Source organism: Paenibacillus azoreducens, from assembly GCF_021654775.1.
GTDB lineage: Bacteria > Bacillota > Bacilli > Paenibacillales > Paenibacillaceae > Paenibacillus_AQ > Paenibacillus_AQ azoreducens.
Genome location: NZ_AP025343.1, coordinates 4,283,145 through 4,340,815 on the forward strand (window position 1 = coordinate 4,283,145; position 57,671 = coordinate 4,340,815).

General features: G+C 48.7%; 54 protein-coding genes (2 of these 54 cut by a window edge). 11 read left to right on the top strand and 43 right to left on the bottom strand.

Annotated elements, in window-relative coordinates:
* From L6442_RS18845 to L6442_RS18880, 8 genes are all read right to left on the bottom strand, one after another.
* A protein-coding gene (locus L6442_RS18845; RefSeq protein WP_212976615.1) for an LTA synthase family protein crosses the window boundary here: on the bottom strand, positions 1 to 328 show its 5' end (the start). The gene continues 1,487 nt to the left of window position 1, outside the view; only the first 328 of its 1,815 coding nucleotides appear in the window; its start codon is at positions 326 to 328; the stop codon falls past the left edge of the window.
* Positions 329 to 665: 337 nt separating this feature from the next.
* Complete coding sequence (locus tag L6442_RS18850) at positions 666 to 1,349, bottom strand: DNA alkylation repair protein (RefSeq protein ID WP_212976616.1); 684 nt, start codon at positions 1,347 to 1,349, stop codon at positions 666 to 668.
* A gap of 48 nt (positions 1,350 to 1,397) precedes the next feature.
* Positions 1,398 to 2,015: a DNA-3-methyladenine glycosylase family protein gene (locus L6442_RS18855; protein ID WP_212976617.1), complete on the bottom strand. Its 618-nt coding sequence runs from the start codon at positions 2,013 to 2,015 to the stop codon at positions 1,398 to 1,400.
* Between the two features lie 46 nt (positions 2,016 to 2,061).
* Complete coding sequence (locus L6442_RS18860) at positions 2,062 to 2,880, bottom strand: SPL family radical SAM protein (protein ID WP_212976618.1); 819 nt, start codon at positions 2,878 to 2,880, stop codon at positions 2,062 to 2,064.
* A 43-nt stretch (positions 2,881 to 2,923) separates the two neighbouring features.
* A complete protein-coding gene (locus tag L6442_RS18865) occupies positions 2,924 to 3,637 on the bottom strand; it encodes a 2OG-Fe(II) oxygenase (RefSeq protein WP_212976619.1) in 714 nt (237 codons plus the stop codon).
* The gene (locus L6442_RS18870; RefSeq protein WP_212976857.1) at positions 3,630 to 4,184 is read right to left on the bottom strand and encodes a methylated-DNA--[protein]-cysteine S-methyltransferase; all 555 of its coding nucleotides are present in this window, start codon (positions 4,182 to 4,184) and stop codon (positions 3,630 to 3,632) included. The genes L6442_RS18865 and L6442_RS18870 overlap by 8 nt, the downstream gene beginning before the upstream one ends.
* 31 nt (positions 4,185 to 4,215) lie before the next feature.
* On the bottom strand, positions 4,216 to 4,782 hold the full coding sequence (locus L6442_RS18875) for a bifunctional transcriptional activator/DNA repair enzyme AdaA (protein ID WP_212976620.1): 567 nt from the start codon (positions 4,780 to 4,782) through the stop codon (positions 4,216 to 4,218).
* Positions 4,783 to 4,890: 108 nt separating this feature from the next.
* Positions 4,891 to 5,415 (bottom strand): cysteine hydrolase family protein, encoded by a 525-nt coding sequence (locus L6442_RS18880; protein WP_212976621.1) that lies wholly within the window; start codon positions 5,413 to 5,415, stop codon positions 4,891 to 4,893.
* A 185-nt stretch (positions 5,416 to 5,600) separates the two neighbouring features.
* Between L6442_RS18880 and L6442_RS18885 the strand changes: the two genes are divergently transcribed.
* Genes L6442_RS18885 through L6442_RS18895 form a run of 3 tightly spaced genes read left to right on the top strand, consistent with a single transcriptional unit; the run spans position 5,601 to position 9,293 of the window.
* Entirely contained in the window at positions 5,601 to 7,082 is a 1,482-nt protein-coding gene (locus L6442_RS18885; protein ID WP_237099986.1) for a spore germination protein, read from the top strand.
* Positions 7,083 to 7,093: 11 nt separating this feature from the next.
* Complete coding sequence (locus L6442_RS18890; RefSeq protein ID WP_212976623.1) at positions 7,094 to 8,191, top strand: GerAB/ArcD/ProY family transporter; 1,098 nt, start codon at positions 7,094 to 7,096, stop codon at positions 8,189 to 8,191.
* On the top strand, positions 8,181 to 9,293 hold the full coding sequence (locus tag L6442_RS18895) for a Ger(x)C family spore germination protein (RefSeq protein ID WP_212976624.1): 1,113 nt from the start codon (positions 8,181 to 8,183) through the stop codon (positions 9,291 to 9,293). The genes L6442_RS18890 and L6442_RS18895 overlap by 11 nt, the downstream gene beginning before the upstream one ends.
* Positions 9,294 to 9,626: 333 nt before the next feature.
* Here L6442_RS18895 and L6442_RS18900 read toward each other — a convergent pair whose 3' ends face one another.
* Entirely contained in the window at positions 9,627 to 10,202 is a 576-nt protein-coding gene (locus L6442_RS18900) for a CGNR zinc finger domain-containing protein (protein WP_194235331.1), read from the bottom strand.
* 251 nt (positions 10,203 to 10,453) lie between these two features.
* Here L6442_RS18900 and L6442_RS18905 point away from each other — a divergent pair, with 251 nt between their 5' ends.
* Entirely contained in the window at positions 10,454 to 11,605 is a 1,152-nt protein-coding gene (locus L6442_RS18905) for an epoxide hydrolase family protein (RefSeq protein WP_212976625.1), read from the top strand.
* A 112-nt stretch (positions 11,606 to 11,717) separates the two neighbouring features.
* On the opposite strand, the gene L6442_RS18910 is transcribed toward L6442_RS18905, so the two are convergent.
* The 9 genes from L6442_RS18910 to L6442_RS18950 form a co-directional block, all read right to left on the bottom strand.
* Entirely contained in the window at positions 11,718 to 12,560 is an 843-nt protein-coding gene (locus tag L6442_RS18910; RefSeq protein WP_212976626.1) for a metallophosphoesterase family protein, read from the bottom strand.
* Positions 12,561 to 12,683: 123 nt separating this feature from the next.
* Entirely contained in the window at positions 12,684 to 13,727 is a 1,044-nt protein-coding gene (locus L6442_RS18915) for an acyl-CoA dehydrogenase family protein (protein WP_212976627.1), read from the bottom strand.
* Between the two features lie 174 nt (positions 13,728 to 13,901).
* Positions 13,902 to 14,141 (bottom strand): glutaredoxin family protein, encoded by a 240-nt coding sequence (locus L6442_RS18920; protein WP_194235335.1) that lies wholly within the window; start codon positions 14,139 to 14,141, stop codon positions 13,902 to 13,904.
* 31 nt (positions 14,142 to 14,172) lie between these two features.
* Positions 14,173 to 14,376 (bottom strand): heavy-metal-associated domain-containing protein, encoded by a 204-nt coding sequence (locus L6442_RS18925; RefSeq protein ID WP_194235336.1) that lies wholly within the window; start codon positions 14,374 to 14,376, stop codon positions 14,173 to 14,175.
* 34 nt (positions 14,377 to 14,410) lie between these two features.
* Positions 14,411 to 15,031: an NAD(P)/FAD-dependent oxidoreductase gene (locus tag L6442_RS18930; RefSeq protein ID WP_212976628.1), complete on the bottom strand. Its 621-nt coding sequence runs from the start codon at positions 15,029 to 15,031 to the stop codon at positions 14,411 to 14,413.
* Between the two features lie 88 nt (positions 15,032 to 15,119).
* Positions 15,120 to 17,552, bottom strand: coding sequence for a heavy metal translocating P-type ATPase (locus L6442_RS18935; RefSeq protein ID WP_212976858.1), 2,433 nt, complete (start codon positions 17,550 to 17,552; stop codon positions 15,120 to 15,122).
* A gap of 437 nt (positions 17,553 to 17,989) precedes the next feature.
* The gene (locus L6442_RS18940; RefSeq protein WP_373871779.1) at positions 17,990 to 18,331 is read right to left on the bottom strand and encodes a metal-sensitive transcriptional regulator; all 342 of its coding nucleotides are present in this window, start codon (positions 18,329 to 18,331) and stop codon (positions 17,990 to 17,992) included.
* A gap of 143 nt (positions 18,332 to 18,474) precedes the next feature.
* On the bottom strand, positions 18,475 to 19,266 hold the full coding sequence (locus L6442_RS18945; protein WP_212976629.1) for a class I SAM-dependent methyltransferase: 792 nt from the start codon (positions 19,264 to 19,266) through the stop codon (positions 18,475 to 18,477).
* A 167-nt stretch (positions 19,267 to 19,433) separates the two neighbouring features.
* Complete coding sequence (locus L6442_RS18950; RefSeq protein WP_212976630.1) at positions 19,434 to 20,249, bottom strand: VanW family protein; 816 nt, start codon at positions 20,247 to 20,249, stop codon at positions 19,434 to 19,436.
* Between the two features lie 225 nt (positions 20,250 to 20,474).
* On the opposite strand from L6442_RS18950, the gene L6442_RS18955 reads away from it, so the two are divergent.
* On the top strand, positions 20,475 to 21,071 hold the full coding sequence (locus L6442_RS18955; protein ID WP_237099987.1) for a helix-turn-helix domain-containing protein: 597 nt from the start codon (positions 20,475 to 20,477) through the stop codon (positions 21,069 to 21,071).
* A 329-nt stretch (positions 21,072 to 21,400) separates the two neighbouring features.
* Positions 21,401 to 21,865 carry an SRPBCC family protein gene (locus L6442_RS18960; RefSeq protein ID WP_212976631.1) on the top strand — a complete coding sequence of 155 codons (465 nt, stop codon included), beginning with the start codon at positions 21,401 to 21,403 and terminating at the stop codon, positions 21,863 to 21,865.
* 69 nt (positions 21,866 to 21,934) lie between these two features.
* Here the strand turns inward: L6442_RS18960 and L6442_RS18965 are convergent, their stop codons facing one another.
* The 6 genes from L6442_RS18965 to L6442_RS18990 form a co-directional block, all read right to left on the bottom strand.
* Positions 21,935 to 22,819, bottom strand: a complete 885-nt coding sequence (locus tag L6442_RS18965) for a YitT family protein (RefSeq protein WP_237099988.1) — start codon at positions 22,817 to 22,819, stop codon at positions 21,935 to 21,937.
* Positions 22,820 to 22,878: 59 nt separating this feature from the next.
* Positions 22,879 to 24,090, bottom strand: a complete 1,212-nt coding sequence (locus L6442_RS18970; RefSeq protein ID WP_194235574.1) for a cation:proton antiporter — start codon at positions 24,088 to 24,090, stop codon at positions 22,879 to 22,881.
* A 4-nt stretch (positions 24,091 to 24,094) separates the two neighbouring features.
* On the bottom strand, positions 24,095 to 24,589 hold the full coding sequence (locus L6442_RS18975; RefSeq protein ID WP_212976632.1) for a cation:proton antiporter regulatory subunit: 495 nt from the start codon (positions 24,587 to 24,589) through the stop codon (positions 24,095 to 24,097).
* Between the two features lie 316 nt (positions 24,590 to 24,905).
* On the bottom strand, positions 24,906 to 25,259 hold the full coding sequence (locus tag L6442_RS18980) for a hypothetical protein (RefSeq protein ID WP_212976633.1): 354 nt from the start codon (positions 25,257 to 25,259) through the stop codon (positions 24,906 to 24,908).
* 230 nt (positions 25,260 to 25,489) lie between these two features.
* Positions 25,490 to 27,214: an assimilatory sulfite reductase (NADPH) hemoprotein subunit gene (gene cysI / locus L6442_RS18985; protein ID WP_212976634.1), complete on the bottom strand. Its 1,725-nt coding sequence runs from the start codon at positions 27,212 to 27,214 to the stop codon at positions 25,490 to 25,492.
* 39 nt (positions 27,215 to 27,253) lie between these two features.
* Complete coding sequence (locus L6442_RS18990; RefSeq protein ID WP_212976635.1) at positions 27,254 to 29,083, bottom strand: assimilatory sulfite reductase (NADPH) flavoprotein subunit; 1,830 nt, start codon at positions 29,081 to 29,083, stop codon at positions 27,254 to 27,256.
* A gap of 522 nt (positions 29,084 to 29,605) precedes the next feature.
* Between L6442_RS18990 and L6442_RS18995 the strand changes: the two genes are divergently transcribed.
* Positions 29,606 to 30,838, top strand: a complete 1,233-nt coding sequence (locus L6442_RS18995) for an MFS transporter (RefSeq protein WP_212976636.1) — start codon at positions 29,606 to 29,608, stop codon at positions 30,836 to 30,838.
* Between the two features lie 697 nt (positions 30,839 to 31,535).
* Positions 31,536 to 31,712: a hypothetical protein gene (locus tag L6442_RS19000; RefSeq protein ID WP_194235654.1), complete on the top strand. Its 177-nt coding sequence runs from the start codon at positions 31,536 to 31,538 to the stop codon at positions 31,710 to 31,712.
* Between the two features lie 195 nt (positions 31,713 to 31,907).
* Here the strand turns inward: L6442_RS19000 and L6442_RS19005 are convergent, their stop codons facing one another.
* The 7 genes from L6442_RS19005 to L6442_RS19035 form a co-directional block, all read right to left on the bottom strand.
* Positions 31,908 to 33,722, bottom strand: a complete 1,815-nt coding sequence (locus tag L6442_RS19005) for a CBM96 family carbohydrate-binding protein (RefSeq protein WP_212976637.1) — start codon at positions 33,720 to 33,722, stop codon at positions 31,908 to 31,910.
* A gap of 135 nt (positions 33,723 to 33,857) precedes the next feature.
* Entirely contained in the window at positions 33,858 to 34,397 is a 540-nt protein-coding gene (locus L6442_RS19010; RefSeq protein WP_212976638.1) for a superoxide dismutase family protein, read from the bottom strand.
* Positions 34,398 to 34,596: 199 nt separating this feature from the next.
* A complete protein-coding gene (locus tag L6442_RS19015) occupies positions 34,597 to 35,685 on the bottom strand; it encodes a Gfo/Idh/MocA family protein (RefSeq protein ID WP_212976639.1) in 1,089 nt (362 codons plus the stop codon).
* 282 nt (positions 35,686 to 35,967) lie between these two features.
* Positions 35,968 to 36,969, bottom strand: coding sequence for a Gfo/Idh/MocA family protein (locus tag L6442_RS19020; protein WP_212976640.1), 1,002 nt, complete (start codon positions 36,967 to 36,969; stop codon positions 35,968 to 35,970).
* Positions 36,970 to 37,084: 115 nt separating this feature from the next.
* Positions 37,085 to 38,179: a Gfo/Idh/MocA family protein gene (locus L6442_RS19025; RefSeq protein ID WP_212976641.1), complete on the bottom strand. Its 1,095-nt coding sequence runs from the start codon at positions 38,177 to 38,179 to the stop codon at positions 37,085 to 37,087.
* A gap of 311 nt (positions 38,180 to 38,490) precedes the next feature.
* Positions 38,491 to 38,811 (bottom strand): hypothetical protein, encoded by a 321-nt coding sequence (locus L6442_RS19030; RefSeq protein WP_212976642.1) that lies wholly within the window; start codon positions 38,809 to 38,811, stop codon positions 38,491 to 38,493.
* A gap of 59 nt (positions 38,812 to 38,870) precedes the next feature.
* Positions 38,871 to 39,617: a sugar phosphate isomerase/epimerase family protein gene (locus L6442_RS19035; RefSeq protein ID WP_212976643.1), complete on the bottom strand. Its 747-nt coding sequence runs from the start codon at positions 39,615 to 39,617 to the stop codon at positions 38,871 to 38,873.
* A gap of 116 nt (positions 39,618 to 39,733) precedes the next feature.
* Here L6442_RS19035 and L6442_RS19040 point away from each other — a divergent pair, with 116 nt between their 5' ends.
* On the top strand, positions 39,734 to 40,624 hold the full coding sequence (locus tag L6442_RS19040) for a helix-turn-helix transcriptional regulator (protein ID WP_194235683.1): 891 nt from the start codon (positions 39,734 to 39,736) through the stop codon (positions 40,622 to 40,624).
* A 768-nt stretch (positions 40,625 to 41,392) separates the two neighbouring features.
* Here the strand turns inward: L6442_RS19040 and L6442_RS19045 are convergent.
* The 8 genes from L6442_RS19045 to L6442_RS19080 form a co-directional block, all read right to left on the bottom strand.
* Positions 41,393 to 42,013: a pyroglutamyl-peptidase I gene (locus tag L6442_RS19045; RefSeq protein ID WP_212976644.1), complete on the bottom strand. Its 621-nt coding sequence runs from the start codon at positions 42,011 to 42,013 to the stop codon at positions 41,393 to 41,395.
* Positions 42,014 to 42,060: 47 nt separating this feature from the next.
* Positions 42,061 to 42,816: a LamB/YcsF family protein gene (locus tag L6442_RS19050; RefSeq protein WP_212976645.1), complete on the bottom strand. Its 756-nt coding sequence runs from the start codon at positions 42,814 to 42,816 to the stop codon at positions 42,061 to 42,063.
* Positions 42,817 to 42,818: 2 nt separating this feature from the next.
* Entirely contained in the window at positions 42,819 to 43,823 is a 1,005-nt protein-coding gene (locus L6442_RS19055) for a 5-oxoprolinase subunit C family protein (RefSeq protein ID WP_212976646.1), read from the bottom strand.
* The gene (pxpB, locus tag L6442_RS19060) at positions 43,820 to 44,557 is read right to left on the bottom strand and encodes a 5-oxoprolinase subunit PxpB (RefSeq protein ID WP_272880269.1); all 738 of its coding nucleotides are present in this window, start codon (positions 44,555 to 44,557) and stop codon (positions 43,820 to 43,822) included. Before pxpB ends, L6442_RS19055 begins: the two co-directional genes overlap by 4 nt.
* Before the next feature lie 205 nt (positions 44,558 to 44,762).
* The gene (locus L6442_RS19065) at positions 44,763 to 45,599 is read right to left on the bottom strand and encodes a YitT family protein (RefSeq protein ID WP_194234827.1); all 837 of its coding nucleotides are present in this window, start codon (positions 45,597 to 45,599) and stop codon (positions 44,763 to 44,765) included.
* A 414-nt stretch (positions 45,600 to 46,013) separates the two neighbouring features.
* Complete coding sequence (locus L6442_RS19070; protein ID WP_228101500.1) at positions 46,014 to 46,862, bottom strand: L,D-transpeptidase family protein; 849 nt, start codon at positions 46,860 to 46,862, stop codon at positions 46,014 to 46,016.
* A gap of 276 nt (positions 46,863 to 47,138) precedes the next feature.
* On the bottom strand, positions 47,139 to 48,719 hold the full coding sequence (locus L6442_RS19075; protein ID WP_212976647.1) for an MDR family MFS transporter: 1,581 nt from the start codon (positions 48,717 to 48,719) through the stop codon (positions 47,139 to 47,141).
* Positions 48,720 to 48,799: 80 nt separating this feature from the next.
* Positions 48,800 to 49,729 (bottom strand): helix-turn-helix transcriptional regulator, encoded by a 930-nt coding sequence (locus L6442_RS19080; RefSeq protein WP_212976648.1) that lies wholly within the window; start codon positions 49,727 to 49,729, stop codon positions 48,800 to 48,802.
* Positions 49,730 to 50,035: 306 nt separating this feature from the next.
* Here L6442_RS19080 and L6442_RS19085 point away from each other — a divergent pair, with 306 nt between their 5' ends.
* A complete protein-coding gene (locus L6442_RS19085) occupies positions 50,036 to 50,962 on the top strand; it encodes a DUF2268 domain-containing putative Zn-dependent protease (RefSeq protein ID WP_212976649.1) in 927 nt (308 codons plus the stop codon).
* Positions 50,937 to 51,704, top strand: coding sequence for a MerR family transcriptional regulator (locus L6442_RS19090; protein WP_212976650.1), 768 nt, complete (start codon positions 50,937 to 50,939; stop codon positions 51,702 to 51,704). The genes L6442_RS19085 and L6442_RS19090 overlap by 26 nt, the downstream gene beginning before the upstream one ends.
* 379 nt (positions 51,705 to 52,083) lie before the next feature.
* Here the strand turns inward: L6442_RS19090 and L6442_RS19095 are convergent, their stop codons facing one another.
* From L6442_RS19095 to L6442_RS19110, 4 genes are all read right to left on the bottom strand, one after another.
* The gene (locus L6442_RS19095; protein WP_212976651.1) at positions 52,084 to 53,205 is read right to left on the bottom strand and encodes a helix-turn-helix domain-containing protein; all 1,122 of its coding nucleotides are present in this window, start codon (positions 53,203 to 53,205) and stop codon (positions 52,084 to 52,086) included.
* 171 nt (positions 53,206 to 53,376) lie between these two features.
* Entirely contained in the window at positions 53,377 to 55,581 is a 2,205-nt protein-coding gene (locus L6442_RS19100) for a DEAD/DEAH box helicase (RefSeq protein ID WP_212976652.1), read from the bottom strand.
* Positions 55,578 to 56,903 carry an ATP-binding protein gene (locus L6442_RS19105; RefSeq protein ID WP_212976862.1) on the bottom strand — a complete coding sequence of 442 codons (1,326 nt, stop codon included), beginning with the start codon at positions 56,901 to 56,903 and terminating at the stop codon, positions 55,578 to 55,580. Before L6442_RS19105 ends, L6442_RS19100 begins: the two co-directional genes overlap by 4 nt.
* Before the next feature lie 35 nt (positions 56,904 to 56,938).
* Positions 56,939 to 57,671 carry the 3' end of a TerB N-terminal domain-containing protein gene (locus tag L6442_RS19110; protein WP_212976653.1) on the bottom strand. The gene runs 980 nt beyond the window's last position, so the window shows 733 of its 1,713 coding nt (coding positions 981–1,713); its start codon lies off the right edge, out of view; it ends in the stop codon at positions 56,939 to 56,941.

Consider the following 57,671-nt stretch of genomic DNA (forward strand, 5'->3'; position numbering starts at 1 on the left):
TCTGCATCAAATCCCAAGGAAAAAGCGGTTCTCCGGTTGTCCCCAGTTTTTTGTAGTTGGCTAACGCCAGAATCGAACAAACCAAAAACGCAATCAGCGCGCCCGAATACATATTCGGAATAACCGCCGCAAATACGAGCAAAATAAAAAAGAAAAACAAACTACCGGAAATATATAGCCAGCAATATTGCGAGATCCAGGCAAAAACGCTGCCGAAATCCATATTCAGCGAAGCTGCCTGCATGATGAAATTCAACACAAAGCCGCCGAGGAGGAATGAGAGCAGCGCTGCTCCCAGCCGCTTCGATGGCTTGAAATACTGAAACACAAATATCCTCTCCCATCTTTTCTAGGCGAATAGTATACGACAGTAATCTTAAAAATAGATTAAAATCTTCGAAGTTACCATATCTATTTATAATAACATGTGAAATCCTTTAATTCCGGGATATAACAAAAATAACCACAAAGCAAAGTGGAGTCCATACTTTTTGATATTTGCTTCCAGCCACTTTGCGGGAACCCCAAAAAACTCATAAATTCTAAAATCACAAAAAAAAAGGATGCGCCTTCAGTTCCGCTGAGGCCGTCATCCTAATGTCCAGAAGTGTATATTTGCTAACTATAATTCTATGATTTGCCAACCTAAATTGATAAGCCAAACCCTATTTCCGCTTCATACTGCGGATTAGTCTCTTGGTTTCGGCATCGACTCGCAAAGATTCCGTTATTTTTTGCAGCGCCTTATTATACGTAAAATCATCGACAGAGCTATGCTGCAAATAGGCCATGGTCGGAATAGGTTGTTTTACGTAGCAGATCGATAACGCCCAGGCTACAGCCATTCTGACATAATAGGCATCATGCCGGATGTTGTCCAGAATATGCAGCACACGTTCAATATAGGTTTCATTCGCATAATAATCAAGCAGCATGACTACGCCAAACCGGATTTCATATTCCTTGTCGGATTGCAAATAGGGCTGCAGAAATTCCCACACCAGCTCCTGATGGGTTTTGGCGAATTTCAAACCTGTGCAAAAACTGTCGCATACGGACCAGTTATCAATCTTCGGAATAAATGCAGCCACCAACCCTAGCTTCTCATTCACGTCTGCTTTAATATATTCAATCAACATGCCTTGGAGCATGATTTCTTCAAAATAATCACATTCCGCCTGCTCTAGATAAGCGCGCCAGTCTTCTTTGGCGATTCTCTTGGCCAATTTCCGAAGCTCCGGGATCCGTACGCCGAGCAGATTGGTAACCCCCGGGATCAATGACGCCGAGAATTTCTGATAATCTTCTTCTGCAAGCTCCAGCAATTCCTCCCGAATGGTTGTCGTCACTTTATAAACTCCTTCCTAATATCTGCTGCAAATCAGCAATAAACATTCTTATTCAAACGATATTTTCCATAGATAGATGGATGCGACGGAACCGTAGGGAGAATAGCGTTCCCTGTACCCGTCAAACTCTTTTTTCGTCATGCTGTCCAGTCCATACAGTTTCATCATTCCCCGACGGATCGCAACATCTCCAAAGCTCACCACATCCGGCCGTTCCAGGGCATGGAGCAGCAGCATTTCGGCGGTCCATTGGCCAATGCCGTCCAGCGCGGTCAACCTGCGGATAACTTCCTGATCAGGCAGATGATGAAGCTCACTCAAATCTAGTTCCCCGGAAGAGATTTTGGCGGCGATCCGGTGAATACATTCGGCTTTTTTCCGGGTCAATCCGCAGGCTTGAATTTGCTCCGGGAAATGTCCGGCAATTGTAACGGGATCCATGCTTTTAAAATGGTGTTGCATCCGCTGCCAAATCGATTCTGCGGTTTTGACCGAAATCAGCTGGCCGACAACCGCATAAATCAATGCATGGAACAGGTCCGGCATCGTTTCGCGCTCCACCTTCCCTAACCTTGAAATGGCATCGCCAAGGACAGGGTCCGCTTGTTTCAGCGCATCCGTTTCTGTCTTGCCATACTTAAAAAACGAGGTTTCGATGAGCGGCATTTCCCCTGCTCCGCCTTTCTTCCTTGATTAATCTGAACGTAAAATGTTAAGGTTCAAAACCTTTTTGGCTGATATACACGTCACTTTCCGCAAAAACCCGGATAAATCGTTCATAAACCATGCGGTATGCCTCCCGGCTGTACCACTCCTCAAGGCCGAGTTCCTGATAAATCCGCTCAACCCCTAAACTTCGCGTGCGTTTGCCTCCGCTGCCATCCCCCATAAAATAATCGTCAATGCAGATGCGGTTAACCAGCGGACGCAGCTTAACCGGGAACTCTTCCGAGCTTGGAAGTACCGGGGCAATCGTGGCTTGAGCCGGTATGCCGGCTTCCTTCAGCTGTTTTAAAGTCCGAAGCCTGGCTTCAATCGGAGGCGTTCCTGGCGTAAAACGCAGGCGAATGTCCTCACGGTCCGTTTCCACCGTCATGCTGACTCTCACCCGCTCCCCCAACCGGAGCAGCAGATCGATATCCCTTTTTAAAAGGGGACTTCTTGTTTGGACGAGCAGAAAATCCGGCGGATCTTCCGTCATGACTTCAAGAAGAGAACGGGTGACGCAGGCTTTGGCTTCTTCCGGTTGGTACGGGTCCGTACTGGAAGACATGAAAATCGTCACAGGACCTTTGCTCTTGGCTTTGCGAAGTTCCTTGCGAAACACATCGGCCGCGCCTTGTTTTATATCCACCCAAGTACCCCAAGGTTTGCCGCGAAAGGTTGACACCGGCATCTGCCGCACATAGCAATAAGAGCAGCCAAATGAGCAGCCTGCATAGGGATTTAGCGAATGCGTGTATCCGGACAGAAAACCTGTACCTTTATTCAGCATCGATTTGGGTGTTTTGTATTCAGGCGTATAGACCATGCAGCCCCTCCTCTTTTGATCTTGAACGATCATAACTCCTAGCTCAGTTTGCATCATGAAAAATGATGCCCAAACTGTATCTTGTGCCCGCCGTAACGGTTCCTACCCCATGGCGCAGCGTAGTCCGGTAATATCCCCTCATGCCTTGAACAGGCCGGAAGCTTGTCGGAAAAATAACGCCGCCGCCTCGCTCCGGCCGGATTACATGTCCACGGCTTTGTGCGCGCGGGCGCTGTTCTACCAGCAAAAACTCGCCGCCTTCGTAATCTGTTTCCTTCTGGTTTAATGTTAGGAGCACTTGAAACGGAAAAAACACCTCTCCATACAAATCCTGATGAAGACAATTATATCCGCCGGCTTCGTATTTCAGAATCAGCGGCGTTGAACGGTTCTGCCCTGCCTGATGGCATTTATCCAGAAACTCGGGCAGCGAGGCCGGATAAGAAGCTTCCTTGCCAAGCCGCTCCATCCAGCGGTTCGCAGCCGCGGCCAGCTGTGGATAAAAAGCCGCCCTGAGCTGCTGCAAAACCTCGGGAAGCGGGGAATGGAAATATTTGTACTCCCCGATTCCAAACCGGTACCTCTTCATGTCGATGGTTTTTCTATACAAATCGTCCGCATCATAAGACGCGATCAGAGCATCACATTCCTCCGTATCCAATATCGGTGGAAAAACGGCGAATCCCTGCTCATCCAAACTTCGTTGTACAGCAGACCAATCCATGCCAACGATTCGCTCAGGCAAACCTTTAGACATGGCGGCCAGCCTCTTGCGTCAAGGAAACTACCGCGTTTTTCTCCAACGCCAGCAGTCTTGTTTTCATGTCGAGCCCGCCGCGGAAGCCGGTTAAAGTCCCGTTTTTGCCAATGACGCGGTGACAAGGCACCGACATCAGGACCGGGTTGGCGCCGATGGCTGTACCAACCGCCCGAACCGCGGCAGGTTTGCCAATCAAATCCGCGATGTCGGAGTAAGTGCATGTTTCTCCGTATGGGATTTTACAAAGCGCTTCCCACACCGACTGTTGAAATGCCGTCCCCAGCAAATCGCATGGCATCGAAAAACGGACAAGCTTTCCGGCCAGAAAAGCCGCCAATTCCTCTTTGTAGGGCATTAACGCCTTATCATCCCTTAACAAGTTAAAGGCTTTAAAATGCTTGCGGACCCACTCTTCCATCTCTTCATACGGCTTGTTGGCCGAACCCACATAACAAAGTCCGTTTGCCGTCGCAGCTAGATGCAGGTTCCAGTCTTCAAATTCAAGCACGGACCAATAAATCGTTTGCTTCTGATCATGTTTCATCATAAAAAACCTCCATGGCTCAATCCTGATTTTACATTATTTGCCGCCTGTAATCGGACGGGGTATACCCGAAATTCTGTTTGAATAACGAGATGAAATAGGAGGTGTTAGGCAATCCGACCCGTTTTCCGATCGCGGCGATCGAAAGATCGGGTTGCTTCAGCAATGCCTTGGCGTGGTCCAACCGAATCCGCTGCAAATATTCAAGCGGCGTCATGCCCATGATTTTCTTGAAAGTCCGGTGCAAATGATATGGGCTTCCATGGCCGATTTCGGCAAGCAAATGAAGGCTTAACGGTTCGGCGAAGTTGTGGTCCATATACCGTGTAATCACTTCAATCCACTCATGGTCAGGCAGACGTTCTCCCGTTGGCTTGCAGCGTTTGCATGGGCGGAACCCTTCCCTGATCGCCCGTTCGGCGTTCATAAATATCCGTACATTCCCCCGGTTGGGGGGCTTGGATTTACAGGAAGGCCTGCAAAATATCCCGGTAGATTTCACCGCATAAAAAAATTTGAAGTCATAGGACTCGTCATTGCCGATGATCGCCTCCCACTTTTCCTCCGTCAGCGGTTCGCTCTCGTCTACATGCCTCATAGGATCACCTCTTCAAGCACAGTATACCCCTTTTATCGCCATGAAGAATGATTTTGGGAATAGAAAAGCAAGATTGTGGCATTGCGGTTTTTCATCGTAAAGCATGTACTAGCAAAATTCGACTTCCTCCGTCTTGACCGCCTTGGCAAATTGACGGAACAGTTCATTGTATTCCATGATGATTTGCGCGGCAGTGCGGCCTTCCTGTCCCCAAGTGCTGTGGGCATCTTCGGCGACGGTAATTTCGTATCCCAATTGATTGGCACGGCGGCTGGTCGTTTGAACACATACATCCGTTTGAATTCCGGCAATAACAAGTTTTTCGATTCCTTTTCCTGCCAGCACTTCCTGCAGGTTCGTTTCATGAAACGAATCCGGCACGAATTTCTGAATAACGGCGTCTTCCGGCGCCGGTGCGATGGACGGGTGGATCCCCCAGGCTGAGGTTCCGGTTTCCAAAGGCTCACCGGGTCCCTCGTTGTGCTGGACGTAAATCACGGGAACACCGCAGGATCTGGCGTTATGCAGCAGCGTCCGCAGCCTCTCCAGAAGAACCTCGCCTTCATATACCGGATCGCTTTCCGGAAACATGCCTGCCTGGACATCAATCACAAGTAATGCTTTGTTCTGCATGAAACAATCCTCCCTATTCATGATTTGTCGTCCCTTGGTGTACTATCTTTTTATCTATCAATTCTCATATTACCAAGAACATATGTTCCGTGTAAATATATTTTATACGCCCTCTCTTTTTCAAAAAAATGCATATTTGCTAAAGCCCCGGGAAAAGTTATCCTCGAGGTGTTTATATGGGTTTTATGCAGAAATTATCGCAGTTTTTGTTCACTCAGGATCATGCGACTGAAAGGGAAACGGTCAAAACAGAAATTAAAAACGAGAGACCTACGTTGGAGCATACGCTCGACCAGTTTCAAAATTGCTTTGACCTGGTGCAGCGCACCTACCCCGAGTGTCAAATACATATCGTATATCTGACTTTTTTGGCCGGTGCGGATCAAATCATGCGTGAAATCATCCTCCCTTTTTCGGATGCAGGCGAAGAGGAAGCCGCAAAGATTTTAAAGCGGTCGCAATACACTCTAGTTACCGATTCGAAAGAATGCATCAAGGGGATATTGGGAGGCAAAGCGGCGATCTTTTTCCAGGAGCAAACGTACCTGGTTGACATTTCAGAGCCTGTCGGCCGGACGATTTCGCAATCGGAGACGGAAAGCGTCATTTCCGGTCCCCATGATGGCTTTGTCGAAAATATATCCCAAAACATCGGCGTGCTTCGCAAAAAAATCAAAAGCTCCCATTTGAAAATCATCCGTTTCGAGGTCGGGGAAATCGCCAAAACCGAGGTCGTGTTAGCCTATATAGACCGGATCGCCAATCAGGGACTGGTGGACGAGCTCGCCAGGCGGATTGAAAATATCGAATTTGATGCCATTACGGACTCCAATATGCTCGTACAGTTGATTGAGGAAAATCCGAATTCGATCTTTCCCCAATTCATGACGACCGAACGGCCGGATTCGATTATTTCCAAGCTCATCGGCGGCAGAATCATAGGATTTGTGGACGGCAGCCCGGCCGCATTTTGTTGTCCGAACAATTTTTTCGATTTTTTCTCGTCTGCAGATGATTACTACCAGCGTTGGCTGCTGGGTTCGGCATTAAGAGTGCTTCGTTTTATCGGTTTTCTGATCACCATAGGCTTTACGGGATTCTACGTCTCAGTGACGACCTTTCATTACGAGATGATTCCGCATACAATGCTGCTTAACTTAACCGAATCCAGAGCCAAAGTCCCGTTTCCGCCGCTGCTGGAAGCGTTATTGATGGAAACGACCAGCGAACTGCTGCGAGAAGCGGGCGCAAGGCTCCCTACGAAAATCGGGCAAACGATCGGGATCGTAGGCGGCATCGTGATCGGTCAGGCCGCGGTGCAAGCAGGGTTCACAAGCAACATCCTGATTATCGCCGTCGCCACCTCGGCCATCGCGTCCTTCGTCATTCCGAGCTATATTATGAGCGCATCCATCCGGCTGATCCGTTTCGGACTTATCATTTTGGCGGGAGTTCTCGGGAATTTGGGGCTGATCATGGGGATCGGTCTCGTGATCATTCATCTGGCCGGCATAAGAAATCTGGGAACCTCCTATTTGACACCGCTAGCGCCGATGAATTTTTCCGATTTGCTGGATACCTTCATCAGGGGTCCGTTCTGGGGATTAAGAAAAAGGCCGTCCATCGTTAAGACCGAAAATCAGTCAACGAATAAAATGCGAAAATAGCGGTGAATCACATGAAAGAAAAATTAAATGTTTTCCACATCACCTTGCTCATTTACATCACGGAAATGAACATCACCTTGTTTAATCTGCCCCGGCTCGTAGCCGAAAATATCGGAACAAATGGATGGATCGGCTACTTGGGGCTGGCGGTTATAGCCACGTTCAATATTTTCTTGTATCAGATCGTTTATAAAATGGGCCGGGGCGCTTCCGCCTTTGAAATCATGGATAGCATGCTCCCGAAGACCGTAACCTACCCGGTATATTGGGCTTTGGCCCTGTTCTGGATCGTGACGGCATCGTTTATAGGCAAAAACTTTTTTTTGATTTTCCAGATGATATCGTTTCAGACAACCAACCCGATGCTGATCTTTCTGCTATTCTGCTTGATGCTGTTTTATCTGCTGATCAAAGACATATACAGCATCAGCAAAGCAAACACCATCTTTTTCTATATGTCAGTGTGGGTTGTATTTCTGGCCTTTTATCATTTTAGGGAATGGGAAAGCGTGCGCTTCACCACCTATCTGTTCAAAGACGCGAAACAAGGCCATTCATTGCACAGTTGGCTCGAAGTTTACACTTCATTTGTCGGTTATGAATTTTGCCTGTTTCTTTTCCCTTATGTCAATAAGCAAAGCAAGCTGTTTCGCGGGGTTTATCTTGGGCATTGGATGATTACGTCCGCCCTTCTTCTGCTGATTGTGGTTTCTTTCGGGTTTTTCAGTTTTGATCAAATTCAGTCGCTGCTGTATCCCGTGCTTGATCTGCTCGGTTTTATGGAATTTTCCTTTATCAACCGGATCGAGAATCTCGTCTTCGTTATTTTTGTATTGGGCAACCTGATCGTCACCCTCATGTTCTGCTTTGCGGCCCTGTCATCCCTGAAGCAAACTTTACCCCGTGCCAAAGGAAAAGGGATTGAGTTTGCCATCGTCCTGATGGTGTTTATTGTCGGATTTTTCCCCAAATACCTCGCGCAATCGGAGCTGCTGCTAAGAAAAGTATTGTACATCGAAGTGATCCTGGCCTTCTCGATTCCGGCGGTTCTGATTTGCGCTCTTCAATATCTCAAGCTGAAAGGAAAGATGCCGAACAATGAAAGCTAGGCTGATATTGTTGGCGCTTTTACTCGTGTTAAGCGGCTGCAAGGACGAACATATATTGGAACAGACGGGATTTATCCGGACCATTGCCTATGATTCGGCAGGCGACGAAGATAGAAACCTGCTGCGGGTGACCATCAGCATTCCCAAATCCAATCATAAGGATGCCATCGTTTATTCGACCGCTTCCAAATCGGATAAAAACGCCAAAATGTATTTTTCAAGGCAAAACAACCGCAAACTTGTAAACGGACAGCTGCGTCAGGTGCTGTTTGGGGAAAAACTCGCCGAAAAAGGGATTTGGAAACACCTGGATTCCCTAATTAGGGACCCTTCTATCGGTTCAAGGCTGCATATTATTGTTGCCGAAACGGATCCTCATCATCTGCTGCAGCGGAACGATTATCCTCAGGGACCGACAGCAGGTGAATACATCGATGCGCTGATCCGGACGGAATCGGCCAACGGGGAAATCCCCAATTCGGACCTATATTCTTTCTCCAGAGACTATTATGATGACGGCATTGATCCGGTGACCACGATTCTAAAGGAACAAAAAGAAAGCCTCATGATCAATGGCATCGCCCTATTTGACGGCGACAGATTTGTGGGCAAAATCCGGCCTGATGACCGCATGTATTTCGGACTGCTGCATCATAATGTCAAGGCCGGAGACTTATATATCGATTTGAAGAAAAATCATGATGACGGCGAACAAGCGGCATTGCAGTTTTTAAGCAGCCGCCGGAAAGTTGAGATTCTCTCCGCCAAAGGACTGGCAAACAACAAGCAGCTGAAAGCGTCATTGCATATCCAACTTGAAGGCTCCCTGCTCGAATATATAGGAGATCTGGACATGAAAAAGCAAGCCGACCAGCGCAAACTGGAGCGAGAAATGAGAGATGCCATCCAGGCCAAATGCGAATCGCTGCTGCATATGATGCAGATGAAACATTCCGATGCGCTCGGAATCGGGCAATATGTACGGAATAAAATCCCCTATGAAACATGGAGCAAATTGGACTGGAAAAAGGTTTACGCGGATGCGGACATTTCAGTTCAGGTTCATGTCCGCATCAAGGATTACGGCAAGCTGCTTCATTAACATCAAAAAAGCAGAGTTATAGTCTCTGCTTTTTTGATTTCCGAACTCCGTTATCGATTTTTATTTCGGCGTCATGCATTTTTTCTGAAAGCGTTATTTTTATTCATCCATTTTTCGATTCGCAGGATGCTCTTTCGTACTGCAAACATTCGCTAACGAAACTAGCAATCGTTATTTACGCCAAAACAAACCTCAGAAATTTTTAACGAAACTGGGTATCGCTATTGATCCATTTTAACGCCAAATACGCTGTTTTTCCCCAAGATAACGATCTGTAGTTTCGTTACATTTCATTTAACCTCGTTTTTGAAGCTATAGCGTGTCTCAATTTCGTTAGCATGAATGCCCTTCTGTCTTTTTTCGCTCCCTGTATGCTTTATTTTTCGCCCGATTCCCGCAGGCTTTCATGGTGCACCATTTTCCCGTCCCTGGCCGTGACCGGTCCACAAACACCCATTGGCAATCCGCCGCCGAGCATACCCGAATCCGGTTCCACATCTTTTGCCTCCTCAGTTCAAAGATCAAAACAAGCAGATGTCCAAGCCCTTTCCTTCCCCCACGCTGCAGTGGCAGCAGTTCCTCATGCTCTCCGGTAAAACGAAAAGTAAAGTTGAAGCTGTTTAACAGTTCATTCAGCTCTTTTAGCGTATCTGCCGCATCCCCCTGACCGTCAAACACATTATTTACAATCATTTTCCTTGTTTCATTTCTAAGTTGAATCGCTATATTCAGATCCTGGTCGTTCACTTCGTCCTCTTTTGAAATCAGATGGTAACGTTCCAACCAACGCTTGAGATCCTCAGGCCGATTCAAATGCTCGACGCCCGGATCATTCTCAAAACGCATACGCCGATCATGAGTATTATAGAAATCTGCGATCATTTCCAGTTCTTCAAAATCAGTTCCCATCCTAACACTCCTATTGACCAATCTATCCATAACCTTTAAAATACGTTTAACGGTTAGATGACTATTAAAATATATTTAATGGTCATTATTAAACCGCAACAGACTTGCGAGAAAAACGCTCTATTTACATCATTACACTTCACTGCAGCGGAATCATTGCCCATGTTCTGACGTTTTACAGTTTATCAGAGCGGACGCTGCGATATCCAGTACATACGATTTCTTCAAATAAAACTTAAGGAGCAATGCGCATGCCAATTAAACCTTTTACGATCCGGATAGACCCAAAAGAAATTGAGGACCTTAACCGCCGTTTGGATTTCACGCGTTGGCCTGACCAAATCCCTGGTTCAACATGGGAATACGGTATTCCGCTTCCGTTTGTGAAAGAGATGGTCCATTATTGGAGGCATGAATTCGATTGGAGGCAAATCGAGAAAAAGATCAACTCTTATCCTAATTACATCGCCCGCATTAACGGATTGGACGTTCATTACGTTCATGCCCGCGGAAATGGCGCCAATCCCTTGCCGATTCTGATTCCGCATGGATGGCCAAGCACTTTTTATGAAATGCTCGATCTCATTCCCTATTTGACGCATCCGGAGGAATTCGGCGGGAATCCCGAAGATTCTTTTGATGTGGTGATCCCTTCGATACCGGGACATGGTTTCTCGCAGATCCCGTTAACTCCGGCTTTCGAAGACAGGCGGGCTGCAGGCATACTGGCCAAATTAATGCAAGAACTGGGATATGACCGCTTTGCCGCCCACGGCTATGATTTAGGCGCCAGCATTTTAGGTTTGTTGTGCCTTGACTATCCGGACAATGTCATTGGGTACCATACGACCTCACCAGGCAATCCGAGTCCTTTTATTGCTCCAGGCGCGGAGTTAACGGCTGCCGAACAAAAGTACCTGGACGTTTGCAGGCAGTGGTATAGCGAGGAAGGGGGATACGCCCACATCCTTGGCACGAAACCTCAGACGATTGCCTATTCTTTACATGATTCTCCTGCCGGACTGGCTGCATTTTTATTGGAAAAATGGTATTTGTGGACAAGCCCGCCAAGCGGGAATTTGCTGCAGCATTTTAGTCAAGAGGACTTAATGGCCCATGTTTCCATCTATTGGTATACCCAAACCATCAATTCGTCGAACCGCTTTTATTTTGAAGGCAAACATACGAAGTGGCCCGGTCCGGATGATATCTCGTCAATTCCTATCGGCGTTTCCCTAAATGCCACACAAGCAAACGAACGTCCGCCCCAGGAATATGTCGCAAGATTATTCCCGAACATCCAAAGCTGGGAAGAACTGCATACAGGCGGGCACTTCGTCGCCTCTGAGCAGCCGCAGCTCGTGGCCGGGAACATCAGATCTTTCTTTAAAAAACTCCGGTAAGATTTCGCCCCTTCTTATACGAAGCCATCATCTCTCATAGAGAAAACATCCCTGATCCCCATCGATGCCGATGAGTTCAGGGATATTTACGTCTTACTTTACGATTCTCGCATTATAGTACATTCGTCTCGCTTAATAGCTGCACCACTAGTTCCCTGTCCCGATCTTGCCCGCGGGCGTTTAAGGTCGGAGTAAAATGCTTGATATGTTGATGGAGCAGCTGCGCATGTTCAAGCACTTCCGGATTGCTAACATCCACCGCCGAAATCCGGATCGCTTTATTCCCGATGTCCACAAGCCGGAATCCCGGCTGATCCAGGCAGGCGGACAGCTGCACGAATGACCATTCCTCCCGCTGTGCAATGGAGTCCATATGCGTATGTCCGTTAAAATAAATGCCGATGCCTTTGTTACGGTTCAGAATGCTCCACATATCGTTAGCCGGATGAATCGAGCCTTTTTCCCGCTCCGAACCCGCGGTGGTTAGGTATACCGGATGATGTCCAAACACCAAAAGCGGCTTTTCATGGGACGCGACGACCATGCTTTCCAGCCACTCCAGCTGCTCAAAATCAAGCCAGCCGCCCCAATCCTTAAAATCCATCTCTTTGGCCGTATCAAGGAACACGAGCATGGCTTCTTCCGTATCCAGCACGTGGTACCGCTTTTGTCCCGTAATCCGCAGCACTTCCTGTCGCGGCTGGCCGTAGAGATCATGATTGCCGAGAACATGGATGAATTTTTTGCCTTGGCGCGCCAAAAGCGCATATACCTCTTCAAGCTCCGATGTTAAGCCAAAATTGGTAAGGTCTCCGAGCGAAATGTACAAATCCGCATCCAAATCCAGAAACTGATCCAACACATGGCGATAGAAAGCGGTCCGGGCCTCCGCCAGCCCCGGAATCGACCGGTCGATCTCGTGATAATGCAAATCCCCAACCAAAGCCAATCTCATCTTTCTTCTCTCCTTTACGCCCATACGGGTGATTTCTTCCTATTAACATCATAAGAGGCAATTATCATTTGTCCGTTAAGTGTATGGGCATAATTTGTAAAAGAAAGATTTAATGAAGCGAAATCATCCTCTAAGCAATGCATGCTGGCATGCCGTCTGCAGATCCCTCCAGGTTCGGTTAACTTCCGTGTCTTCCATGCATGCCGACAACCCCAGCATCGGGAACAGGCTTAACCCGCAATCCAAAGAGGCTTTGGCTGCGGCAATACACTCGCTTGATATACGCTGCTCCATTTCAGGCGGCAAACTTCCTTTCCGCCCCAGCTCCTCCCAGGATTTGTCCAACACGCTGTAAAATGCATCTTTTTGACGCGCAAAATCCTCTTGTTTCTTATAAAGCTGTTCCAGCCCGCGTTCATTTCCGCGCTCCCGCAGCAATGCTTCGGACGCTTCCAGGAAATGATCCGCCAGCCCCATGGCTACACCGGCGAAGGAAGTCTGAGCAAATGCCAAAAACGGGTATTTATACAGCAATTCATCCTGATGCGAGCGGTATTCCGAAAACGAAAACGTCATTTCATCCGGCACAAAGGCATTGGTCACCACCATGCTGTGGCTAGCGGTAGCTTTAAGCCCAAAGCTGTTCCAATCGTGATCGATCCGTACCTGATCGGGATTCATGATCAGAGTGACCAACTGCGGAGATTCCGATGATATCGCCCGGCCCTCCTGCTCCAATACCGCATTCGCCGTAAACGTCGTGGCATGCGTCGAACCGCTGCAATATTTCCAGCGGCCATTCACGACATAACCGCCAAGGGCCCTGCGGGCCGTTCCCGTCGTTGCGCCGCTACCGGCGATCACCGCTTCCGAACGGGCATAAACCTTGCGCCCGATCGCTTCCGTCATGAAAGGGACAAAATATCCGCCTCCTGCACCGATCGTCACGATCCAACCGAAGTTACCGTCGATGCGTGAGCATTCCTGAAAAATGCGGATCGCTTCAGGCAGCGGCGTCATGTTCCCTTCCAGATCATCCGCAACAAACAAATGAAATAATTTTTTATCGTATATGTATTGCAAAACTTCCGGCGTTACTGCTCCCCCGCGTTCCATCTGCACCGATTGGCTGCGGATGATGCCGATTTCCTGCTGCGTAAATCCCATGTTTCCACCGCTCTCCTTCATGTATGTATAGTGTGTTAACAGTCATTAAACTTTATTTTAACATGAACGGGCAGCATGCGGCTTTAAAGTGTTGCATACAACATCGGCCGGTTCACTCCCTCATAGGCGAACGAACCGGCCGATTTATATATATGTTCAAGATAAATGGATATCTTAACTTAACAGTGCCGTGATTTCCTTGAAATTTTCAGCAAAGCCGACAAACACTCTGTCTTCGATCACAATCGTCGGAACAGTCTGCATACCGGTCAGTTCCCGGACCTCCTCGGCATAAACCGTATCCTCTTCGCAATTATATTCTACGAAATCAATGTTATGTTCCTTGAAATAACGTTTGGCCTGATGGCAATCACTGCACGTAGATATTGTGTAGATCTTAACAGATCTTTGCATCTCATTCACTCCTTCGTTGGCTTTAGCCCCTTCAGTGAGCAACCTGATATCCTTTGCCGCGAATGACATCTTCAATCTCGGCCAGCTTGACTTTAGCGTCATCATAAGATACATCCACTTGACCTTCGGACAAATTCACGCTGCCCTTAACGCCGATTTCTTCAAGCGCGCCTTCAATCTTGCGGACGCAAGAGCTGCAGGATATACCGGTAACTTTAATCGTAGCATTTTGCATAGTTTTACACCTCCTTTCAAGCGGAATCACGGGATCAGCATACAAGTTCCCTGATCTTTTCAACCGTCATCCGGTGGACGAATTTACTGAACTTCTCTTTGCCTTTAGCACCCGACTTATACAAATCAAGGATTTTTTCGATAATTGGAATGACTTCGTCTTCTTCCAGCCCCGAAACCAGAAGTTCGGCGAATATCGTTTTGATGCCTTTCGGTTCTCCTCCAATGTATAAGCTGAATGTGTCTTTCATTTTGACAACGCTAATGTCTTTAAGCAAAGGTTCGCTTGTTCCAAGCGCGCATCCGGCATAACCGATCTTCAGCGGAGCCGGCGTTTCAATGCCGGCCACCGCCTTATGAATGGATTGGGCTGTACGCAGGCCCGCCGATTCGGCGCCATTGCAAAACTGACAGGCGATCAAGCCTTTGATTACGGATCCTGCCGGGTAAATCTCCAGTCCAGCCCGAAGCAGTTCTTTCTCAATCCGTGCAGTCTCGCTGCTTGGAATCTCGATATAAATCTGTCTGAATGGCGTGATTTCAATGTGGGCATCCGAACCTGCAGCCGCAGCAATCGCCGCGAGCTGATCCGGAGTAATAACATTCCCGCCAATCTGAATAGGTGTCGACACCGCAATTTTTGTCTTTTCCGCCATGGCAATTCTCCCTTGTCTAATCTTGGCATTACGGATGGAATAGGATAGTACCGTATTTTAATTTGTCGATTTACCCTTATCCGGATGATTATCGAATCTTAACCCGCTGCAGGCGAAGGGCGTTCAACACGACGGAGACGGAACTCAATGCCATTGCAGCACCTGCGATCCAAGGCGCCAACAGTCCGAGTGCCGCAACCGGAATGCCCAGCGTGTTATAACCAAGCGCCCAGAACAGGTTTTGCTTGATGTTGCCCATCGTTTTGCGGCTCATGTAGATGGCATCCGGAATGCTCGACAGATCGCCGCGCATAAGCGTGACATCCGCTGCCTCCATCGCCACGTCCGTTCCTGTGCCAATCGCCATCCCGATATCCGCTGTTGCAAGAGCGGGCGCGTCATTGATGCCGTCACCGACCATGGCTACCTTTTTACCTTCCGCCTGCAGTTTCTTCACTTCCTCCGCTTTACCTTCCGGCAGTACCTCGGCACGGACATGATCGATGCCGACCTGTGCAGCGATAGCCTTGGCGGTACGTTCGTTGTCACCGGTAATCATGATGACCTGAAGCCCCATTGCCTTCAAGCGGCTGACCGCTTCTTTCGAAGTTTCCTTAATGGTGTCGGCGACAGCTACCATACCGGCATACTCGCCATCTATTGCGACAAGCATGGCTGTTTTTCCGGCTTCCTCCAGACGTGCCATCACTTCATAAGCATGGGATGCCGAGACGCCGAATTTCTCCATTAATCTGCGGGTGCCTATCAGCAGCCCTTTGTCTTCGACTGCGGCTTCAATGCCATAACCCGGAATCGCTTTAAACGTTTGTGTATTGGGAAGCGAGAGTCCTCGCTCCTGAATGCCAGCCACAATCGCTTCGGCAAGCGGATGTTCCGAATTTTTCTCTGCCGCGCCGACCAGTTTGAGGAATTCCTGCTCATCTCCCTCGGCTATGACATCCGTCAACTCAGGTTTGCCTTTCGTGACCGTACCCGTTTTATCCAAAATAATCGCATCGATTTTATGCGTTTGTTCCAAATGTTCTCCGCCTTTGAACAGGATGCCCAGCTCTGCTGCGCGCCCGGAGCCGGCCATGATCGAGGTTGGCGTGGCAAGACCCAACGCGCATGGGCAGGCAATTACAAGTATGGCAATCGCTTTTTCAAGCGCAGAGGCAAAATCCCCTGGCGTAACGAGGAAGTACCAGACAAGGAATGCCACGACCGCGATGCCGACGACAATCGGTACAAAAATACCGGAGATGATATCGGCTATCCGCTGAATCGGCGCCTTGGAGCCCTGAGCTTCTTCTACAACTTTGATGATCTGGGCTAGTGCAGTTTCTTTGCCCACTTTGGTGGCCTTGATTCTTAACACGCCGTTTTTGTTCAGCGTCGCACCGATGACCGGATCGCCAGCCTTCTTCTCCACCGGTAAACTTTCGCCGGTCAGCATGGATTCATCGATCGATGATTCGCCTTCCAGCACCTCGCCGTCCACCGGCACTTTCTCCCCCGGCCGGATCATGACGATATCGCCGGCAATGACCTCTTCTACCGGAACCGTTAGCTCTTGACCGTCTCGGATCACCCGCGCCGTTTTGGCCTGCAGTCCCATCAAGGATTTGATGGCTTCTGACGTACGCCCCTTGGCCAGTGACTCAAACAATTTACCCATAATAACAAGCGTGATCAGAATGGCACTCGTTTCATAATACATGGAAGGACCGTTGTGCATTCCGCCTCCGCTAGCGTACCAATCAATCGTCAGATACAGGCTGTAAAAATACGCCGCCGAAGTTCCCAACGATACCAGTACATCCATATTGGCGCTGCCGTTGCGGAGCGCTTTGTAGGCCCCCACATAAAACGGCTTCCCGATGTAAAACTGCACCGGAGTTGCCAGTATCAGCTGAAACCATGGATTCATGAAGAGATCCGGCAAATAAATCCATGAAGTAAAGGAAAAATGAGCGACCATCGACCAAAGTAATGGAATGGACAGGATGGCCGAAATCAGCAATTTTCGTTTTTGTTTCCGGATTCCGTCGTCCTTGCCGTTTTTTTGCTCATCTTTCTCTTCCGCGGTGATCGCTTTGTACCCAAGCTGCTTGACTTTATTTTGCATATCCGCCACGGAGATTTCACCAGGAGCATATTCCACGGTCGCGGTTTCCATTGCGAAATTAACGGAAGCGCTGGATACGCCCGACAGCTTGCTTAGTCCCTTTTCAATCCGGGTTGCGCATGCCGCGCAGGTCATCCCTTCAAGCTTCAAATGGGCTACTTCCTTCGCCGTGCCGTAACCGAGCTTCTGAATGGTTGCTTCCAGATCGCTCGGTCCGATCCGTTCGGGGTCATAAGTCACGCTCGCTCTTTCCAAAGCGAAGTTCACGTTCGCACCATCAACGCCTTCCAGTTTGTTCAAGCCTTTCTCAATCCGGTTCGCGCATGCCGCGCAAGTCATGCCGGTAATTTGCAGCGTCGTTTGCTTCTGCTGTTTCGTAGCAGCTGCCTCCATCATCATTCACTCCAATATGATCAAAGTTTTTATAAACGAATCCATCATCGCATTAACAATGTCTTCCATTGTCTTGCTTGTTTTTAGTATACCCCCTCACCCTATATTTCGTCAATATATTTTACAGTACCCCTGTACCCTATTCTAATTGCGAAATATTCCATTCCTTGAATAATTAGCTATAATATGCACTACATCCTATGCTAACCGCATATAAAAAGCTCATCTGTACAGCATAAATACATGCTTAAATAACCCCACAAAGTGGAGCCTATGCTTCGATGCTTATTCCAAATACTTTGCGGGGACCCCGGAAATTCTACCCCACAAAGTGACGCGTGACCTTTGGAGCCTATTCCGATTACTTTGCGGGGACCCCAAAGATCTTATAAAATCTGTAATCGTTAAAAAGCCGCCTTGCGGCGGCCTTCCATACGTTACTTGATTAATTTGTTCATCGTGGTCATCAGTTCCGTCAGCACTTCCTGATCGCCTTCCTGTATCCGTTGCACCACGCAGCTCTTCATATGATGCTCGAGCAGCAATTTCCCCACACCATTTAAAGCGGATTGTACGGAGGCAATCTGGTTCAGAACATCATCGCAATACGTATCTTTTTCAATCAGGCCTTTGATGCCCCGCACTTGACCTTCGATGCGGTTCAAACGGCTGATAAGACTGTTTTTAACCTTGTCAGAGTGATGGCTTTTCCGTTCCGAATGGTCGCCGCAGCAAGCTTCCTTCTTCTGTTCCATGTTCTCATCCATCATTTCCGGCATCGTGTTCATCGGCTCGCCTCCTTTACCTTTATTCCCTATTATACTCGGCAAGCGAACGGAAACAAAGCATTCTCACAATCCTTTGGGCGAGAGGCTTTGATGCCGGATGAATGACGGCCGCCATGCCAGTTTCCGCTGCACCTTTATTTCAGCGCCACAATCGTTTGAACGGAAATCTGTTCAGCAAAAATCCCTTCCGGATGAATCTCATGCAAAGCCGAGCGCATTTCCGCTTCGAATTGTTCGATTCTTTCCCCGAAAAAATGCCTTGCGCCATACGATGTAGAATAAATATTGCCGAGTATGGATTCAATCGTCCAGTTATGCGTATACTCCGGGAGGGTATGTTTCTTAACGCTGCGAAACGGGAATTTGCTGATCGTATCCTCATATTTTTCCTTGGGAGGGGTGTATGTACCTTGTCCCGCCCTTCTCTGCGGACCCAGATATGCCTTCATTATTTCATCCACGCGCTGCTGCCAAACGAGCGGCTCCTTGTCCTGTTGATCATTGTCAGTTATGACAATGCCGCCGCCTTCTTCAAGGCGTGGATACACTGCATTCAATACAGCTTCCCGATCCATCCAGTGGAATGCCTTGGCAATAGTGACCAGCCGAAAGGAAGATTGCTCCGCAGCTTTCTCCTCTGCCCTGCCATGAATCCAGTTCATGTTCGTCAGCCGGTTGATATCCGACAGGCGCCTGGCAAGCATCAGCATTTCCTCCTCCGGATCAACACCGATAATTTCCTCAAACCAATCGCTGAAACGCATCGCCAGCTGGCCGGTTCCGCAGCCCAGGTCCACCATGCGCCCTTGTCCGTCCAATCTGAAGAAATCGACGATAAACCGGATCAACGAAGACGGATAGGCAGGACGGTACTGGGCGTAGTAAGAGGCAGTCCCCTTAAACAGGTCATCGCCATATAAGCTCATAGCTTGTCCCCTTCCTTGTGAATCGGATAAACTTGATTCGACTTGTCCTTATACAACAACTTTATTGGTGAATTTCAGAAATTGCCGCACACTCGAAGTTAACATTTTCCACCTGAGGAATCAATCGTTAACATTCTATTCTTTTGTTTGGATGCAAATAGAACTTTTTAATTCCCGGACTCAAGCAACGGCTGATACATCATCAGCGCGCGGTTCTCCGTAATAAACTCATCCGCAATCTGCTCTCCATCTGTATTAAAAACTTTACGGTAGATGCTGTTGTAACGCTCATAACCACCCCAATAAAGTTGGGAAATGCGGTGTTCCTTTTCATAAATTTCGTAGCGGTGCGGCAGCGGCGCCATCGTTCTCCACTCCCCGGTCAAATCGCCTTCTTTCATGCCGAGCCGAAGCTGGTACGGCACTTCGGTGTTATTTCTGATGCGGAGATCCAAATAATTATAGGCGCATGTCGCTCCGCTTCCAAACGGCTGCGTCCGGTTCGAGTCGGGAAAAACGTCATAGCTGTGGCGATGCCTTTCGATCACTTCAAGCGGGGTGTGCAGCGTGATCCAATACAGCAAATTGGAGAGCTGGCAGAGACCTCCGCCGATTCCCGGCTTGAAACCTCCATAAAATAGAACCATCCCATCAACGTATCCCTTCCTGCGGGTAGGCTTGCCGATCAGTCTCCAGTAGGAAAAGGTTTCTCCCGGCATGATCGTAATGCCCTGCAGGCGTTCCATCGCGATTTTCAGATTCGTGATTTTATTATGCTGCAGCCACATATCCACGTCTTTCAGCTGTCTGAGCATCGGCGTCCGGTGTTCGGAAATCCGGTAAGGCAGAAGCTCATCATTCTTTGTTTTTGCAAACCGATCCCCACCGAAAATCCACTCCAAATACCGCCTGCCCCTGTAATACGTCGTCCCCAGCTTAAGTCTCCATTTGGACCGCTGCACCGGTTTTTGTATCGCTCCCATCCTTTCCACTCTCCCCATCGGTATGAAACATGCCAATCGCATTTCCGCATACGTAAAAAGGGCCTGCAAAAGGTCTCCGCAACCCCTTCATGTTGATCGTTAATTTATGATAACATACTTGTATATATGGAAGAATATGCCGAATCTCAATTTTTAAATTAGATACCTGCATATACCAAAAACGGATTACGGCAGCAGCATATTTCATAAAAGAGCTGGACTGCAGTGAATAAAGAGCATACCGCCGTAGTAGAAAAAGCGATCCGTTATATGAAAGATCATTTGGATGAGGATATTACCTCCGGTTTTCTTGCTTCTTATGTTGGCTACAGTTCTTTTCATTTTGTACGGATCTTCAAGAACGTCACAGGCATTTCGCCCCGTCATTTCCTGTCCGCCCTCCAGATGGAAGCGGGAAAAACGGCCTTGCTGCAAGATCCCTCGCTGCTGATGAAAATACTGCTTTCTGTCGGCTTCCACAGTCCAGGCTCCTTCAATACTCGCTTCAAGCCAAATGTCGGCATGTCACCGCGCAAGTTCAGCATTGACTCGCTATCTTTATCCAGTTATGTCAGACAATACGAACATGAAGAGCTGCAATTGGAAGAGCATAGGTCCAATCGGAGCGTTTCGCAGCAAATCCGCTGCCATATCGAAGCACCCGCTGATTTTCGCGGCATTATTTTCGTCGGCTTGTTTACGCACCCAATTCCAGATCAAAAACCCGCGGCGGGGACCGCCTTGAACCGGAAGAAGCGGACATGCTCGTTTACCGATGTTCCTTCGGGGACTTATTATGCATTAGCTGCCGGCATTCCATGAAGTCTGAATCCGAAGGATTATTTTGTTCTGACCCATTCCCTGCGCGGTAAATCCCTTACTGCAATTGAAGTCACGGGGCACTCCAACCTGGATGTACATATTTTGCTTCGGGAACCTCTCGACGTTGATCCGCCCATCGTCATCAATTTGCCGCTGCTCCTTTTCGAGCAAAAAGAACGAAACACAGCAAAGTAGAAGAACTTGTCCCTTCTTATCACGGTTATAATACGAGCTGAAAATAAAACATTCAGCGGAGAAAACAGGTAAGATGAATATTTGCGTGAGTTCGATTCGATCATTTTTAATCTCTGTGTAAGGAGGATACGGACATGACGATCAAACAGGAAATACATATTGATGCTTCCCCCCATACCGTGTGGAACGCATGGACCAACCCTGATCTCATTACGGTTTGGTTTGCTCCGGCAGCCCGTGTTGAGCCGGTTGTTGGGGGGCGTTTCGAGCTTTATTTTGACCCGGCTGATCCAAAACGAATGAATACGGCAGGCTGCCGCATCATCGCTATGAATGCCCCCAATCAGTTTGCATTTGAATGGAAAGGACCCGATCCATTTGCAGACGTCATGAATATTCCGGGCCAATTGACCTGGGTAGAAATTATGCTGAAGCCATGTGCAGGAGATACAACCCGGCTTCAAATGAAGCATTCGGGCTGGGGAGCTTCCTCGGATTGGCAGGAGGCCAAAGCTTGGCACGTGGAAGCCTGGAAGCAAGTCCTCGTGAGCCTCAAGTCTGCCGTTGAATCCGGCGAAGGCGATCATTGCTGCGGTTAAAATAACAAAGAGGCTGTCCCCCGGCGGCTCCGGCAACCGCCGCTCGGGAGAGCCTCTTCGTCATTGCAATTATTTTTTCCTGCCGACCTCAAAACGCCGGGCAAAAACCACTTTCGCTTCCGGATCCATCCGCTTCACTACCGCTTTAAAACGCGGAATGTCCAAAACGTGCACAGTGTACCGCAAACCGTCATGCTCTATGTCTCTGTCATCCACGTTCGGAAATGAAGTTTCCGTGTCAAGCTGTATTCTCCGCTTGATCTCAAGCCTGATCTCTTCCAGGTTGGAGGATGTCACGCATACCGATCTCCGCGTCCCCCATAATATCAATGCGGATGTCTCGTATGCGGCTATACAGGCCAGAGCCGAATACAAAGTTCTTTCCCATCCCATTGCCGCCCCGGCGCATATCAATACAGCACCATGACAGACGAGAAACAGATGTTTCATTAAAAATATCCGGTTGAAGCGCATAAACGCGATTGGTCTGACCTGACAATTCTCCTCAAGTCCCAACGTATCCAGCAATCCTCCCGATTTAACCGCCAATCCGGCCCCGATTCCCAGGCATACTCCGCCTGCCAAGGCTGCGATCACCGGTTCGCCGCTCATGGCGGGTAACGGAGTAAGCAGAACCGCCGAGCCCGCAAAAGCTAACAGCCCCGGCAGCACATTTAGCAGAACCGGTCTACGGCCTAGAAGTGAGTATAAGAACAGGAGCGGCAAATTGAACAGCAGCAGCAGGACGCCGAAATGCTTTTCCGTGTAAAAAGACACCAAAGCCGAAATCCCTGTGACGCCTCCCGCGATAAGCTCATGGGGATGCAGGAACAACTCGAGTCCTGCCGATGCCGCTATCCCTCCCAATACCGACTGCAGAATCATTTTCCCTTTCGAGTAAAAACGCATCCGCTCTTTAGTCGGCCTCGCGGCGTCATTCATCATCCGATTCATAACCTTCCCTCCTTGCAATTGGAAGCAGAAGCATCATGACTTTTTGAGATTTAAAGCGCCTATTCCTGCTGTACGCGCCTGTCTTTAAACTTAAACCAGCGGTTCAACATTATAAAAATCGGCTTGGATTGCTTGGTCAACAGCGGCCCGAGAATGGCCAGAATTAGCACATAAACCGCCGCAAAAGGCTGAAGTATTTCCATTAATCCCCCATCCTTCCCGAGGTTGGCCATAATAATGGAAAACTCCCCTCTCGCCACTATCGTCAGGCCGATATTCGCTGACGCCTTCGGAGATAAGGATGCCGTACGTCCGGCGATCATCCCTGCGCTGAAGTTACCGATCAAGGTAATGATAACCGCAGCCAGCGCGAGCCAAACCGCATTGCCGCCAAGGGACATCGGATCGATGGATAAGCCGAAGCTGAAAAAGAAAACTGCGCCAAAGAAATCCCGGAACGGCATGATCAGATGCTCAATCCGTTTGGCATGCTCCGTCTCGGCCAGCACCAATCCGACCAGCAGCGCACCGATCGCTTCAGCCACATGGATGGTCTCCGAAAAACCGGCAACCAGAAACAAAGTTCCGAAAACTACCAGAGCGAACAATTCATTGGAACGGATCCGCAGCCATTTGTTCAGCAGAGGAACAGCTTTACGTCCAAGAATAAGCACCGCGAGCATAAATCCGAGAGCTACTAACGCGGACAGCAGCACCCCGCCCAAGGAACTGGAGTCGCTCAGCACGAACCCCGATAAAATGGAAATATATACGGCCAGGAACACATCTTCGAACATAATGATTCCGAGTATCATTTCCGTCTCGCTATTTGCCGTGCGTTTCAGATCCACCAATACCTTCGCAGCTATGGCACTCGATGATATCGTTGTAATTCCGGCAATGACTAGTGTCTCCGCCAACGGAAACCCGCTAAGAAACCCGAGCAGCAGCCCTAACGTGAAATTAATGCCAATATATATCGAACCGCCAACCACGATGGAACGTCCCGACTTGATCAGCCTGCCGACCGAAAATTCCAGTCCCAGATAAAAAAGCAGGAACAGGACTCCGATTCTTCCCATAAAGTCGATAAAGGGAGCGCTGTCGATAAAGCGGAAATCAAAATGCCAAAGTTCCATTGCATGCGGCCCTACGGCCATCCCGATCAATATATAAAAAGGAATGACGGAGAAGCGAAGCTTCGCCGAAATTAACCCTCCAAGCGCAATCAGTCCAAGCGCCAAACCAATTTCAAATACCAAATGCTCCATCCTTTCACCCGCTTCCGTTCATTAGGATTTGTTTAAAACGTTTTTGCTGCTCCCTTTCGCCTACGGCGATCACCGTTGCTTCCATATTTAAAACCGCGGTTGGACCAGGATTACTTTGTTTTCCTTTTTTCTTATCCATCAATGCGATCACGGATGCGCCGGAATTTTGCCTGATATTCAGCTCGCCGATGGTTTTGCCAACGCACGCATAATGCGGTTCGATTCTGTACCATTCGATCGTAAGTTCGTCGAACGCCATCTCCACACTTTCCAACTGCTTCGGCTTATAGACCATCCCGCCGATTAGAGCGGCAAGCTGTCTCGCTTCCTGGTCCTCCAGCGTCACCATCGAAATACTCTCATCAAGATTTTCATAGGAAAAATGATACAGTTCACGTCTTCCGTCATCATGGATCACCACAACAATCCGGTCGCCACTCGCGGCGTCCATCTGATATTTCATCCCGATCCCCGGTAAAAAAGACTCACGAATATCCATAGAAATATTGCCTCCTGAACTTTAATTATTATATTGGGAAAATTTTCACATAACGTTCGGATCTCATAAAAACTTCAAATACCTTCTATTTTTTTGCAAATTTCGATTCCAAACGCTTCGCGGAACAATATACACACGAGCGAAACCGTCTCGCTCGATATATGCTTGAAGCCGCTTCTTGGATTTTTGATAAATCATCAGTTGAATATGCGTTTTTGGGTATGAGAAATAAACCGTTCCTGAATCGGATTTTTTTCAGCATAAACACACTTGCCTGCGGTCAGCCGAAAAAGGAACCGTCAATGGGTAGGCAATATTAAACCACGTAATTCGAGGTGAACTTAATGGGCAAAAGAAATAAGTATTTTTTGCGGACTAAAATGTACGGAACAAACGGCAATCGGGGTTTGGGGATTCGCAGCAGCCACAGCAGCGGAATCACGAACAGCAGCGGCAGGACCGATGCTGCAATCAACAGCTTTTGGATAAAAGCAGGGGTTCTGCGTGTCAGCAGTTTGCTTTGCGAATCGATGCGGCTGTGTACCGTCTCGGTTTCGCTATTGTAGACGTGGGTAACTTCCTCTTCGAAAGAGATGGGAAAAGTGAACATTTGGACGCATCCAAGTACGACGATAAGCAGCATACGTAGTCTTTTTGTCAGTGTCGTCATCCCATCCCTCCCTCTTGTGAAAAATTCATATATATTTATTTTAACATGAAAAAAGATTCCGTTTCAAATCATACCTTCTGTAAATATTATGCTTTATGTACGGCGGCGATCACTTTCTCTTAGAAGTCGTATGTCATAAAATAACCAAAACCCTCCGCCATGAAACATGGTGGGAGGGTTGTTGACGTCTTTTCATTCATTCTGGCGAGAAATAAACACCCGCGCTTGATTTATGCGTGAAACTCCTGCCCGTCGCGAACCTCCCGCACATACCCTGCCCGGATCACGAAGTCTCCGAAACGCTCTCCTACTTCCCGCTCCGCCGCGTAATGCGCCAGAATCGGCCGGAGCGATTCGAGAATTTCCGCTTCGCCGATGTTTTCTTTGTACAGCTTATTCAACCGGTTGCCCGCAAAACCGCCGCCCAAATACATGTTGTATTTCCCGGGGGCTTTGCCGATAAACGAAAGTTCCGCCAGTGCCGGCCGAGCGCAGCCGTTCGGACAGCCGGTCATACGGATGACGATCTCTTCTTCCCCGATACCTTCCGCTTCGAGAATCCGTTCAATTTGATCCAGTAAAGACGGCAAATATCGTTCGGACTCGGCCATGGCAAGACCACAGGTTGGGAGGGCGACACAAGCCATCGAATTCCGCCGCAAGCTTGAAAAATGAACGCCGTCCATTAAGCGGTATTGCTCGATCAACGCTGCGATTTTTTTCTTGCTTTGCGTAGCGATGTTGGCAATAATGAGGTTTTGATTCGGCGTTAAGCGGAAATCTCCTTTATGAACTTTGGCGATCTCACGCAGTCCCGTCATTAACGGATAATCCTCCAGATCCTTTACGCGGCCGTTTTGAATAAACAGCGTAAAATGCCATTTGGCGTTGCTGCCCTTCACCCAGCCGTACCGGTCGCCATTGTCGTCGAATCGAAACGGTCTGGCTTCCTCAAGCTTCCATCCGAGGCGTGCGGTCAGCTCATCCGTAAACCAACCGATTCCCCGGTCGTCGATCGTGTATTTAAAACGGGCATGCTTGCGGACGGCACGGTCTCCATAATCACGCTGAATCGTAACGGTTTGTTCGGCGACATCGATCATTTGCTCCGGCGTGCAGAATCCGATCACTTTGGAGATCTGCGGATAGGTTTTGGGATCGCCATGCGTCATTCCCATGCCGCCGCCAACGGCGACATTAAACCCCTTCAGCTGGCCATCCTCCACAATCGCAATAAACCCGAGATCCTGCGAAAAAACATCCACGTCATTGGATGGCGGAACGGCAATGCCGATTTTGAATTTCCGCGGCAGATAAACGCGTCCATAAATCGGCTCCTGTTCCTCTGTGCCCTCCACGCTGGAAATCACTTTTTCCCCATCCAGCCAAATTTCGTGGTATGCCGTCGTTTGCGGATCCAGATGACGGCTGACGCGGCAAGCCCAATCATATACCTCGGCATGGATCTCCGACTGATGCGGATTCGGGTTGCACATCACGTTGCGGTTCACGTCGCCGCAGGCAGCAAGCGTGGTTAACAGCGCTTCATTCACTTCGCGGATCGTGTTTTTCAAATTCCACTTCAGTATGCCATGGAACTGTATGGACTGGCGGGTGGTCAGCCGGATCGTACCGTTGCCATATTGCTGCGCGAGCCGGTCCAGCACCAGCCACTGCTCCGGTGTCATTACGCCTCCGGATGCGCGGACACGAAGCATAAACTGATATGCAGGTTCAAGCTTCTGCTTTTGTCGTTCATTGCGCAAATCGCGATCATCCTGCATGTAGCTTCCGTGATGTTTCATCAGCCGGTTATCGTCTTCGGGAATCGAGCCGGTGATTGGGTCTGTCAAAGTTTCGCTCAAACTTCCGCGCAAATAATTGCTCCGGCGTTTGATATCCTCTACGTCACTGTGCGGAGCGCTGTTTTTCGACATCAGATTATTTTCGGACATTTCGCATTTCTCCTCTCGTCATCCAAGGATTCCGCCTGATTAATAAACATCCCGCTGATAACGTTTCTCCTGCTGCATCCGCTGCAGATACTCCGCGGCATCTTCCGGACTTAGTCCGCCTTCTTGTTCAAGAATGGCCGCAAGCGTGGCATGAACGTCATGAGCCATTTTTTTCTCATCCCCGCAAACATAGACGCAAGCGCCTTCCTGCAGCCACACGTATAGCTCCCGCTTTTTTTCAAGCATCCGGTGCTGCACGTAGATCTTTTTATCCGTATCCCTTGAGAATGCCACATCCATACGGGTCAGGACACCGTCTTTAAGCCAGCGCTGCCAATCGGTCTGGTACAGAAAATCCGTGGTGAAATGCTGATCGCCGTAAAAAAGCCAGGTTTTCCCTCCGGCCCCGCTTTCCTCGCGGTCGCTCAAAAAGGCTCGGAACGGCGCGACGCCCGTGCCCGGTCCGATCATGATGATAGGGGTTTCCGGATTTTCCGGAAGCTTGAAATTCGGATTATGCTGAATATAGACAGGCAAGGTAGCACCCGACCGCAGCCTCTCCGCAAGCTGAACCGAACATACGCCGAAGCGGTCCCGCCCATAAGATTCATATTGCACTTTACGTATCGTGACATGAACCTCATCCGGATAACCTTTTGAACTGCTCGCGATGGAATAAAGCCGCGCGGGAAGCTTGCGCAGAATCCCCGCAAAACTTTGCGCCGGTGTCCCCTTGAATTGGTAGTCCTGAACCAGGTCGAGAAGATCCCGGCCTTCCAGGTAAGCTTTAAGCTCCTGCTCATGCCCGGCCTGGACAAGTTCCTGCAGCCGCTCATCGGAAGACAGCCCGGCTGCTAGTGCCAGCAGCGGTTTGGTCAATACCGTGATCTCATAATGCCGCAAAAGCGCATCGCGCAGCGCCATTTTTTCACCCTTCTTATTAATCGAAATGGCTTCTTCCGGGTTCCATTCCATAAATCCAATGAGTTCATCTACTAGCTGCGGATGGTTTTCAGGGTAGATACCCAGGCTGTCGCCTGGTTCGTATTCAAGGCCGGAGCCTTCAAGAGATAATTCAATATGACGGGTTTCGCGGTCCGAACCACGCCCGTTGAGATTGATGTTTTCGAGGATTTCAGCGTGGAAAGGGTTGGTTCTTGAAAATTCATGATCGGTTTCGTTGGCCGCGGTGGCCCCAATACTCGGAGAAGATGGAGCTGATTGAGATCCTTCTTCGCGAAATGCCCGCAAAACCTCAGTGATCCATTCGCCCGCCGGTTCATCAATATCCACGTCGCAGTCCACGCGAGGTACAAGTCTTTTGCCGCCCAGCTCTTCCAGGCGCTTATCGAAATCCTTGCCGGTTTGACAAAAGAATTCGTATGACGTGTCGCCAAGCGCAAGCACGGAGTAGGATAACCCCTCCAAACGCGGAGCCCGCTTGCTGTGGAGAAATTCATAGAAGGAAATCGCATTGTCAGGCGGATCGCCTTCGCCATGCGTGCTGACAAGTATCAGAAGATTCTCGATTTTCTTCAGATGGTTTGGTTTAAAATCGCTCATGGATGAAACCGTGACCTGCCCCCCTTGCTCCGCCAGCTTCTTGGACAATTTCCGGGCGAGTCCGCTGCAATTGCCTGTCTGCGAACCAAATAATATCGTGATTTCACGGGCTGCCGTCGAAGCCGGAGCCGGAGCTGCCGCATCTGTATTCGGCTGCGCCGGAAGAACGGCGCCTGCCTGGGCATGCAGCGCGGTTAAATAACCGCTGAGCCAGCTGGCCTGAACTCCGCTGAGTGTCGGAAGCAAACGATTCAGCAGGTCCGCTTGCTCTTGATTAAAAGGGCTGTTTGATACCTGAAGCTCCAATCCTATCCACCTCACGTCATTATGCTTTTTTCTTCTAATTCCGACTAAATACATCCACTTTATTATACTTTCTTGAATCTATCACAGCATTGGCATGAGGTCAACGGAGAATTTTCAGTATTTTTCCAAAAATTCAGGGGTATGGAACATGCAGACGCCACAAAACCCTGGGTTGATTCGGCATCAGCTATGACTCCCGGCTTCAGGGGACTTGTCCTTCCTGTCAGATGGAACTCTTACAATATGGAATATGGCTGGATGAAAATACGGCTGGTGTCTGTAAACAAAAAAAGCCGCTCCCAAAGGAGCGGCTGTACCATTCAGAACAAATGTTCGTTTTATGCGTCATCGAAATTAGATCGAGCTATATTCGGCTTTCATATTATTAGTATAAATCAAAAAAAATTATAAGTCTATATTTTCCCCGGGAATTATTTTAAAGTTTGAAATACCCGGCCGGGATCCGCTCTGCAGCTGCTTGTTCTGTCACGCTGCAAAGCATCTAAAGGAGAGAGAAAACCTGTGAAATTACGATTATGGGACACCAATTTAAAAGTCAGGTTAATTGGCGAAGCGCTGTTCAATATGCTGTATTGGATGTATTTCCCTTTTATAACCGTTTATTTCGGATCATCGTTCGGCAACCAAATTGCCGGCATTCTCATGACGGCCCCGCCGATTTTCAGCATTATAGGCAGCCTGGTCGGAGGAGCTTTGGCAGATCGTCTGGGGCGCCGTCCCGTCATGCTGCTTGGAGCCTCGATTCAAACGCTCATGTTTGCCTTATTTGCACTGTCGCCTTCGCGTTGGATCGATTACGCCGCATTTATCGGCATCGGGATTGGAGGGGCCATATATCGACCCGCCAGTTCCGCCATGGTCGCCGATCTGGTTTCGCCCCAAGACCTCCGTCAGGTCTTCGCCACATTCACGACTGCCAACAATATCGGCGCGGTGCTGGGACCGGCTTTCGGGGCCGTTTTCTTTTTTCATTACCGGCAAGAGCTGCTATGGAGCTGCGCATTTGTACTGCTGCTTTATTTTATCGCGATCTATTTTATCGTTCACGAAACAGTGCCGCAATTGGAAAAGCACAAGGACCTTTCGGTTTCGATACCACGCATGCTTAAGGAACAATGGAAAGGATACGGCATTATTTTCCGGGATAAAGTGTTTCTAGTTTACATATTGGCAGGTATCTTTGCGCTTGTCACCATCCTGCAGCTGGATCTTTATTTCGCGGTTTACGTGACCAATTATGTCCCCGCCCAGACGCTTTTCAGTTGGCATGACTATGAGTTGGTCCTGTCCAGTAAAGATATCTTTGGCTGGTTATTGGGATTGAACGGATTACTATTCGTCCTGTTTGTCTTTCCGGTCACGAAATGGTTCCGGAATTGGAAAGAACGGAATGTGTTTATCCTGTCCTCGCTGCTCGCCGGTGCAGGTACATTCGCCTTGGGGCTGAATACAAATATATGGTTTTTGTTTTTCGTTACCATTATCTTTACCTTTGGCGAAATCGTGAGGTCTCCGGTGACACAAAGCTTCATTAGCCGCTATGCGCCGGAGCATGCCAGAGGACAGTATATGGGCGCCAACAATTTGCAGTTTACGGTCAGCAGGTTTTTGGCCCCGGTGACTGTTTTCATGTCCGCTTGGTTGCCGCCCATGGGCGTATTCAGCATGATTCTCGTTTTTGCGTTCATTAGTATCCTGCTGTATATCCAGCTGTATCGAATCCACCAGGAATGAAAAGAAAAATCCGAATGGCAGAATAAAACTGATATATGATATTAGCCATGAAATCCTAAGCCGCTTCATCCGACCGCCGTCATGCAGCGAAGCACCGCGCGCTGGGAGCTGCGGATACCCGCTTTGCTTTCAACCAGAAAGTGTAAAGATTCGCAAAGACAGGCATATGGAAGCATGCAGCCCGGGATGATTATATATGGTGGTCCGGGGATCAAAGTTACTTTTTACACCTCTCCAAGATTGTTTGGGTGTGCAGAAGCGCCTTTAAGCCCGCTTTAAGCTGTTCTCAGTCGCAAAAGGTTGCGAAAGTGCATCTATTCCCAGCATTTTAGGGCGCGGATAGATAAATTATTGCAATTGTGCATCCTTTCCAAGACAAATTCACTGACTAGTCTCTCACCGCTATAAAAGCCTGCAGATTTGCAACCTTTCTCATTTGGAGCACTGAATTTACAGGGAAAAGATGCACTTTTGATGTTTTTGTGGTGAAACTGCATGATGGAGTGGAACTTTGAAATCTTGTACTACCGGTGCCAAGCTGGTGCCAAAATGAACTGCAACGTTGGATGAAGTGTCATATCTTAAGCTAGAAGCAAGGATATCTTATGCCTGTATAATATTGCATTTTCTGAAAATAATAAAAACATTCGAATAAACAGATCACAATGCATATTGCATATACAGGAGGAACCAACCTATGACAAGCCAAAATCAAGATCATGCCCAAGATGAAGCGAAACTCAGGAATAAATTGGATCCTTCCGGCGATTCTTTGCAGGAAAAAGAGAAGATGGAGCAAGGCGTCGATATCGAGCCGGAGGCCGATGAATGGGTCGCCAAGCCGGCAGCATTTACCGATACGGACAATGAATAATTGACGGGTTAAATAACCCCACAAAGTGACGTGTGGCCTTCGAAGCTTATTCCGATTACTTTGCGGGGACCCCGGAAATTATACTTTCTGATATGTTTAAATGAAAATCCGCGCAGCGTCGTTGCTGGGCGGATTTTTCGTTTATGAACATCGAATTAAATATAGCTTGATCTCAAGCCGCCAGAAACAAATGGATTATTTGTTGACATTATTGTTATACAGGTTCCCGCCGCCGATCCGGACATCGTCGTGAGCTGTTGTTCCCGTCGCGGCGCTTGTGGCATAGACGACATAACCGGCAGAATCGTCCAAATTGACCGTGTTGTGATCAAAAGAATTATTCGTCCCCGTCGGATACGCCATGCCGTGGGTCCGCACCTGGAACGCATCCTTAATATTCACATTTCCATTACGGTAACCTTGATTATGGCGGACGATCGTATTGACGCCTTTGATATCGATGAAGCTGTCCGCGCTGTTCTCCCCGCTGATGCCCGTTCCATTAAATGTGCAATATTCGATGATCGTCCCGCTCGCCCCCTCTTTGACGTCAACATGCTCCGCAGTAATCCCTCCGTCAAATACAGTGTGGCTGATCACGTTGTCATACACCAAATGCTCATAGTTCGAGCTGGAATCCGATCCGACATAAGCCCCTTCCCCAAACCCTGGCTGATACTTGCCGGTGTCATAGATCGTAGAATACTCCAAAGTGTTGTAAGAACTGCCGTCCCGAAAATGAACCCCTTCATCGCCTATGTTATGCACTTTAAGTCCATGAAGAAGATTATGGTTGCCGTGGTCTACGACAATGCCCTTTTGTGCGGTATCGATCTCAAGATCCCTGATTTGCCAATAGTCGCCGGTCAAATGTATGCCATAAGAGCCGTCATTTGCATTTATCCCTTTCAGCACAGCCGGATGGGCCGGATCGCAGCTTTTCAAAATAATTGGATTGGCAGCGGTGCCATTTTTGCCGGAATAGAACAAGCCCTGCCCTCCGGGATCTCCGCTCGCGGACCGGACTCCCGTGTAAGTGCCCGCGGCAATGGAGATAACATCCCCGGGCGCGGCGTTTTTCATCGCATTCTGGATCGCGGCAGCGCTGTTAAGCGCGTTTGTACAGACCGGAGCCGGACCTGAATCGGACAGCGTTTTGACCATCACTGTGCTGCTGGGAGCGGACCGGTTGCCTGCAGCGTCCTTGGCTGTAACATAATAGCTGTACGTCGTATCGGGATTCAAATCTTTATCATTTAGGAATGTGCCGGGCGTTTCTGCCGCCAAAACCCCATTACGGAATACTTCATACCCCGTTACCCCAACGTTATCCGTAGACGGACTCCAGCTTAATTTGATCTGCGTCCCCGAGATCGCAACTGCCGTCACATTCGTTGGAACGGTAGGAGGCTGATGATCGCCGCCGGGATTCGTCCCGCTGCCGGTTACGATAAGCTCGGGCGCATTCGTCCCCTTCTCTTTGCTGTTTAGCGTCGTATATTTGCCTGCGCTTTCCTGAAGCATAAAAGAAATGATGCCGTCCCCGGCCGCTTCGGCCGCCACGTAAGAAGTAACGTCGAGTTCATAATAGGCTGGCGCCGTATTCATCGGCACACTGCCGGCCAAACTTCCCTGCGCCGGTTTGTTATTCCAGGTAATGCTTCCCTCACTCCAGTTATCAGCGGTTTCATAGGCCGATAAAACGGTATTATAGGATGAGCTTCCATAAATTCTGAGCTTGGCGTCTGTCACATTTGAAAATTCGGATAGATTGAATTTCAAATAGGTTTGGCGGGCGTTTGCAACGTCGTTTTTTACATAGAGAGAGGTGGAGGTTCCATAATTCGCGGAAGGGTTACCTTGATGCACATACGAGTCATCCATCGGGCTAAGTGTTACAGGCGATGCCGAAGTCAAGGTTGGGAAAATGACGGCGGTTAGGATCAACGTCAGAAGACCTAATCCTATTTTGCTTGATAGGAACTTCGATTTGCGGATGTTTCCGGACATATGAATCACTCCTTTTTTTATCATCGGTTGATTCTTATGTTTGCGGTCAACAAAATTTGCCGAAAAACGAGATAATGACGCAATAAGGCAGCCAAACCGAGGTTTAGCTGCCTTGTTATGGAACCTTATTGAATTTTAGCGGATAACCGCGCAGGCAATCCGTGCGCCGGAATTTCCGGTTGGGTCGGTTACGTAGTCATCGGCTTTTTCGTGAATCATCAGCGCGGTTCCGCCCGGCTTCAGCAGAGAATTCGGGGAACCTTTTTTGAGCGTGACCGTTTTGCTCTCCAGATCCTGACTCACGGTTCCGTCGGCTTTAACGCTGAGATTAAGCAGGTCACCCGCATGATATCCTTTCGGATTGTTGAATCCATGCTCCTTGCCCTGCGGATTCAAATGGGCTCCGGCAGTCTTAAAGTCCGGCGGATCGCATTTTCCGTTTTCATGGAAGTGGAAGCCATGCTCTCCCGGAGGGAGGTTTTTCGCCTCGACATGTATATGGACGACGTCGTCTTTTTGCGTCAAAACCGCCGTGCCAATCTCTTTCCCTTTGGAATCGATAATTTTTGTTTTTATTTGCGGATCATCCGATTTGGCCCATGCTGCCGGACTCATTGATATAGTCCCGAATACCAGTGCTCCAAGTACGCTCAGGCAGATTGCTTGTTTTTTCATTGTGCTGATTCTTCCTCCTGTAGATGTTTTCGGTTCCTTTCCACAGGATTTCCTAATTAACGGAAAAAGATAACATTCGGGAATGCTTTATCTGCAAATTGCAATTACACAATTTTTGTAATGAAAATATTATTTTCTTGGAAATAAAATATATGTGCATACCTGATCCGTTAGGCAGCAGACATATATAGTACAGAACTTATCCGATGTCCGGTATGTGGATTTCAACTTCACGTTTCGTTTGCGCCGAACGCTGAATTCCGTCTAGAATAGCCTGATTGCGCAAAATTTGTTCACCCGGGATCGGAGCAGGACCTCCCTCGCGAAGCGCCCGGACAAAATCCTTGATTTTCTCATCAAACACGTTGAGTTGGTGCTCGATAAGAGGTATGACACTTTCGGTGTGATGCCCCTGAATATCATGGAAAAGGGAAACCGCACCGACATTTCCGTCCCATACGCCTCCCCACGGCCCGTTGCTTTGAGGCAGCACCTTCATGCCCGCATCCGTGCCAAGGAACATCGTTGCCCCAAGCGTATCCATATGCATTGCCCATGATATTTTGAAATTAAGCACCAGGTCATTTTCAAATCGGATCATCGCAACGCCGAAATCCTCTACATCAAAGCGGTCTGCCTCCGGATGGTATTTCGGATTGGTTCCAAAATAATTCGACGTATAAGCCGACACGGTGAGCGGTTTTGGATACCCGAGCGTATTCAAAGCCAAATCAAGAGAATAGCAGCCGATATCAGCCATCGCTCCCGCGCCCGCAATCTCTTGGCGGATGAAGGTTCCCCCAGGCATGCCGCGGCGGCGCCCGCCGCCGGTTTCCACGTAATAGACTTTGCCCAGCTGTCCCTTCTGCACAAGCTCCTTGATCAGCTCCATATTCGGATCATAACGCGGCTGAAAGCCGATATTGAGCATTTTTCCGGTCTGCTTCGAAGCCTGAACCATGCCAACCGCCTGCTCAAGCGTTACCGACATCGGTTTCTCGACCATGACATGTTTGCCTGCATGCAGCGCATCCACCGTTGTTTGGTAGTGCGCTGCATTGGGCGTACAGATGCTTACCCCGTCCAGTTCCATCTCCAACATGCGGCGGTGATCGTCAAACCCTTTAGCCTGCTGCAAATCCCAACGTTCGATAAATTGGTCCGCCCGTCCCGGCAAAATGTCTGATACGCCGACAATTTCGACATCCTCGATGCCTTTGTAAGCACGGACATGCGCTCCCGCGATTCCCCCGCTTCCGATCATTCCTATTCGCAATGTTTTTTTCACGTATTAGCCATCCTCCAATAATATTAGTTCTGCTCTTATGTTCTACACTAACCTGCCGATGTGCTGCCAGAAAGCCGGATTATATCTTTTCTTAATGCCATGTTTTGAAAAAGGGAATGCAGCCGAATGAATATACAGCATGCGAAATGTCACTATTTCTTTCAGGAGTACCTTTCAAGCAAGCTATTCCAAGGCGATCCTGCACAGAAACATGATTTCGCAAAAGCTGTTTTTCATAAGGCACATTCCCTAATTTCATTTATACGTTATGCTTTTATACACTTAGCCTTGCAGCTCGGACAGCCGGATGCCGCGATGCTCGCGCGCCGACTGGTTAGCCGCTTCCATGAGCTTGGTCAGTTCAACGGCATAAGCCACATTCTCATCAGCCGTAGTATCTTGCTGAATATGACTGATCCACTGCTCAAACGCACTCTCCCGTGGTCCCGGAACCGGAAGCTCTACCCAAGCATCCTTATATTCTCCTTTCCGTGAAGTGCGGATCAACAGCTTTTCCTCCGGCGTACCATAGAGAATCGAACCTTCCGTCCCATGAATTTCGACACTGAATGGGGAGAAGTTGTTTACGAAACCCGCTTCCACAATTCCGATTGCCCCCGATAGCGTCGACAGCGTTGCAACAGCGTTATCTTCTACTTCTTTTCCCGTAACATAGCCAAACTCCGCCTTCACTTCCTCCACATCCTGCTGCAGGAACAGCCTTGTCAAATACATCGGATGGCAGCCCAGATCAATCAAAGCCCCGCCCAGGCAGTCTTCCAGCTTATAGAAATGATCTGGCAGCCATCCCGCAGTCGCCCCGTTATGGGATAAGCGGACTCTAACCTGAGTGACCTGACCGAGCAGTTCCTGATCCAGAATGTCGCGAATCGCCAGTGTGTAGCCGTCGTTCAGCCTTGGCAGCGACACGGTCAACTTCACTTTGTTACGGTCCACGGCATCCAATATTTCGTTCACTTCATGCAGCGTCGGCGCCAGCACCTTTTCGGTAAAAATATGCTTGCCTGCCGCAGCCGCCTTTAACATCACATCGCGATGCATACGGGTTGGAGCATCCACAATGACCGCATCGATGTCATCCTGCGCGAGCATTTCATCCAATGAAGCATAAAACGCCACACCTTGCTGATCCGCAGCTTCTTTGCCCCGCTCCGGATTTTCATCCCAAACCGCCACGATTTCGGCATCGGGATGCGCTTGGGCCTGCTTGGTATAATCCCATGCATGAACATGCCAATAGCTGATTTTTCCGATTCTGATCATTTCCAGCCACCTCAATATTTAAGATTTGGAGTATCACGTTATAATAACCCTCAGATCCGATGAGAAAAAGCTCACTCTCTCTTACATCATAAGGTGAGCTTTTTCCTATTCAACCCTATTCAAAATAGACCGTTTTCCCCGTTCGCGCCGATTCGTAGATCGCTTCCAGCACTTCCGTTACAACAAGCGCCTGTTCCGGTTTCACCATCGGCTCGGTATCGGTTAGGATGCTGTCGATCCAAAGTCTGCACTCGCGGGCAGCCTGGCTTTCCGATTTCCCGTCAAAATATGCGACTCCGCCCGTATTTAGTTCAGGCAGTTTCGTATACAGTTGGCCGAGCTCTTCCCCGTTGATCCGCAGCCCGTCGCGCATATCCGCACCAGCCTCGGTTCCGCACAACGTAGATCTGGCCTCGCCTACGTCCAGCGTGTTCAGCGCCCAGCTGGATTCCAGCACAACGGTTGCGCCGTTTTCCATCGTAATGAAACCAAATGCCGAATCTTCGACGGTAAACTTCTCCGGATCCCATGGACCGAATGCATTGGCTGCGTCTTTTTTGCCGCCGAGCTTATGGTACACATTCCCGACAACACTTTTCACTTTATAGTTGTCCATCAGCCACAAGGTCAAATCAAGCGCATGGGTGCCGATGTCGATCAGCGGGCCGCCCCCCTGCTCCTCTTCGTTCAGGAATACGCCCCAGGTCGGTACGGCGCGTCTGCGGATCGCATGGGCTTTGGCAAAATAAATATCGCCCAAATCGCCGCGTTCCGCTATCTTTTTCAGCAGCAGCGAATCCGGCCGGTAGCGGTTGTCATAGCCGATGGTGAGCTTTTTGCCTGTGCGTTTGGCGGTTTCCAGCATCGCTCTGGCTTCCTGGGCCGTTTTGGCCATAGGTTTTTCGCACATGACATGTTTTCCCGCTTCCAGGGCATCGATTGTAATAAAGGAGTGGGATTTATTAGGCGTGCACACATGAATCAAATCGATGCTTTCATCTTTAAGCAATTCTTTATAATCCGTATATATAGCGATATCCTCTCGGCCGATTTTACGGGCTGATTCGATTGCGCGCTCCTCGATAATATCGCAGAATGCCACCAATTCGACGTTTTTCTGGGCACTCAAACTTGGTATATGTTTGCCGTTAGCGATTCCGCCGCAGCCGATAATGCCGACACGCAATATTTTTTGTTCCTGTGTAGTCATTGGCTTAGTCATCTCCTTGGTTTTGTTTTTAGATATAAGAATGAATTTGCCGCTTGAGCCTCTTCCTTATATCGCAAAGAAAATTTCCTCTTAATGCGGTCTGTCTTCTGTGATATTGCTTCGATAGACATTTTCTTTATAGATATAAGAATGAATTTGCCATCTGAGCCTTCTTCCTTATATCGCAAAGAAAATTCCCTCTATACGCGGTCTGTCTTCTGTGATATTGCATCGATAAACATTTTCTTTATAGATATAAGAATGAATTTGCCACTTGAGCCTTCTTCCTTATATCGCAAAGAAAATTCCCTCTATACGCGGTCTGTCTTCTGTGATATTGCATCGATAAACATTTTCTTTTTAGATATAAGAATGAATTTGCCACTTGAGCCTTCTTCCTTATATCGCAAAGAAAATTTCCTCTTAATGCGGTCTGTCTTCTGTGATATTGCATCGATAGACATTTTGTTTTTAGATATAAGAATGAATTTGCCACTTGAGCCTTCTTCCTTATATCGCAAAGAAAATTTCCTCTTAATGCGGTCTGTCTTCTGTGATATTGCTTCGATAAACATTTTGTTTTTAGATATAAGAATGAATTTGCCGCTTGAGCCTTCTTCCTTATATCGCAAAGAAAATTTCCTCTTAATGCGGTCTGTCTTCTGTGATATTGCTTCGATAAACATTTTCTTTATAATATTTGTCGAAGAAAGGATAGACTGGTTTCGATCGATTCCAGTTGGGGAATCTCGTATTCCTCCTGCTCCACCGTGTACCATTCCACACCGCCGCGTTTGCCGGCCGCCGTAATTGCCTTGAAGTCCAAGATACCGGAGCCGATCTCCGTATTCCGCTTATCCTGCTCGCTTTTCATATCCTTGATATGCAAAATGCGGCAGCGGTCTTTGAACGATTCAATCCAATCCGCGGCGCGAAAGCCCGCATACTCAGCCCAATATGTATCCAGCTCCAGGAACATATGCTCAGGCCGTGTGTTGCTTGCAAGCAATTCGAGGCCCGTCAGGCCGTCATGCTTTTGGAATTCGAAGCCGTGGTTGTGGTAGCCGAAGCGAAGGCCCTGCTCTTTGCAGCGTTCACCCATCCGATCGAAGATTTCGGCTGCCCGCTTATAGCTGTCAGCGTTTTCACGCAATTCTTCGGGAATCCCCGGACAAATTATATAGGGACTGCCGATGACAAGCGAATATTCGATCATTTCTTCCAACCGCTCCACAAGATCAGGCATGCCGATATGGCTTCCCGCCGCCCGCAGTCCGTATTCATCCAATGCCGTCTTCAGCTGGGCTGCCGATGTGCCAAAATACCCGGCAAACTCAACACCGTCATACCCTATTTCCGCCACTTTTTTCAGCGTGCCCAAAAAATCCCGGCTCGTAAGTTCTTTGATCGAATAGAGCTGCAGCGCTACATTTTCCATTGAAATGCCTCCTCCCATTAACAAGTAAGGTAAGGATACCAAAATCGGCTCAGAAGTAATACAATGAAGCTATTCGAAAGTATAAAATATTTGTCATGGTAAATCGAGGTGCCGAAATGATGACCGAGCCGTATTTTGAATCCAACCGGTCCCAATCCGGGTCGATCCACTATCCGTATGAAAGCATGATCCACTTCGGTAAAGAACCGCGCTGCCTTGTGGAACCCCACTGGCATCTGTATATTGAAATCCTGTATTTCCTTTCCGGCAGGGCCAAGGTTTATTTGGGAGGCAAATCCCATGTCCTCGGCCAAGGCGATCTGATTCTGATTCATTCCCATGAAACGCATTCGATTTATTCCCTGGATGACAAGGTCTCTTATATCGTCGTTAAATTTGATCCCGAGATTCTGTATTCGACTTCCCGGACCATTTTGGAATCAAAATATATTCTGCCGTTTACCCTAGCCGAATCCAGCAGTCAGCGCGTTTTTACCGAGCCGGAAATTAACGATACGCCAATTCCCGGCATGATCTGGGAGATTTACAATGAATTCAGCGCCAAAAGCTTCGGTTTCGAGCTTGCCGTGCGTACCCTCATCTGCCGCGTTTTTTTATGGTTCCTGCGCCAGACACGTCACCAGCATTGGAGCTGGGAGGTGGCGCATTCGCTGAATGACAGCGACTACCAGATGCTGCAAAAGGTATTCGAATATATCGACTACAACTATATGAACGATATCAATGCCCAAACCGCCGCCCGTCTGTGCAATATGAGCTACAGCTATTTTTCCAGAAGATTCAAGGCAATTATGGGCAAAACATTCACCAATTACTTGAGCTATATCCGGATTACCGAGGCGGAGAAGCTTCTCCTTACGACAGATAAAAGCATGACCGATATCGCGCTGGAAGTCGGTTTTTCTAGCTCCAGTTATTTCATCCAGCAGTTCAGACAATACAAAGATATTTCCCCCTACCAATTCCGTAAAAAAGGAAAAGCCTGACACGTAGAGTCAGGCTTCATTGCGTTTATGTGAAAAGCGTACTTCAAAGGGATTTATGCGAAAATGAGCTTTTGCGTTTTTGAAATAAAACCCATAACATTTTCTTCATTGGTGGTGACCGTGAGGTTATGCGGGTTTCTAACGGACATTACAGCCGCTAAGAGGCTAAAAATAGCCATTTTTAAATTTTAACGGACACCACGGCGCTTAATTGCTCCAAAACACCGCCCCAAAGGGACTTTTTGAATAAATAGCGGCGCCTGTGTCCGTTAAAAATCAAAATGGTCGAAATTATCCTCGATAGCGTCCGCTGTGTCCGTTAGAATCAAATATGGCGCGTGACGGTCAGGCGATGTTTGATTCTAACGAAACTTGGGAGCGTTATTCAGGTACATTGGGGCTTTTGCGCACTCTTGACGGTACCTGTTTAATCCACGCGGGATTCTAACGAAACAGTGGAGCGCTATTCAGCCAAAACGGAGCCTCTACGATTTCTAACGAAACTGCGAATCGCTATTCTGCCAAAATGATGATGATCTAGCCATGTTTCGGCCCGATAACGATATGTAGTTACATTAGGTTTAAATTGGACGCGAGTTTGCAAAAATAGCATGTCCTAGTTTCGTTAGCAGTAACCATGTGGGAGCACCATCATATCACGGCAGCGGCACGACAGCATCAATCATACAACGGACTTTGGCGCACATTATCCGCGTCATCACATTGTTATGTTTTCCACGTTATCACGTTATCCACCACATTGTCACGTTATCCTTTGATTAGTGTATGTATCATAACCTTCAAGCCCTTCAGCATAGTCTCATGCGACAAGGAAGGCAGACTTGGTTTGGCTGCAGACATCTCTTCCGAAGCTGGGAAGTGGACGAAACCGCCGATCATCGGAAGCTGATTGGTGCGGATGTAATCTAGAAGAGCATACATCGTATTATTGCAAATAAATGTCCCTGCCGAATAAGAGATCGAAGCCGGGACGCCTTGTTCCTTCATGCCGTCGACCATCTTGCGCACTGGCAGCAGGCTGAACAAACCGTCAGGACCGTCCGGATTAATGCGCTCTTCATAGGGACGATTCCCGTTATTATCAGCAACACTGGATTCTTTTGGTACCTCTTTCAAATTAATCGCGATTTGTTCCGGCGTAATCGCAGTTCGTCCGGAAGCAAGCCCACAGCAGATGACGGCATCCGGCCGGATCGCTTCCACCGCCGCAAGCAGCTTGTCCGCGCATTCGTCAAAAACGACCGGCAGCAGCAATGTATGAATCTCAGCCCCGGCAATATCTTCTTTCCCGATGTCTGCCAGCAGCCTCTCCGTCGGATTAATCGTATCGCCCCCAAATGGCTCAAATGCAGTGATCAATATCTTCATTTCAATATCCTCCCCTGGCCGATTAAAAATAAAATATGACTATATAGCTAAAAAGCACACAGCGTTATATCTTCCTTTTCAAGCGCAGCTCTCAGCATTTGTGCAAAAGAAAGAGCATGCTCGCCGTCGCCGTGAATGCATACCGTATCCGCGGCGATGGCGATGGTTCTGCCGCTGGCCGTAGTTACCGTCCCTTCCTTGACCATTTGAAGCACTTGCTTCACCGCCTGTTCCGGATCGCCGATTACCGCCCCCGGCATCCCCCGTGGCATCAGCGTCCCGTCCTCCATATAAGTCCGGTCCGCAAACACCTCCGCTGCAGTGCGCAGCCCTCTGGCTCTGCCTGCGGCGATCAGCTCGCTTCCGGCAAGCCCATATAAAACAAGGGCTGCATCCGTCTTGTATACAGCCTCCGCAACGGCCTCTGCCAGCGGTCTTTCCACCGCTGCCATATTATAAAGCGCGCCATGCGGCTTCACATGTCTCAGGGCTGTCCCTTCCTGCTTCACAAAAGCCTGCAGCGCCCCGATCTGGTACGTGACCATGTCATAAACTTCCCCGGCTGTAACCTCCATCCGCCGCCGGCCAAAACCCGCCAAATCGGGCAGACCCGGATGGGCGCCAATGGATACGCCTTTGCGGACTGCCATCCGGACCGTGTTTCTCATCACAGAAGGATCGCCGGCATGGAAACCGCACGCAATATTCGCGGATGTAATTTCATTTAACAGGTCTGCATCGGCCCCAAGCCGGTAGCGCCCAAAGCTTTCCCCCATATCACAATTCAAATCCACCCGCAGCATCGTCAGTCCTCCTTTAACTTGTAGTTTATCATTCGGCGCAGAAGCCTCAATTCCCGGGCTGCTTCACAGTAGAGTCTCTCCGCCTCTGCAATTGAAACCTCGCGAAAGCGGATGCTGCCTCCGGGCGGAAGCTGGGCTACCAGCGGCAAATCGACAGAAATGACCTGCGCTATTTTCGGATACCCGCCAAGCGTTTGCCTGTCTGCCATCAAGATGATCGGCTGGCCATCCGCCGGGACCTGCACGGTTCCATCCGCCACTCCTTCCGAAATATACTCCCGCTGCGTTTCCAGCAGCAGCGGCGGGCCAGACAACCGGTATCCCATCCGGTCCGAATCCGGTTGAACCCGATAGCTTTCCGCAATTAAGCGCTGTATCGCTTCCTCCCGAAAATCTCCGTATTCTCTTCCTCTGGTGACCCGGACCACCATGTCAGTTCCGCCATAGCCATCGCGGGGAGCAGCCGACCATGCCGGAGCGCAAAAAACCTCGCTTGCCGAATTCGCAGCTCCGACAAAAAGGGGCTTATCCGCATGGCGGGTAAGCTTAACCGGAATCATGTCTCCGGCCTGCAAAGATCTGCCATGCAAACCCCCGACTTTAGCCCGAAGATAAGTGCTGCGGCTCCCCATCACCTGTGGAACATCCAGCCCGCCGGCAGCCGCCAGGTAAGCACGGCATCCGGAGACGGGACGTTTGAATGAAAGCTCGCTGCCTGCGCGAAACCAGACCGGACGCCACATCGGAACGGCAATCCTGCCGCATACCGGCGCCAAATTCGCTCCCGTAATCGCAACCAGCATATCCCGGTTGAAACGCACCGAAAATCCGGACCATGTGATCTCAAGCGCCGCTTCGCAGGCATGATTCCCGACAAGCCAGTTCGCCAGACGATGGGCATAACCGTCCATTGCTCCGGTTTTAGGGATTCCGTATTTGGCGTACCCTTTCCTGCCCAAATCCTGCACGGTAGTAAGCAATCCCGGCTTCACAACCTCCATGCTCATCTGCTTCCACCTGCCAATCGCTCATATTCGGATGGGTCTATCACCTTAAACCGGATATACTGTCCGCTCTTTAGCAAAACGGGCGGGTCCTGCTCCGGCTGAAATAAAGCGAGCGGCGTTCTCCCGATAATTTGCCATCCGCCCGGAGTTTCAAGCGGATATATTCCGGTTTGGCTGCCCGCGATGCCGACCGATCCGGCAGGGATGCAAAGCCTCGGCGTTGCCCTTCTGGGCGCGCTAATGCCGTCCGGAAGGCCTCCCAAATACGGAAATCCGGGGGCAAATCCCAAGGCATACACCAAAAGCTCCCGGCTGGTATGTATATGAATAACTTCCTTTTCATCCAGACCGTTCACTTCCGCCACATAAGCAAGGTCTGGACCATATTCGCCGCCGTAACAAACCGGAATTTCAACCACTTCGCGAGGCCTTGTTCCGTCTGCCACGATGGACTCAAACCGTTTGCCGATGAGCGAGCTCACGTAATCAAAAGCCGTTCCGTTTCCTTCGGCATTCTTCACCTGAAGCAAATCATAATAAACGGTTAACGTCGTAAATGAAGGAACGCATTCCAGATAACCGGGAAATGGGTCGGTTTCGAGTCGTGCCGCCGCTGCTTGAACCCATTCGTGAACCTGCTCGCCAATGTGGTTTCCAAATTCGACCAACAGTGCAGATTCCCCAATCGCTGTCATATTGAGCTTATGCATACCGGTATCTTTATCTCCCTTCATGCTGTATCTATCTCTTTATTTTAGGCGTTTGAACGGGCAGACCGCAATATTTGATGGAACAAACAGGCTCAAATTATTAATCAATGCTTGATCGGCAAATGAAAAACCGCAGCCTTCCTCTTTTTAAGAAGATCATGCTGCGGTTCCATTCTTTGCTTTGGGAATGCCGAGATGCCTTTCATGCCGGATCAAAATCCCCATTCCATTATTTTGACAGATCAATAAAACCTTCCCCAAAGACGTCTCTAACATCATGAATCGTAATAAAGGCTTCCTTGTCCACTGCTCTTACAATCTTTTTAAGCGTGGACACTTCCTGCTTGTTAATGACGACGTACAATACTTCTTTCGGTGATTTCGTATAGTAGCCGTATCCCGGAAATACGGTGACGCCGCGTTCCATCGTGTTGTTGATTTCCTGCGCGATATGATCGTATTCCTTCGAAATAATCGTGACGGCTTTACGCGGGTTAAGCCCTTCGATAATAAACTCCATCACCTTCGTACCGACGAAGAGCATGACAATCGTCAGCATCAAACTTTGCGCGCCAATGATGAAAAACGATGCAAATACCACGATCAAATCAAAAAAGAGCAGCGCATAGCTGATATTCCAATCCCAGTATTTATGGGCGATCCGCGCCAAAATAACGCTGCCGGCCGTCGTCCCCCCCGCACGTACGATCAGACCGATGCCGACTCCGGCAAACACGCCGCCAAAGATCGCGTTAAGGAGCAGTTCGTTCGAATTCACGGTCCATCCTTCGGTCAAGTGCAGGAATAAAGAGTTGCAGGCGATGGCAATGATCGTGTAGAATGTCGTCTGCTTGTCCAAAAATTTATAGCCGACAACAAGCAAAATCGCGTTCAAAATCAAGTTCATGATACTTGGAGACCAGTTAAACAGATAATACAAAATGATGGTCAGCCCTGTCACGCCGCCCTCGGACAAATCATGCGGAATGACGAACAAGTTGACGTCAAGAGCAAAAATAAACGAACCCAAGATAATCAAAAGAATGTCAGCAATTTTTCTTTTCATAGCATGAATGCCTCTTCCGCTTTCATTATTCATAGACATAACCCTAATTAAAGACACAACTCTTATATTTTATAAGTCTTGTCCAAGGTTCGTCAACACGAAAAATCTCATCAAAACGCGAAATAACCCCATATAGAGTATCGGAAAGAAGTCGACGCTTCTTACAGAGGGGCGCTTTTGCGGAGAAAAAGTACGGAGTGACGTATAGCCTTTGAAGCTTACTCCGATTATTTTGCGGGGACCCCGGCTTCCGATATAAGAAAAACGTCTATCGACGTACTTTCTAGGAAGACAGATCGCATTTAGCGGATGTTTTTCTTGCGATTATAGAATTGTTCAGCGTAGCAAGAAAATTTATAAATTCTATAATCTTCAAAAAAAATCCGCGGAAACCGCGGATTTAAGGACTATATATCATTGGGATGATTGAATGGAGACCGTATTTGAAGGAGCATCCCACCCGACAGAGTAACCTGAAAGCTGGGAGAAATCTCTAAGCGGCAGCATCAAGGCATCATTTCGATACCGTGAAGCCGTAATTTTGATGGTCTTGCCGTTCACGCTTGCTTGACTCGACAACGCTTTATGAATAATGGTCCGGCTTCCGATCGTCAGGGTCGCTGTTTTCGTTTGGTTGTTCCACAACACCTCCCCGCCCAACAATTCGATGCATGCCCGTAAAGGAACATAAATCCGGGAATCATACAGGACGATATCGCTTAAAAGTGCCGATTCCCTATTGTTGACCAGCAGCCTCCCCTCAAATTTCTGTTCGCCTACCTGGTAACCTGAATTTCGTGCAATTTCCTCGAATGAAAGCTTGGATGAAGTAATGATGGCTGTCGTATGAAGCTGCACCTTCGGAAAAAGCCAATGGATATCATCGTTGTACATTCGGATACATCCGGCACTGACATATTTCCCGATGGACTTTTTATTGCTGTTCCCATGGATCGCATATGTCGTTCCTCTCGTTCCATTGACATCAAGCCCGATCCAGCGGTCGCCAAGGGGATTTCTTGGATCGCCTCCCGGAATTTTTTCTTTGTAATACGGACGGTTTTTAATCTTGTTCACGATTTCAAAGCTGCCTTCCGGCGTTAATGAAGGACTTTTGCCGGTCGCTACGGGGAATACCTTGATCAGGGTTCCATTTTGGAAAAAAGCCAATTTATTCGTTTTTTTGTTGACGATAATCAGATCGCTGCCCGCATTCCGTGTGTCCGCATGCACAGTTACGGGGATGATCCAGCCCAAAAGCATAATAAGTATCATTGCTGCGAATGGGCGGTGACGAGTACTTAGAATAAGAGAGCCTCCTTTCTTGTATCGATCATTAGCCATTATATGGGGAGGTACGGGTGTCCTATCACCATTCATGTGAATTGTAGTGGAATTGTAACTATTTGTAAACGGTAAACACCCCCACAAAGTGACGTGCAGCCTTCGAAGCTTATTCCGATTACTTTGCGGGGACCCCCGGAACTTTTATTAATTTTTTTATTGCAAAAAACTGCGGCATCAGCCGCAGCTTTGGGTTTAACGCACCGCCTGGCATTCTTTCCTTTCTTTTGGGCTTGCCGCATGTTCATCCAGGACAGTGGATCCTTCGGTTGCAGCCCCGGACGCGTCAAGCTTGGCCCTGCCCATAAACAAGGTTGCCGCACAGGCCAGCAGGACGGGAAGAACGGCCCAAGCGAAGGTGTGCGTAATGGATGAAGATAAAGCTTGCGAAACGGAATGGACCAATTCATTTGGAATGAGCGATCTGCTCTGCTCCGACAATAGCACATGCGGATCGTCGATCCGAAGGGATGCCGAAGCCCCTTCGCTTCCGCTGAATAGCTTGTTCATCCGTCCTGTAAATGCATGGTTTTGAATCATCCCGAACATGGTAATGCCAAGAGTCATGCCAAGCGATCGCAGGAAGTTGAAAGTCGAGCTGGCGGTTCCACGCTGCCGGTATGATAAACCGTGAATGCATGCATTGCTGAGTACCGAAAAGGAAGCGCCTATTCCAAGTCCCACCAGAATCATGTACATCGTCACTTCAAACCGGGAAGATTCCGGGCCGAGCGTAGTCAAAAGCAATACGCCAACCAACAGCAAAAACAGCGTGGACAACATGATCGAACGATATGAAATACGGATCATCAGATTTCCGGCGATCGTTGCCGTAACAACCGATCCGACCATCATCGGCAGCAGCACCATGCCGGAGTTCGTAGCCGAACCGCCCAATACGCCTTGAACATAAATCGGAATGTACACGGATGCAGCAACGAATGCGGCACCGCTGAAAAATCCGATCACAACGCTGGAGGCATAAATTCGGTTCTTAAATAACCCGAAGGTGATGATAGGTTCTTTGGCTTTGGTCTCGCAGTAAAGGAATACGGCTGTCAGCAGCACAAAACCTCCAAACAAGCTTATGATCTCAATCGAATCCCAAGCCAGCTGTTTCCCTCCCATTTCAAGCGCAAACATCAGACATACAACAGCGCCAAGCAGAGTAGCGGCCCCCGCCCAATCAATCGGCTGTTTGGAGTGCTCATGAGACTCCTTGTAAAACATCATGATCATAAGCAGCGCCGCAAGCCCAAGCGGCAAATTGATATAGAAAATCCACTGCCAGGCGATATAATCAGTGATATAAGCACCGAGAAGCGGGCCGAAAATGCTGGAAATGCCAAACACGGCGCCGAAGAGACCGCCTAGTTTTCCGCGTTTTTCAAGCGGAACCGCATCAAACATGATCGTAAACGCGATCGGAATCAGCGCTCCCCCGCCAATACCCTGAACCGCACGGAAAAGGGCCAGCTGCGTAATGGAGTGAGCCGTTCCGCAAAGCGCCGAGCCGATCATAAACAAGATAATCCCGAACACAAAAAATCTTTTTCTCCCGTACATGTCCGACAATTTGCCGAAAATCGGCATGCCGGCCATTTCCGCAACCATGTATGCGGAGGTCACCCAGACAAACTTATCCATCCCTCCGATCTCTCCTACGATATTGCCCATAGCCGTCGCCACGATCGAATTGTCCATGGACGCCATCAGGATGCCGAGCAAGAGTGCCGCGATCACGACGGACAATCGGCTTTCTTGTTGCTGTTTCATTTGCAGACCACTCCTTTTCTCTTTCATTTCTTTTCTTTGGCCTGCGTCTATATTAAAAAAAGAAGTATGACAACGGACTGTCATACTTCCCGATAGTTATCCATCATTTTTTGCAGCTTAGCCTGAACGGCGTTTCTTACTTCCGGGGGCCCCATTACCACTGCACCATCTCCGAAACTGAGCAAAATCGGCAATAGCCACTTCGACAGGTCGGTGCTCTGTTTCTTTAGCAAAATTTCCAGCGAACCATCGTCGTTAAATTGCTTATCCGCTCCCACGAAAAAATCAAGCGCCCGCGCCATACAAGCCGAAGAAAAACGCAGCCTTACATCAATCACATTCTTGTCATTGTCCGAATACTTCTTGCGATGATCATAAGGATTAGCCGGTTTCGGATCATGCTGGCGGGGGTGGAAATGCTCTCCGGTTACGACCAGAGACAAAATCCTTGGCAGTTTAAACTCCCGATACCCGCTTCGCATTCTGCAAAAAGCATGCAAATACCAAGAATCGTATTTATAATCCAAAAGTACCGGTTCTACAAACCGCTTTACCCGCTCGCCTTTGGCGCTCACATACTCAAATTGGAGTACAAGCTGCTTGGTAATGGCGTCTTTGAGCTCGCGCAAGGTTTCGTTATATGGTCTCCAGCTGCCGATATCCAGCGACATGCTTGGCTTCCCGGCCTGGTATACGGACTGCAGCTTATGGATCGTTTCCTCTGCTTTTTCGTCCTCAAAAATATCGGACATGCTCCGCAGAAGTGTTACGATGGAATTAACGTCATGGGAGCCGAGCAGGCTTTTGTCCATTTTATACTCTTCCATAATCCCATAACCGCCGTTGACCCCTTGATAGGACACTACCGGGATGCCCGCAGCGCAGATCGCCTCGATATCACGATAGATGGTCCGTTGGGAAACATTATATTTTTCCGCGAGTGCCGAAGCCGATAAAATCTCGTGGTTCAGCAGCATGTAAATCATGGAGATTAGCCGTTCTAACTTCATTTTCTGCCACCTTTATCATTACGAATTCGTTCAAAATAAATTATTTGTTTATAAGTTGAGCCAATGATTTGGACCGGATGAGTGCAGACAGGCGAGGTGTTCTTCCGATCGCTGTTGCTCCCGATTTCTATGATTTTATATTCATTCCTGCTTCCTGTAAATCTGTATCGGCAGGGATCGCCTTCCCTCATTATAGTATCCTGGATAGTTCATTGACATATTTCTAAGCAAAGGCTATGTAATGCTTGACTATAACGTTACGTCGTAGTTCATAATTAAATCAAATTTAATCAATGAGGTGACGTAATGAAAGTAAATGTATTACGCTCAGATCGCATCTATCACAAAATTGCGCAGGCTCCGCATGAGGAGAAGGTTGAGCTATTTAGACAAGAAATGATGGCCCCCTTTATGGAAAAATGGAACATCCAGCATATTCCTTTTAAAGCTGCGGATCCAAATGGATTTGATGTGATTACATTAAATAATATAATGGGGATCTCACCTGAACATATCACCCCTGCGATTTCATCGGATCTGGAAGCCATTTCAGCGGATTCTTTCTGGGAGGAGTGTGAAGAAACCGTAAAAAAAAGCTTGGACATGTTTACAGAGCACGGCGTGAAGCTTCGTGTCTCCGATTATTTATTCACCATTTTACTGGGGAACCGCAAAAGCCCTGCGCTAATGTTGAACGAAGGGTATACTGGTGACGGGGGGATTCCCGGCCATATCATTTGTACACTTGTACCGAATGAATACACACTGCCGCGAATGAAGGCGGCTTTAGCGCATGAGTGCAACCACAATGTTCGCTATCAGTTTATTCAATGGGATCATACCGTTACATTGGGAGAATTATTGGTTAGTGAAGGCTTGGCGGAAAACTTCGCGACTTCTATTTTCGGTGAGGAGTTTCTGGGACCTTGGGTATCAAAGACAGATGCGAATACACTAAACAAGCAAATTAAGCCTGTCCTTAAGAATCAATTGCAACTAACGGGCTTTGATAAAATTGCGCCGTATTTATATGGCGACGAGTTAGCTAGGCTTCAGCATTTTGTACCTGTCCAAATGCCTTATTGTGCAGGATATGCCTGCGGATACTATCTGATCAAGTTCTACCTGGAGAAAACAAGAAAAAGTATTTTCGAAGCCACAATAACACCTGCCGATCAAATCATCGATGAAGTAAAAGGATTTTGGGATGAAGAAACCATTATTGTCGGTTAAAGACATCGTTCGAATTACAGGCGTCACAACCAGGACTTTGCAATACTACGATAAAATCAATTTATTCAAGCCAACGCATTTCACAGAAAACGGTTATCGGCTCTACGACAGGAGTAGTATAGCGAAGCTGCAGATGATCTTATTTTTAAAGGAAATGGACTTTTCGTTAAAAGAAATTGCAGATATTTTGCAGCTAACCAAGGAAGAACAGCGAAAATTCTTAAAGAGGCACAGCCAAACTCTCTTGCTGAGAAAACAGCGATTAGAAATGATGATGACCGCATTGAACGACTATTTATCAGGGAAGGATCTCTACAACATCTCCATTTTTGACCATTCTTCCACTTTGTCTTTACCCGCACAATATGAGAATGAAGCGAAATGGATCTATGGGGAAACGGAAGAATATCAGGCCTTTGAGAGGAAGCTGCAAGCCTTCACACCTGATGAAAGGGCCAGCTTTAGCGCTGAATTTGAAAAAAATATGGAAAACGTATTTAGAAAAATGGACTCCTGTATGCATCAATCTCCGTACTCAGATGAAGTCCAGCAATTAGTCACAGAATGGAAAAACAATCTGGAGCAGATCCTTGCATGTGACGCTGAAATATTGTCTTGCATTGCACGCACCTATAAAGGTGACCAGCGGTTTAAAAATTACATCAACCAATTTAGCAGCGGGGACTTGGCCGAATTTTTATATCATGCTATCCTGCATCATATCCAACAGATGAAAAATTGACCCATCAATCAAGCACGTCCATTTAGGGTCTGCAGTGAACAACGCTAAGGGTATCGGCTCGAAGGGTCAACTTCTACTGCAGGGCGAAGCGAAAATGATGACATCGAAAAACAAGAGTAACCCACTCGCAGGTTGGTCGCCAAAGTGGGTTACTTTTTCGGTCAAGTCATGATCCTGAAGGGCAATCCCACTCAAGATGATTGTACTGAGGACGGTTGTCACAATATCCTTATTTATTGTTATCTTAGCTCATTCCAAGCGGTCTATTCCACAAAATTATTCAAATCGGCGAATTTATTGACCTAAACAAGATGAATGAAGTGAAGCGACCAGCATTGAACTAAAAGTTCTGTAGCCGTGGCAGTTCTTGTCTTCCCGGTTATGACGTATGTTCAAGTCCGGCGCGAATCCATTTTTCGATAATGTCTTCGTCAAGAAACGGGGCAATCGGCTTCAAGGTACCGAACCCGCCCTTTTCAAAGGCTTTGCGGGCACATTCTTCGATGGCTTTTTTGCTCATAAACGGAGCGATCGAGCTCAATGCGGCGATTCCTTCTGCTTCATATGCTTTTCTTGCGCACTCGTCAATCGCTTCATCGCTCATGAATGGCGCCAGCGACTTGAGCGAGTCGATCCCTTCTTTCTCATACGCTTTTCTTGCGCACTCGTCAATCGCTTCATCGCTCATAAACGGCGCTAGCGACTTGAGCGAGTCGATCCCTTCTTTCTCATATGCTTTTCTTGCGCACTCGTCGATCACTTCATCGCTCATAAACGGCGCCAGCGACTTGAGCGAGTCGATCCCCCCGCTCTCGCATGCTTTCCTTGCACATTCATCGATTGTCTCATCGGCCATAAACGGCGCAATCGACTTTAGTGCGTCGGGGCCTTCGGCTTCAAACGCCTTCCTCGCGCATTCGTCAATCGCTTCGTCACTCATAAACGGCGCCAGCGTTTTTAGTGAGTCAATCCCTTCCGCCTCAAATGATTTCCTTGCGCATTCGTCAATTACTTCATCGCTCATGAACGGAGCCAGCGACTTCAGTTCACTGAGGCTTTCGGTTTCATATGCCCTTTTTGCATATTCGTCAATGATCCCGGTGCTGACAAACGGGGCGAGCGATACGATTTCTTTCATGTTGAACTTTGATTTCAGATGATCGAAAACTTCGTCTGCCTGCTCCGTTTTTAAGATTGGCGCAACGGATGAGAATTCCTCGATCGAAACCTCGTTCTTTTGCAGAAATTCCGAGGTATTGTTATTGATAATTGTTTTAACCATGTTTGTTCCTTTTTGATTATCCAAAATTTGATCGATGCTCACCTCAAAGATATTCGCAAGATCCGGCAGCTTGGAGATATCGGGCATCGTTTCGCCCCGCTCCCAGTTGCTGATCGCCTGATAGCTTACCCCCATGCGATCCGCGACTTCCATCTGCGTCATACCTTTTTCTTTTCTCAGTTTGGCAATGTTTTTGCCGATTTTGATCATATCAAACATTTCAAATCACTCCTCATCGGTTGATGGGTTCAGTGTACCCGGAAAAGTGCAGATCAGTATATCAAGCGTCGCTTGAGCCCCGCATTCAGCCTGCATTTCAAGCATTTTTGCCCCATGATCATGCGGTACTAAAAACGGGAATATCCGACAGAACGGATTTCCCGTAAGGTTTTACTTCCCCATCCATTGACTCAAGCCCTGCTTGAGTCCCTCCATGTCCAGCCCATCCACGGCAAAAGCCTGACGCACCAGCTCCGGCGCGACAAACTCGTCGTATTTGCCCAAGTATGGCGCTTCATCAGGCCCCAAGAGCATGGACGGATCCGTACAGGAAGCACATTCCCGCAAAATCTGTTCCAACAGCACCTGATTGTCCGCTTTGCCTGCCACAACAAAATAATAGGGCTCCATCGGCACGATCGAACGAAGCGATAGCCGCTGCGAAAGGTTATTTTTGAGCAGCCGCTCGAGCGTCCGAAACTGCTTGCTGCCAATCCACGGTAAAATGAACAGCGAGTCGCCGCCGGCGGGAATAACCGCCGACTTCAACAGCCCGCTTTCCCTGGCCAAACGGCGGGCCCGCTCCAGCCGATTTACGGCTTGGGGGGACAGATACGTATAGATCGCACTATCCGCCAATATCTCGCGCATTTTCCTCATCACCAAAGTATGAATATCCCCGCCTGCCCCAAGCCATAATGTATCGACTTTGCCTAGAGCCGCTTTCACGTAAACCGCCTTGTGCTTGGTATCCACTTCGGTTACCTTCCATAGCTTTCCTGCCAGCGAGAAACAATATCCAGGGGGCGGCACGGTCGTAATGGAGCCGATTTCCTCCGTGCCGTTGTACACGGCATGCTCCTCATCATCTTTGAAAACAGCGTAGAAGCGGAAGTTGTTCACGATCTTTTCACCCGTCAGGCCGATAATAAGAGTCTGCTGTTCGGTCCACTGAATATGGTCGGTTTGCAGCAAATAATTCAGGAACACCTTATATTCGTCCGAAGTGATACGGCTGAAAGAAGGCAGCGAAAGCACGTCGGATGCCAGCTCGGCCGGCGTCGCTTCGCCCCTGCTTTTCAGTATGCTCATCGTTTGGTGATATAGAAGCCCGATCGGCATTTGCCGAATATCCAGCGGTTCCACCCAGCGGTCGCGGACATACAGCTCAATGACGGCAATCGCGCGCAGCAGCGTCCATGGCATTCTCGCAGGCAGCATCGCTTCTTCATCCTCTTCCTCGGGACAGACAAACAGCATTTCGGAAGGCGCATCATTGCGTCTGCCGGACCGGCCCAGCCGCTGTACAAAACTCGACGCGCTGTATGGCGCGCCAAGTTGAACCACCCGCTCCAATTCTCCAAGGTCGATTCCCAGCTCAAGCGTCACCGTCGCAGCGGCAACGGCCGGACCCGGCCCATGCTTCAGCGCGGCCTCCGCTTCTTCGCGCAGCATCGCCGAGATGCTGCCGTGATGCACATGAAATACATCAGGTTGATGCCGATGCGCCGCCACCCGGCGCAGTTCAAGCGTCGTTAATTCCGCATCCGAACGGCTGTTGGTGAAAACGAGCGCTTTTTTCAAATGCGTGCTGTCATATACGAAGTTGTAGTAGGCTTTCCGCGCATTTTGCAAATGCTCCGCCTGCTCTTCATCGCGGGCATCCGGAAACGAAAAATGCTCTACCCTGAGCCGCAGCTTGCGTCCGCCGGGCACGGATACCGCATCCACCGGCTGTTTGCTCCCTGCCCCGAGCCAAGCTTTTGCAGCTTCATAGTCGCTTAAAGTCGCGGATAACCCGACGCGTCTAGGCGTGCAGCCCGTCATTTTTTCGATCCGCGCGATCTGGCTCAGTACCTGAATTCCCCGGTCCGCCCCCATAAAAGCGTGAACTTCATCAATAAGGATATATCTGAGATCATGGAATAACGCTGGAATCGCATTGGGCCGGTTCATCAGCAGCCCTTCCAATGATTCCGGCGTAATCTGCAGGACGCCCGAAGGGTTTCGCATCAGCTTGCTTTTCTCCGATTGCGAAACATCGCCATGCCAATGCCAGACAGGGATGTTTCCGTCCCGCAGCAGCTCTTTGATCCGTTCGAACTGGTCATTGATAAGCGCCTTCAAAGGTCCGACGTACAAAATGCCTACGGATGTGGACGGGCGTTCATGAAGTTCGGTCAATGCCGGAAAAAAAGCGGCTTCCGTCTTCCCCGATGCCGTTCCCGCCGCGATCAGCATATGATGGGACGTATCCATGCAAATTTTGAGCGCTTCCACCTGAGCCGGGCGGAGCGTTTCCCATCTTTTCCGGTAAATAAATTCCTGAATGAACGGAGCTAAACGGTAAAATAGCTGATTCGCCCCGCTGCTCATAACTCAAACTCCGCCAAAAAATCATCCAAATCGTCCTGCTCTTGATCCGCCGCCGCAGGTGCGGCCATGCGCTCACCCAACAGCTGATTGAACGAAACCTGCGGATTTTGATGCAATGTATGCAGCAAATCCATGAAATCCCGAACTACTTCGCGTGGAGTAAGCAGTTCGTCCGCTCCCATCCTACCGACGGCCATTTCCATAAATTGAACCAAATCCTCATCGGTTAAGGATGGGGCATAACCAAAATGCAAACCATGTATTTGCAGCAGCTTTTGCAGCAAAATTAATATCTCTTCATGCGACAGCATGTCCAGCTTGAGAATCGGGCCCGTATAGTTCCGGTAGCCGCTGCCTGCAAAACGGCCTTCCACCAGACGGGAGCGCAGCGCCTCATAGCTGAACAAGCCGCGCCGTTCATCTTCGACAAACTGGGGCGTGCCGCCCAGGAAAATGCCGAGATGCTCCGCTTTTCCCTGCATCGTATCATTAAACATCGTCAGCAGCTTCTCATAATTACTTGTGCGGGCAATGCTGTTCGATATTTTATATAAATTGACGCCTTCATCGATAAAAAGCAGCAATCCTTTATAGCCGATTTTCGCCACAAATTCCGACCACAGCTTGATATAGTCATACCAATTGTCATCGTCGATGATGACGCCGACATCCAGCTCTTTTCTCGCTTCGGTTTTGTTCGGGAACTCGCCGCGCAGCCAGCGCAGAGCCGCCTGCTTCTTCCCGTCTTCCCCGAGTTTGTATCCGTTCCAATACGCCGCTAGCACCCGGGCAAAATCAAACCCATGCACTAAATTTTGCATTTCTGCCGTAACCGCGAAAATCCGCTGCTCGACCTCCTGGGTTAACGCCGGGTCCCCTGCGCGTAAACCGCCCTCTTTCATCGCTTCCTGTTGAATCGTGGTAATCCATTTCTGAAGAACGGCCTCTAGCGCTCCCCCGTCTGGACGCGTACGTGTGGACAAATGAGTCATCAGTTCGCGGTAAGTTGCAAGCCCTTGTCCTTTCGTGCCGACCAGTCTGCGTTCGGGCGACAAATCGGCGTCAGCCGTAACGAAATCCCGGTCCAGCGCATAATTGCGGATCGTTTGCAGCAGAAAGCTTTTCCCGCTGCCATAACGACCGGTGATGAGCTTCATGGCCGCCCCGCCTTCGGCGATATTTTCCATATCCCGCAAGATGGCTTCAACCTCCGGCTTCCGTCCCACGGCGATATGCTCTAGACCGATCCGCGGCACCACGCCCGCTGTTAATGAATTGACAAGCGCGGTTGTCAAACGCCTTGGTATTTTTATATCCGTCATTTTTAATTCCGCCATGCTTTTCCACCTCATTAATTTCACCTTTTCAATAATTCAAAACAATCGATATATTCCTCTGCTATGCTTTCGCCGTCGATCACCAAATCTCCGATCGTTTCCATCGCGAATTCATTGATTTCATCCAGCAGCAGCGCCGGCATCGTTCCGTATTTTTCGGCAATTTGATTCAATACGGTAGATGCGTCTTCCGATTTTAATGCATACAAAGTTTCAAGATGAACTTGCCCAAGCCGCGCGGCGAACAGCATCCAATCCTCGTCGAGACTTGAAGTATCCCATACGACTTCCTGCTCAGATCCGGGATGATCATCTTGATGATCAGGCGCCTCTAGCTGCAGCTGCGCTTCTATTACTTCTAGAGGAACCTCAGAAGTCACGGTGTCACTATACTTTGTGGAATCTGGCGATATTGCAGCCCTTGTCTCCGCTTTCTGCCCGGTATTCCCCCGCGGCTCTGCCGACTGCACATCCTCTACTGATCGCCCTTTCTCCACAAACTGCATATCCCCTGCCGTCTGTCTATTCAGATCCTCTACCGTCTGTCCATTCTCCACTAACTTCAGATCCTCTACCGCCTGCCCATTCTCCACTAACTGCATATCCTCAACGGTCAGCATATTACGCACATCTTCGCTATCCCTTTGCAGCTCGGCCAATCTTCCGGGATCAATAGATATAGCAGGACCAACCGGTTTCTGAGGTCTAAATTCTTTGTCAAGAAAACGCCCGATCAGCATTTCCGTCTCCTTT

Bases quoted from the DNA above. Each gene is read 5' to 3' on its own strand.
- L6442_RS18855 (WP_212976617.1), bottom strand. From the start codon at position 2,015: ATGCCGCTCATCGAAACCTCGTTTTTTAAGTATGGCAAGACAGAAACG.
- L6442_RS18860 (WP_212976618.1), bottom strand. From the start codon at position 2,880: ATGGTCTATACGCCTGAATACAAAACACCCAAATCGATGCTGAATAAA.
- L6442_RS18865 (WP_212976619.1), bottom strand. From the start codon at position 3,637: ATGTCTAAAGGTTTGCCTGAGCGAATCGTTGGCATGGATTGGTCTGCT.
- L6442_RS18870 (WP_212976857.1), bottom strand. From the start codon at position 4,184: ATGAAACATGATCAGAAGCAAACGATTTATTGGTCCGTGCTTGAATTT.
- L6442_RS18875 (WP_212976620.1), bottom strand. From the start codon at position 4,782: ATGAGGCATGTAGACGAGAGCGAACCGCTGACGGAGGAAAAGTGGGAG.
- L6442_RS18880 (WP_212976621.1), bottom strand. From the start codon at position 5,415: ATGCAGAACAAAGCATTACTTGTGATTGATGTCCAGGCAGGCATGTTT.
- L6442_RS18885 (WP_237099986.1), top strand. From the start codon at position 5,601: ATGCAGAAATTATCGCAGTTTTTGTTCACTCAGGATCATGCGACTGAA.
- L6442_RS18890 (WP_212976623.1), top strand. From the start codon at position 7,094: ATGAAAGAAAAATTAAATGTTTTCCACATCACCTTGCTCATTTACATC.
- L6442_RS18895 (WP_212976624.1), top strand. From the start codon at position 8,181: ATGAAAGCTAGGCTGATATTGTTGGCGCTTTTACTCGTGTTAAGCGGC.
- L6442_RS18900 (WP_194235331.1), bottom strand. From the start codon at position 10,202: ATGGGAACTGATTTTGAAGAACTGGAAATGATCGCAGATTTCTATAAT.
- L6442_RS18905 (WP_212976625.1), top strand. From the start codon at position 10,454: ATGCCAATTAAACCTTTTACGATCCGGATAGACCCAAAAGAAATTGAG.
- L6442_RS18910 (WP_212976626.1), bottom strand. From the start codon at position 12,560: ATGAGATTGGCTTTGGTTGGGGATTTGCATTATCACGAGATCGACCGG.
- L6442_RS18915 (WP_212976627.1), bottom strand. From the start codon at position 13,727: ATGGGATTTACGCAGCAGGAAATCGGCATCATCCGCAGCCAATCGGTG.
- L6442_RS18920 (WP_194235335.1), bottom strand. From the start codon at position 14,141: ATGCAAAGATCTGTTAAGATCTACACAATATCTACGTGCAGTGATTGC.
- L6442_RS18925 (WP_194235336.1), bottom strand. From the start codon at position 14,376: ATGCAAAATGCTACGATTAAAGTTACCGGTATATCCTGCAGCTCTTGC.
- L6442_RS18930 (WP_212976628.1), bottom strand. From the start codon at position 15,031: ATGGCGGAAAAGACAAAAATTGCGGTGTCGACACCTATTCAGATTGGC.
- L6442_RS18935 (WP_212976858.1), bottom strand. From the start codon at position 17,552: ATGGAGGCAGCTGCTACGAAACAGCAGAAGCAAACGACGCTGCAAATT.
- L6442_RS18940 (WP_373871779.1), bottom strand. From the start codon at position 18,331: ATGCCGGAAATGATGGATGAGAACATGGAACAGAAGAAGGAAGCTTGC.
- L6442_RS18945 (WP_212976629.1), bottom strand. From the start codon at position 19,266: ATGAGCTTATATGGCGATGACCTGTTTAAGGGGACTGCCTCTTACTAC.
- L6442_RS18950 (WP_212976630.1), bottom strand. From the start codon at position 20,249: ATGGGAGCGATACAAAAACCGGTGCAGCGGTCCAAATGGAGACTTAAG.
- L6442_RS18960 (WP_212976631.1), top strand. From the start codon at position 21,401: ATGACGATCAAACAGGAAATACATATTGATGCTTCCCCCCATACCGTG.
- L6442_RS18965 (WP_237099988.1), bottom strand. From the start codon at position 22,819: ATGAATCGGATGATGAATGACGCCGCGAGGCCGACTAAAGAGCGGATG.
- L6442_RS18970 (WP_194235574.1), bottom strand. From the start codon at position 24,090: ATGGAGCATTTGGTATTTGAAATTGGTTTGGCGCTTGGACTGATTGCG.
- L6442_RS18975 (WP_212976632.1), bottom strand. From the start codon at position 24,589: ATGGATATTCGTGAGTCTTTTTTACCGGGGATCGGGATGAAATATCAG.
- L6442_RS18980 (WP_212976633.1), bottom strand. From the start codon at position 25,259: ATGACGACACTGACAAAAAGACTACGTATGCTGCTTATCGTCGTACTT.
- cysI (WP_212976634.1), bottom strand. From the start codon at position 27,214: ATGTCCGAAAATAATCTGATGTCGAAAAACAGCGCTCCGCACAGTGAC.
- L6442_RS19000 (WP_194235654.1), top strand. From the start codon at position 31,536: ATGACAAGCCAAAATCAAGATCATGCCCAAGATGAAGCGAAACTCAGG.
- L6442_RS19005 (WP_212976637.1), bottom strand. From the start codon at position 33,722: ATGTCCGGAAACATCCGCAAATCGAAGTTCCTATCAAGCAAAATAGGA.
- L6442_RS19010 (WP_212976638.1), bottom strand. From the start codon at position 34,397: ATGAAAAAACAAGCAATCTGCCTGAGCGTACTTGGAGCACTGGTATTC.
- L6442_RS19020 (WP_212976640.1), bottom strand. From the start codon at position 36,969: ATGATCAGAATCGGAAAAATCAGCTATTGGCATGTTCATGCATGGGAT.
- L6442_RS19025 (WP_212976641.1), bottom strand. From the start codon at position 38,179: ATGACTACACAGGAACAAAAAATATTGCGTGTCGGCATTATCGGCTGC.
- L6442_RS19035 (WP_212976643.1), bottom strand. From the start codon at position 39,617: ATGGAAAATGTAGCGCTGCAGCTCTATTCGATCAAAGAACTTACGAGC.
- L6442_RS19040 (WP_194235683.1), top strand. From the start codon at position 39,734: ATGATGACCGAGCCGTATTTTGAATCCAACCGGTCCCAATCCGGGTCG.
- L6442_RS19045 (WP_212976644.1), bottom strand. From the start codon at position 42,013: ATGAAGATATTGATCACTGCATTTGAGCCATTTGGGGGCGATACGATT.
- L6442_RS19050 (WP_212976645.1), bottom strand. From the start codon at position 42,816: ATGCTGCGGGTGGATTTGAATTGTGATATGGGGGAAAGCTTTGGGCGC.
- L6442_RS19055 (WP_212976646.1), bottom strand. From the start codon at position 43,823: ATGAGCATGGAGGTTGTGAAGCCGGGATTGCTTACTACCGTGCAGGAT.
- pxpB (WP_272880269.1), bottom strand. From the start codon at position 44,557: ATGAAGGGAGATAAAGATACCGGTATGCATAAGCTCAATATGACAGCG.
- L6442_RS19065 (WP_194234827.1), bottom strand. From the start codon at position 45,599: ATGAAAAGAAAAATTGCTGACATTCTTTTGATTATCTTGGGTTCGTTT.
- L6442_RS19070 (WP_228101500.1), bottom strand. From the start codon at position 46,862: ATGCTTTTGGGCTGGATCATCCCCGTAACTGTGCATGCGGACACACGG.
- L6442_RS19075 (WP_212976647.1), bottom strand. From the start codon at position 48,719: ATGAAACAGCAACAAGAAAGCCGATTGTCCGTCGTGATCGCGGCACTC.
- L6442_RS19080 (WP_212976648.1), bottom strand. From the start codon at position 49,729: ATGAAGTTAGAACGGCTAATCTCCATGATTTACATGCTGCTGAACCAC.
- L6442_RS19085 (WP_212976649.1), top strand. From the start codon at position 50,036: ATGAAAGTAAATGTATTACGCTCAGATCGCATCTATCACAAAATTGCG.
- L6442_RS19090 (WP_212976650.1), top strand. From the start codon at position 50,937: ATGAAGAAACCATTATTGTCGGTTAAAGACATCGTTCGAATTACAGGC.
- L6442_RS19095 (WP_212976651.1), bottom strand. From the start codon at position 53,205: ATGTTTGATATGATCAAAATCGGCAAAAACATTGCCAAACTGAGAAAA.
- L6442_RS19100 (WP_212976652.1), bottom strand. From the start codon at position 55,581: ATGAGCAGCGGGGCGAATCAGCTATTTTACCGTTTAGCTCCGTTCATT.
- L6442_RS19105 (WP_212976862.1), bottom strand. From the start codon at position 56,903: ATGACGGATATAAAAATACCAAGGCGTTTGACAACCGCGCTTGTCAAT.